At 59.5% G+C, this 57671-nt stretch carries 51 protein-coding genes, 1 tRNA gene and 1 pseudogene (2 of these 53 cut by a window edge); 25 read left to right on the top strand and 28 right to left on the bottom strand.

From position 1 onward, the window contains the following. Positions 1-917 carry the 5' portion of a DUF2867 domain-containing protein gene (locus tag G5221_RS12480; protein WP_421263332.1) on the bottom strand. It extends 517 nt beyond the left edge of the window, so the window shows 917 of its 1434 coding nt (coding positions 1-917); the start codon lies at positions 915-917; the stop codon falls past the left edge of the window. Positions 918-1172: 255 nt separating this feature from the next. Between G5221_RS12480 and G5221_RS12475 the strand changes: the two genes are divergently transcribed. Continuing rightward, on the top strand, positions 1173-2264 hold the full coding sequence (locus tag G5221_RS12475) for a hypothetical protein (protein WP_421263331.1): 1092 nt from the start codon (positions 1173-1175) through the stop codon (positions 2262-2264). A 62-nt stretch (positions 2265-2326) separates the two neighbouring features. Here G5221_RS12475 and priA read toward each other — a convergent pair whose 3' ends face one another. Next, entirely contained in the window at positions 2327-4534 is a 2208-nt protein-coding gene (gene priA, locus G5221_RS12470; protein WP_421263330.1) for a primosomal protein N', read from the bottom strand. Positions 4535-4681: 147 nt separating this feature from the next. Here priA and rpmE point away from each other — a divergent pair, with 147 nt between their 5' ends. Continuing rightward, positions 4682-4897: a 50S ribosomal protein L31 gene (gene rpmE, locus G5221_RS12465; RefSeq protein ID WP_005340673.1), complete on the top strand. Its 216-nt coding sequence runs from the start codon at positions 4682-4684 to the stop codon at positions 4895-4897. Positions 4898-4997: 100 nt separating this feature from the next. Here rpmE and G5221_RS12460 read toward each other — a convergent pair whose 3' ends face one another. Both G5221_RS12460 and G5221_RS12455 read right to left on the bottom strand, forming a co-directional pair. Further along, entirely contained in the window at positions 4998-5648 is a 651-nt protein-coding gene (locus tag G5221_RS12460; RefSeq protein WP_021230765.1) for a chromophore lyase CpcT/CpeT, read from the bottom strand. A gap of 122 nt (positions 5649-5770) precedes the next feature. Beyond that, positions 5771-7624: a methyl-accepting chemotaxis protein gene (locus G5221_RS12455; RefSeq protein ID WP_124928212.1), complete on the bottom strand. Its 1854-nt coding sequence runs from the start codon at positions 7622-7624 to the stop codon at positions 5771-5773. A 146-nt stretch (positions 7625-7770) separates the two neighbouring features. Between G5221_RS12455 and rraA the strand changes: the two genes are divergently transcribed. Beyond that, positions 7771-8256 (top strand): ribonuclease E activity regulator RraA, encoded by a 486-nt coding sequence (gene rraA / locus G5221_RS12450; protein ID WP_005340678.1) that lies wholly within the window; start codon positions 7771-7773, stop codon positions 8254-8256. Positions 8257-8525: 269 nt separating this feature from the next. Here the strand turns inward: rraA and G5221_RS12445 are convergent, their stop codons facing one another. The 3 genes from G5221_RS12445 to G5221_RS12435 all read right to left on the bottom strand — a co-directional run bounded on the left by G5221_RS12445 (position 8526) and on the right by G5221_RS12435 (position 11085). Further along, positions 8526-9200 carry a 7-cyano-7-deazaguanine/7-aminomethyl-7-deazaguanine transporter gene (locus G5221_RS12445; protein ID WP_042054242.1) on the bottom strand — a complete coding sequence of 225 codons (675 nt, stop codon included), beginning with the start codon at positions 9198-9200 and terminating at the stop codon, positions 8526-8528. 159 nt (positions 9201-9359) lie between these two features. After that, the gene (locus G5221_RS12440; RefSeq protein ID WP_421263329.1) at positions 9360-9647 is read right to left on the bottom strand and encodes a DUF3630 family protein; all 288 of its coding nucleotides are present in this window, start codon (positions 9645-9647) and stop codon (positions 9360-9362) included. Positions 9648-9657: 10 nt separating this feature from the next. Continuing rightward, positions 9658-11085, bottom strand: coding sequence for a protein adenylyltransferase SelO (locus G5221_RS12435; protein ID WP_042054244.1), 1428 nt, complete (start codon positions 11083-11085; stop codon positions 9658-9660). A gap of 105 nt (positions 11086-11190) precedes the next feature. Here G5221_RS12435 and G5221_RS12430 point away from each other — a divergent pair, with 105 nt between their 5' ends. Beyond that, positions 11191-11493, top strand: a complete 303-nt coding sequence (locus G5221_RS12430) for a c-type cytochrome (protein WP_005340687.1) — start codon at positions 11191-11193, stop codon at positions 11491-11493. A 67-nt stretch (positions 11494-11560) separates the two neighbouring features. Here the strand turns inward: G5221_RS12430 and recQ are convergent, their stop codons facing one another. Then, positions 11561-13396 carry an ATP-dependent DNA helicase RecQ gene (gene recQ / locus G5221_RS12425; protein WP_042054245.1) on the bottom strand — a complete coding sequence of 612 codons (1836 nt, stop codon included), beginning with the start codon at positions 13394-13396 and terminating at the stop codon, positions 11561-11563. A 133-nt stretch (positions 13397-13529) separates the two neighbouring features. On the opposite strand from recQ, the gene G5221_RS12420 reads away from it, so the two are divergent. Then, positions 13530-13994, top strand: a complete 465-nt coding sequence (locus G5221_RS12420; protein WP_042054246.1) for a thioesterase family protein — start codon at positions 13530-13532, stop codon at positions 13992-13994. 124 nt (positions 13995-14118) lie between these two features. Continuing rightward, positions 14119-14646: a hypothetical protein gene (locus G5221_RS12415; protein WP_005356927.1), complete on the top strand. Its 528-nt coding sequence runs from the start codon at positions 14119-14121 to the stop codon at positions 14644-14646. Positions 14647-14904: 258 nt separating this feature from the next. On the opposite strand, the gene G5221_RS12410 is transcribed toward G5221_RS12415, so the two are convergent. The 9 genes from G5221_RS12410 to G5221_RS12370 all read right to left on the bottom strand — a co-directional run bounded on the left by G5221_RS12410 (position 14905) and on the right by G5221_RS12370 (position 24210). Next, positions 14905-14981, bottom strand: a tRNA-Pro gene (locus G5221_RS12410). Positions 14982-15136: 155 nt separating this feature from the next. Next, positions 15137-15841, bottom strand: a complete 705-nt coding sequence (locus G5221_RS12405; RefSeq protein ID WP_201990884.1) for an MOSC domain-containing protein — start codon at positions 15839-15841, stop codon at positions 15137-15139. Positions 15842-15890: 49 nt separating this feature from the next. Next, positions 15891-16736, bottom strand: a complete 846-nt coding sequence (locus tag G5221_RS12400; protein ID WP_374995764.1) for an ABC transporter permease subunit — start codon at positions 16734-16736, stop codon at positions 15891-15893. Then, positions 16733-17638, bottom strand: coding sequence for an ABC transporter permease subunit (locus tag G5221_RS12395; RefSeq protein ID WP_216952653.1), 906 nt, complete (start codon positions 17636-17638; stop codon positions 16733-16735). The genes G5221_RS12400 and G5221_RS12395 overlap by 4 nt, the downstream gene beginning before the upstream one ends. Beyond that, positions 17635-18789: a polyamine ABC transporter ATP-binding protein gene (gene potA, locus G5221_RS12390; RefSeq protein ID WP_216952652.1), complete on the bottom strand. Its 1155-nt coding sequence runs from the start codon at positions 18787-18789 to the stop codon at positions 17635-17637. The genes G5221_RS12395 and potA overlap by 4 nt, the downstream gene beginning before the upstream one ends. Before the next feature lie 78 nt (positions 18790-18867). After that, positions 18868-19953 carry a polyamine ABC transporter substrate-binding protein gene (locus G5221_RS12385; RefSeq protein WP_201937656.1) on the bottom strand — a complete coding sequence of 362 codons (1086 nt, stop codon included), beginning with the start codon at positions 19951-19953 and terminating at the stop codon, positions 18868-18870. 118 nt (positions 19954-20071) lie between these two features. Beyond that, positions 20072-21169: an extracellular solute-binding protein gene (locus G5221_RS12380; RefSeq protein ID WP_201937706.1), complete on the bottom strand. Its 1098-nt coding sequence runs from the start codon at positions 21167-21169 to the stop codon at positions 20072-20074. A 53-nt stretch (positions 21170-21222) separates the two neighbouring features. Then, entirely contained in the window at positions 21223-22584 is a 1362-nt protein-coding gene (locus tag G5221_RS12375) for an aspartate aminotransferase family protein (protein ID WP_216952651.1), read from the bottom strand. 294 nt (positions 22585-22878) lie between these two features. After that, positions 22879-24210, bottom strand: coding sequence for a glutamine synthetase family protein (locus G5221_RS12370; RefSeq protein WP_005342613.1), 1332 nt, complete (start codon positions 24208-24210; stop codon positions 22879-22881). Positions 24211-24677: 467 nt separating this feature from the next. Here G5221_RS12370 and G5221_RS12365 point away from each other — a divergent pair, with 467 nt between their 5' ends. The 9 genes from G5221_RS12365 to malZ all read left to right on the top strand — a co-directional run bounded on the left by G5221_RS12365 (position 24678) and on the right by malZ (position 32951). Then, positions 24678-25064, top strand: a complete 387-nt coding sequence (locus tag G5221_RS12365; RefSeq protein WP_216952650.1) for a TraR/DksA family transcriptional regulator — start codon at positions 24678-24680, stop codon at positions 25062-25064. Between the two features lie 145 nt (positions 25065-25209). Beyond that, positions 25210-26067: a hypothetical protein gene (locus tag G5221_RS12360; protein WP_421263328.1), complete on the top strand. Its 858-nt coding sequence runs from the start codon at positions 25210-25212 to the stop codon at positions 26065-26067. Positions 26068-26129: 62 nt separating this feature from the next. After that, positions 26130-26576: a DUF962 domain-containing protein gene (locus G5221_RS12355; protein ID WP_421249879.1), complete on the top strand. Its 447-nt coding sequence runs from the start codon at positions 26130-26132 to the stop codon at positions 26574-26576. A 26-nt stretch (positions 26577-26602) separates the two neighbouring features. Then, positions 26603-27097 carry a CreA family protein gene (locus G5221_RS12350; RefSeq protein WP_005355485.1) on the top strand — a complete coding sequence of 165 codons (495 nt, stop codon included), beginning with the start codon at positions 26603-26605 and terminating at the stop codon, positions 27095-27097. 74 nt (positions 27098-27171) lie between these two features. Continuing rightward, positions 27172-28161 carry a 2-hydroxyacid dehydrogenase gene (locus G5221_RS12345; RefSeq protein ID WP_005340720.1) on the top strand — a complete coding sequence of 330 codons (990 nt, stop codon included), beginning with the start codon at positions 27172-27174 and terminating at the stop codon, positions 28159-28161. Between the two features lie 92 nt (positions 28162-28253). Further along, a complete protein-coding gene (gene yegD, locus G5221_RS12340) occupies positions 28254-29615 on the top strand; it encodes a molecular chaperone (RefSeq protein ID WP_421263327.1) in 1362 nt (453 codons plus the stop codon). Positions 29616-29780: 165 nt separating this feature from the next. Beyond that, positions 29781-30197, top strand: coding sequence for an META domain-containing protein (locus G5221_RS12335; RefSeq protein WP_421263326.1), 417 nt, complete (start codon positions 29781-29783; stop codon positions 30195-30197). 70 nt (positions 30198-30267) lie between these two features. After that, positions 30268-31116, top strand: a complete 849-nt coding sequence (locus G5221_RS12330) for an HDOD domain-containing protein (protein WP_042012349.1) — start codon at positions 30268-30270, stop codon at positions 31114-31116. Between the two features lie 5 nt (positions 31117-31121). After that, positions 31122-32951 carry a maltodextrin glucosidase gene (gene malZ / locus G5221_RS12325; protein ID WP_421263325.1) on the top strand — a complete coding sequence of 610 codons (1830 nt, stop codon included), beginning with the start codon at positions 31122-31124 and terminating at the stop codon, positions 32949-32951. 98 nt (positions 32952-33049) lie between these two features. Here malZ and G5221_RS12320 read toward each other — a convergent pair whose 3' ends face one another. Together G5221_RS12320 and G5221_RS12315 are read right to left on the bottom strand one after the other, a co-directional pair. Next, entirely contained in the window at positions 33050-33583 is a 534-nt protein-coding gene (locus tag G5221_RS12320) for an ATP--cob(I)alamin adenosyltransferase (RefSeq protein WP_421263324.1), read from the bottom strand. 90 nt (positions 33584-33673) lie between these two features. Then, on the bottom strand, positions 33674-34816 hold the full coding sequence (locus G5221_RS12315; RefSeq protein ID WP_421263323.1) for a DUF5610 domain-containing protein: 1143 nt from the start codon (positions 34814-34816) through the stop codon (positions 33674-33676). Between the two features lie 170 nt (positions 34817-34986). On the opposite strand from G5221_RS12315, the gene trmA reads away from it, so the two are divergent. Next, positions 34987-36120, top strand: a complete 1134-nt coding sequence (gene trmA / locus G5221_RS12310; RefSeq protein ID WP_236350598.1) for a tRNA (uridine(54)-C5)-methyltransferase TrmA — start codon at positions 34987-34989, stop codon at positions 36118-36120. Positions 36121-36187: 67 nt separating this feature from the next. Here the strand turns inward: trmA and G5221_RS12305 are convergent, their stop codons facing one another. The 6 genes from G5221_RS12305 to G5221_RS12280 form a co-directional block, all read right to left on the bottom strand. Continuing rightward, on the bottom strand, positions 36188-37921 hold the full coding sequence (locus G5221_RS12305) for a methyl-accepting chemotaxis protein (protein ID WP_421263322.1): 1734 nt from the start codon (positions 37919-37921) through the stop codon (positions 36188-36190). A gap of 51 nt (positions 37922-37972) precedes the next feature. Beyond that, positions 37973-38983 carry a galactose/methyl galactoside ABC transporter permease MglC gene (mglC, locus tag G5221_RS12300; RefSeq protein WP_005342585.1) on the bottom strand — a complete coding sequence of 337 codons (1011 nt, stop codon included), beginning with the start codon at positions 38981-38983 and terminating at the stop codon, positions 37973-37975. Between the two features lie 16 nt (positions 38984-38999). Next, a complete protein-coding gene (mglA, locus tag G5221_RS12295) occupies positions 39000-40520 on the bottom strand; it encodes a galactose/methyl galactoside ABC transporter ATP-binding protein MglA (RefSeq protein WP_041234376.1) in 1521 nt (506 codons plus the stop codon). Positions 40521-40573: 53 nt separating this feature from the next. Beyond that, a complete protein-coding gene (gene mglB / locus G5221_RS12290) occupies positions 40574-41560 on the bottom strand; it encodes a galactose/glucose ABC transporter substrate-binding protein MglB (RefSeq protein ID WP_005340747.1) in 987 nt (328 codons plus the stop codon). A gap of 276 nt (positions 41561-41836) precedes the next feature. Next, positions 41837-44896, bottom strand: a complete 3060-nt coding sequence (locus tag G5221_RS12285) for a beta-galactosidase (protein ID WP_421263321.1) — start codon at positions 44894-44896, stop codon at positions 41837-41839. 189 nt (positions 44897-45085) lie between these two features. Then, positions 45086-46093: a substrate-binding domain-containing protein gene (locus G5221_RS12280; protein WP_041915397.1), complete on the bottom strand. Its 1008-nt coding sequence runs from the start codon at positions 46091-46093 to the stop codon at positions 45086-45088. Between the two features lie 201 nt (positions 46094-46294). Between G5221_RS12280 and galE the strand changes: the two genes are divergently transcribed. The 4 genes from galE to G5221_RS12260 are packed head-to-tail and all read left to right on the top strand — an operon-like array spanning position 46295 to position 50543. After that, positions 46295-47308: a UDP-glucose 4-epimerase GalE gene (galE, locus tag G5221_RS12275; protein ID WP_421263320.1), complete on the top strand. Its 1014-nt coding sequence runs from the start codon at positions 46295-46297 to the stop codon at positions 47306-47308. Between the two features lie 60 nt (positions 47309-47368). Further along, positions 47369-48427, top strand: coding sequence for a UDP-glucose--hexose-1-phosphate uridylyltransferase (locus G5221_RS12270; RefSeq protein ID WP_421263319.1), 1059 nt, complete (start codon positions 47369-47371; stop codon positions 48425-48427). Further along, positions 48424-49575 (top strand): galactokinase, encoded by a 1152-nt coding sequence (gene galK, locus G5221_RS12265; RefSeq protein ID WP_421263318.1) that lies wholly within the window; start codon positions 48424-48426, stop codon positions 49573-49575. The genes G5221_RS12270 and galK overlap by 4 nt, the downstream gene beginning before the upstream one ends. Further along, positions 49572-50543, top strand: coding sequence for a galactose-1-epimerase (locus G5221_RS12260; RefSeq protein ID WP_421231156.1), 972 nt, complete (start codon positions 49572-49574; stop codon positions 50541-50543). The genes galK and G5221_RS12260 overlap by 4 nt, the downstream gene beginning before the upstream one ends. 305 nt (positions 50544-50848) lie before the next feature. On the opposite strand, the gene G5221_RS12255 is transcribed toward G5221_RS12260, so the two are convergent. Then, positions 50849-51901 carry a LacI family DNA-binding transcriptional regulator gene (locus G5221_RS12255; RefSeq protein ID WP_421263317.1) on the bottom strand — a complete coding sequence of 351 codons (1053 nt, stop codon included), beginning with the start codon at positions 51899-51901 and terminating at the stop codon, positions 50849-50851. 279 nt (positions 51902-52180) lie between these two features. Here G5221_RS12255 and G5221_RS12250 point away from each other — a divergent pair, with 279 nt between their 5' ends. From G5221_RS12250 to bacA, 5 genes and pseudogenes are all read left to right on the top strand, one after another. Beyond that, complete coding sequence (locus tag G5221_RS12250; RefSeq protein WP_139408884.1) at positions 52181-53275, top strand: cellulase family glycosylhydrolase; 1095 nt, start codon at positions 52181-52183, stop codon at positions 53273-53275. A gap of 65 nt (positions 53276-53340) precedes the next feature. After that, positions 53341-54687 carry an MFS transporter gene (locus tag G5221_RS12245; RefSeq protein ID WP_421263316.1) on the top strand — a complete coding sequence of 449 codons (1347 nt, stop codon included), beginning with the start codon at positions 53341-53343 and terminating at the stop codon, positions 54685-54687. A 262-nt stretch (positions 54688-54949) separates the two neighbouring features. Further along, the gene (locus G5221_RS12240) at positions 54950-55273 is read left to right on the top strand and encodes a SemiSWEET transporter (protein ID WP_254203327.1); all 324 of its coding nucleotides are present in this window, start codon (positions 54950-54952) and stop codon (positions 55271-55273) included. Between the two features lie 34 nt (positions 55274-55307). Then, positions 55308-55439: pseudogene (locus G5221_RS12235) on the top strand (galactose-1-epimerase); the annotation flags it as partial. Positions 55440-55553: 114 nt separating this feature from the next. Further along, a complete protein-coding gene (gene bacA, locus G5221_RS12230) occupies positions 55554-56369 on the top strand; it encodes an undecaprenyl-diphosphate phosphatase (RefSeq protein WP_021230740.1) in 816 nt (271 codons plus the stop codon). A 65-nt stretch (positions 56370-56434) separates the two neighbouring features. Here the strand turns inward: bacA and G5221_RS12225 are convergent, their stop codons facing one another. Then, positions 56435-57130, bottom strand: a complete 696-nt coding sequence (locus tag G5221_RS12225; protein WP_040069719.1) for a ChrR family anti-sigma-E factor — start codon at positions 57128-57130, stop codon at positions 56435-56437. Continuing rightward, positions 57123-57671, bottom strand: partial view of a sigma-70 family RNA polymerase sigma factor gene (locus G5221_RS12220; protein WP_005342561.1) — the 3' portion only. The gene runs 21 nt beyond the window's last position; only the last 549 of its 570 coding nucleotides appear in the window; the start codon falls outside the window, past its right edge; its stop codon occupies positions 57123-57125. The genes G5221_RS12225 and G5221_RS12220 overlap by 8 nt, the downstream gene beginning before the upstream one ends.

The following is a 57671-nucleotide window of genomic DNA, read 5'->3' as shown; positions in this document are numbered from 1 at the left end:
AGCGGCGTCTCCTGCCCCTGCTGTTCGGCACCCAGCTTCTGCTCCAGCGCCAGACTCTCCGCCAGCGCCTCGTCGAAGCTGAGCAGGGTCTGGGGCAGCAGGGCCCGCAGCGGGCCATCATCGGCCGGAATATCGTGCTTGAGACCCCCCACCAGCGCCTTGGCCACCGGCTGAGGCACCGAGGTGACGAACTGCAGCCACCAGGCGGAGAGGCGCGGACTCAGAAACGGGATGGGAATGATGGGGCAGCGCTTGCCGATATGAGCGGCGAACTTCTGCAACTGCTGTTGATAACTGAGCAGTTCTGGGCCGACCGCATTGAAGATGCGGCCATCCACCTCGTCGGCTTCCACCAGCCCGCCCAGATAGTGCAGCAGGTTGGAGAGGGCTATGGGGGGCGTGCGCGAGCGCACCCATTTGGGCGTCACCATCATCGGCAGGTTGAACACCAGATCCCGCATCACCTCGAACGCCGCCGAACCGGGCCCGATGATGATGCCGGCGCGCAGCTCTACCGTCGGTACGCCGGAGTCACGAAATAGCTCGCCACAGTAGCGTCGGGAGTTGAGATGGCGGCTGTTGCACTGCTCGGGCTGGATTGCCCCGAGATAGATGATGCGGCGCACCCCGGCGGCACGGGCGGCGGCAGCGAAGTTCTTTACCCCCTGCTGCTCCAGCCGGTGAAAATCGGCCCCCGCCCCCATGGCATGGACCAGATAGAAGACGGTATCAATGCCCGCCAGCGCAGGCAGCAGAGTGATGGGCTTTAGGCTATCGGCGAGGCGAAACTCCACCCCCTCAGGCAAGCGGCAGGGACGGCGCGCCCCGGCAATCACCTTGTAGCCCAGGGTTTGCAGGTGGGGCACCAGATAGGAACCGATATAGCCTGCCGCTCCCATCACCAGACAGTTACGCATGAGTGAAGCCCTCAACATCATTGATGCAAGGGGCGCCAGACAGGAATCCACCATAGCCCGCCACGTCCATCACCAGACAATTTCTCATCCTCTCTTCCTCTTCACATGTTGCGCCCTGCGCTTGGGCAAACGGACCAGCACCCGCATGCCCATCATCCTGCCACGCCACCACCTTGCAACCTAGTACTAACCACCTCCCTGATTAGTCCGATTTGGTGTTAAGCCCTGCTCATTCGCTGGTCGATAACTGACCAGATGTATAGCGCCGAGGGCGAACGTATGCGCATCGATCACTACGACCTCCAGGGGGAGGTGCAATACCGGCAACAACAGGCCCAGAGCCGCAAGGTGCGCAACCTCGGGCCCGTGCCACCCGTCGTTAATCCACCGGAGGGCAACAACACGGCAGTGGCCAGCGAACGCAGCAGCACCCTGACCCTCACCAGCGCCCTGACGCTGCAAACCGCGAGGCAATCCGCCGCCAATCAGCAAGCAGCAACACCTCCCGCCCCGCCCGCAGCGGACGTCGGCAAAGAGCAGGATGGTATTCCCGACGATGGGCTGGATAACCGCCAGCGGCTGATCAAGCTGATGATCGAGGCGATGCTGGGCCACGAGATCGAGCTGCCCAAGCCGATCAAACCCACCGAAGAGGGGGGCGAAGGGGTGACCCAAGGAGAAGCCGCAGCTCAGGCCGCCGAGCCGGATCAACTGGTGGAGGTGACAGACACCCTGCTGCAACAGGAGCAGCTCAACGTGGTGGCATCGGCCAGCGTAGCGACTCGGGATGATCAGACTATTCAGCTCGATCTCGGCTTTGTGCTCGATTGGCGCCAGCTGGAGGTGAGCCAGCGGCGCACCACCCTCAATGCCCTGAAAGACCCGCTGGTGCTCAGTCTGGATGGCAAGATTGCCGATCTGACCGAGGCACGGGTCAACTTCGATATCGATCAGGATGGCAAAGAGGATAGCCTGCCGGGCTTGAGTGAAGGCAGCGGCTTTGTGGCGCTGGATCGCAATGGCAACGGCACCATAGACGATGGGGGCGAGCTGTTTGGTGCTCGCTCCGGCAATGGCTTCGGCGAGTTGGCCACCCTGGATGAGGATGGCAACGGGGTGCTGGATGAGGGGGATAGCCAGTTTTCAGCCCTGCAGTTCTGGCATCCGGAGCACGCACCTATCGCGCTGGTCGAACTGGGGATCGGCGCCATCCTGCTGCGCCCCCTCGACACCCCCTTCAACCATCTGGGGGAGAGCGGCAATCAGGGGGTGATGCGCCAATCCGGCCTCTATCTCACCGAACAGGGCAAGGGGGGGTGGGTGCAGCAGATCGATCTGCGGGTCTGAGCCTTGAAATGAAATCACCCATCGGTCGCTGACGATAACTGCCAGCGACCAATTCCGCTCCATCAACTCAGCTCGGTGGGGTCGATATCCAGACTCCAGCGCACCTTTTTGGTCTCGGGCCAGCTTTCCAGCTCCTTCACCGCCCAGTCCAGCAACTGGGCCAGCGGTGCCCGATTCGGCCCCTGCACCAGCAACTGCATGCGAAACTTGCCCGCCTTGCGCTCCATAAAGCCGCTGATGGGCCCCAGCACCTGAACGTGGGGATAGCGGGCGCTGCGCAGAGTATCGGCGAGGCGGGCGAGGAACAGCTGAACTTCGTCGCGGCCATTGGCCTCGGCGCGGAACAGCCCCTGATAGCTGAAGGGCGGCAACCCCAGCAGGCGGCGCTCTTTCAACGCCGTATCGGCGAAGTGGCCGTAACCGTTCTGGGTCAGATCCTGCAGCAGGGCATGCTCGGGATGGTGGCTCTGCAGCACCACCAACCCGGGCTTGCTGGCACGACCGGCACGGCCCGCCACCTGGGTGTAGAGCTGGGCTAGTTTCTCGGCCGCGCGAAAATCGGCGCTGAACAGGGCGCCATCCACATCCAGCAGCCCCACCAAGGTCACATCTGGGAAGTGGTGGCCCTTGGCCAGCATCTGGGTGCCGATCAGGATCTTGTACTTGCCCGCCTTGATGTCGCCGAGATGGGTCTCCAGCTCCCCCTTGCGGCGGGTGTTGTCCCGATCGATGCGCACTACCGGATATTGCGGGAACACTGTGGTAAGCAGCTGTTCCAGCTGTTCGGTGCCCACTCCCGATCCGATCAGCTCGTTGCTGCCACACTCGGGGCAGTGGTGTGGCAACGGGCGCACGCTGTCACAGTGGTGACAGTGCAGCCGTCGTCCGGCCTGATGCCAGGTGTACCAGGCATCGCAACGCTCGCAAGCGGCGCTCCAACCGCACTGGTGGCAGATCAGAGCCGGGGCATAGCCACGGCGGTTGAGAAACAGCATCACCTGATTGCCCGCCGCCAGATGCTCTGCCATCAGCTGCTCCAGCTGGGGAGAGAGCCCGGCCTGCAGCCGCACGTTCTTGATATCCAGGATCACCTGACGGGCGGTCTGGGCGTTACCGGCACGGCGAGTCAGGGTGAGATGGTGATACTTGCCGGTGCGGGCGTTGTGCAGCGTCTCCAGCGACGGGGTGGCCGAGCCAAGCAGGATGGGGATACCGGCACGATGAGCCCGCATCACCGCCAGATCCCGCGCGTGGTAACGAAAACCGTCCTGCTGCTTGAAAGAGCCGTCGTGCTCCTCGTCGATGATAATGATGCCGAGGTTGTGAAACGGGGTGAACACCGCAGAGCGGGTGCCGATCAGGATGGCGGCGGCGCCGTCTCGACAGGCGAGCCAGGCATCGAGCCGCTCCCTGTCGTTCATGGCGGAGTTCATCGCCACCACAGGCACGTTGAAGCGGCGACGGAAGCGGTTGATGGTCTGCGGGGTGAGGCCGATCTCCGGCACCATCACCAGCGCCTGCTTGCCCGCCTTGAGCAACGGCTCGAGGATGCTCAGGTAGACCTCGGTCTTGCCGGAACCTGTGATGCCATCGAGCAGGAAGGCACCGAACTTGTCGCTCTGGCTGGTAACGGCGGAGACGGCCAGTGCCTGTTCGCCGTTGAGGCGCAGCCCCTCCCCCGGCTCGAAACGGGTAGCCCACTCGCCGTCATGGCTTGGCTCCAGCGAGCGCTTCTCCAGCAGCCCCTTCTTCTCCATCGCGGTGAGAGCTGCGCTCTGGATCTCCTCCTGCTTGAGAGCGGAGGGGGTCTGCGGCCCCTTGCGCAGCAAGGCGAGCGCTTGCTGCTGCTTGGCCGCCCGCTTGAGCTCGTTGATGTCGATAGTCATGCCCGCCTCGGTGGCAAACCAGAACTCCAGTTCACGATAAGCGGCAGGCTCCCCCTTGCGCACCAGCACCGGCAGGGCGTGGGGCAGCACCTCACCCAGCGGATGCTGGTAGTAGCTGGCGCTCCAGTTCATCAGCGCCAGAATATCCGGCCCTAGCACTGGTGCCGTGTCCAATACCCGTTTGATGGGCTTGAGCTTGTTGCGGGGCACCTGGCTGTCAGCCGGATGATCCACCACCAGCCCGACCAGGGTCTGGGGACCGAAAGGGATCTCGACCCGGCAACCGGGGGCAGGTAACGGCAGGGGAGAGAGATAGTCGAAGTGACGGCGTAACGGTACCGGGACAGCGACACGAACCAGATCCAGCGTTTGGGGAGAATTCACCAGGGGTTGCCTATTTTTTCTGCGAAGCCACTTGCCTGATCTCAGGCATTTCCTATATTATTCGCAGCCTTTGAAACTGTGTTCAACAATCGTGTGGTGTCCGACAAGAGATCGGATGGCGACACGGCCTATTAATTGAGGTTGTCCATGAAAGCTGGTATCCATCCTGACTACGTAGCCATCACCGCCAAGTGCTCTTGCGGTAACGTCATCAACACTTTCTCTACCATCGGTAAAGATCTGAACCTGGACGTGTGCTCCGAGTGCCACCCGTTCTACACCGGCAAGCAGAAAGAAGTTTCTAGCGGCGGCCGCGTAGACAAGTTCAACAAGCGTTTCGGTGCGATGACCACCAAGAAGTAATTTTACTTCTGAAGAATTCTGAAAAAGGCGCCCAATGGGCGCCTTTTTTACGATCCCTGTTTTTCATCCTTCATGTTCCCGCAGCCAGACGCACTCTCCCCTACTGACCAAACCCCTTGGAACGACGCAAATAGACATACCCCTCACCCGGGCTACCCCAGCGCGGACTCCCTGCGTTGTCATAGGCGCGATCCAGCAATCTGACGCTATCGGGGCCAATCCAGATATGCTGCACCAGCGTCGTGGCACCACCAAAATCGGTGGAGCAATGGCCCACCCGGGTATGACCGGCATATTCGCCGGAGGGGGTACGGGTCAGCCAGATCTCGCAACCGTGGCGCAAGGAGAGCTGCTGTGGGGTCAGACTGTCGAGCAGGGCGGGATCATGCCAGGCTCCGGCAAAATCGGTGGCACGGGGCATGGTCAACTCTGCCATCAGGATCCGCCCGTCAGGGGCGGGGGAGAAGCGATAGATGCGCTGGCGGAAAGGACGGACGGAGCGCATGCTCAGATACTGCTCGGCATAGACCCAGCGATAGCCCTGATAGCCGGGCCAAATCTCCATCAGACGCAGCTCGGCACTGGTAAAGCGGCTGTCGTAACTGGCCTGCTCCCGGCTCGTAAAGGCCCCGTTGAACCAGCTGAGCAGCGGTTCCATACCGGGCTTGAGTGGGGTAGCCTGAGGCGCCGAGCCTGCCAACACCAGACAGGAACAGAGCAGCCCGAATACGGCCACCAGCAACTTTGCCATCGAATCCTTCCGAATCATCATAGTGGCGGCGATTATATGAGCGAATTACCCCAATAACAGCCATTACGATCAAATCATTGCCACTCTGGTGCAAAAACCTCACAAGGATGCCAGTCCGCTCACTAAACCCGATATTTTGCCACCGCCTTGTTGAGCAGCTGGGCCTGCTCGTTGAGACCCTCGCTGGATCTCGCATTTTCCTCTGCCATGATGCTCGACTCCTGGGCGATGTCGCGGATGTTGTTGACGTTGCGGTTCACCTCGTTGGCCACCAGACTCTGCTGTTCGATGGCTGCCGCAATCTGGGTGCTCATGTCCATGATGTTGGTAACATCCTGAGTGATCTGCCCCAGCAACTCCCCTGCGGTACTGGCCTGATCCGAGCTGCGGTTGCCCTGCTCGCGGCAGGTTGCCATCACCTCGACGATGCTGCCGGTCTGTTTCTGCAGCGAGCTGATGATGCCGGCGATCTCCTGGGTTGATTTCTGGGTACGGATGGCCAGATTGCGCACCTCATCGGCCACCACCGCAAAGCCGCGCCCCTGATCCCCTGCCCTGGCTGCTTCAATGGCCGCGTTGAGGGCCAGCAGGTTGGTCTGCTCGGCAATGCCGCGGATCACGTCAAGCACGGAGCCGATGGTCTCGCTCTCTTTTTGCAGCTGGCTTACCTCGCGGGATGAACTCTCCAGATTGCCCGCCAGCGAGCGGATCTGCTCGACAGTATTCTCGACCGCAGTCCGCCCCTCCATCGCCTTGTTGTTGGTCGCCTGTGCATTGTTGGCCGCCTGCTCGGTGTTGCGGGCGATCTCTTCGATGGTAGAGCCCATCTCGGTGGACGCGGTCGCCACCATGTCGGTCTCCTGCAGCTGGCGCGCCGCCCCTTCACTGGTGCGCTTGACGTTGGCCGAGAGGTGATCCGCCGCTTCAGTCAGGGTGTGCACGCTCTGCTTCACATCGCCGATCAGATCGCGAAACCCGCCCAGCATCACGTCGAGATTGCCTGCCAGCTGGGCCATTTCATCTGCCCCGCGCAGATCTATCTTCAGGCGCAGGTCATTATCCTTACGAATGCGGTTGACGGTATCATTCACCTGAGTAATGGGACGGTCGATGCTGCGCCCCAGCAACACGCTCATGATGCCGATCAGCACCACAATCACCCCGCCACAGACCAGCATCAGGCTGTTGAGGCGAGCGCTCTGCCGCTCCAGTTCAGCGACAATGTGCTGATCTACAGCAGCAAATCCCTGTTCGGTCTGATGCACCAGATCCCGCATCTGGTTGCGCAGCCCCTCATCCTCTTTCAGCCCCAGTACCTGCATCCCCTGCACCAGCGCCACAAAGTCCTGCCGGTACTGCTTGCTGGCCTGCTCCAACTTGCCGCGATCCGCCTCCGGCAAAGTGGCAAGACTATCCTGAAAACTCTTGTGCAAGGTTTCGAAACGCTCCAGATACTGGATATCGGAGCGCAGCATGAAGTCTTTCTCCGCCCGTCTCAGCTGCAACATGGTGATGAGCAGCCCCTGCTGATCCAGCTGCTTGAGCCCATTCTCCACCTCATGCACCGCCGCCCGCAGCTTGCCATAGAGCCCCTCCTCCGGCCCCAGACCAATCTTCTGCTGCTGAGCCACCAGATCGTTGAAGGCTTTGCCATAACCGCTGATCTGCTGATCCAGTCTGGTCAGCTCCCCCTCGACGGCAGCCAGATTGTCATCGGTCACCAGCTCCCGATTGTGCTGGTGAAAGTCTGACAGCCCCTGATTGAAGCGCTCGACGAAGGTCATATCCTTACGGATCAGAAAATCCTTCTCGGCCCGCCGCAGGTTGAGCATGGCGATCTCCAGCTGGTCGATATTGCGCTGGGCTTCGGTCAGGTGACGGTGCACCTGGCTGGAGTAGATAAACAGGCCGCTCAGTACCAGCATGGCAACGGCAACCAGCACGGTATTCAGGATCAACTTATGACGGATAAGCACGATGGACCTCTCGCAAACTGGCAGTGAACTGCATTGAGCTTATGCAGAAAAGCGGCGACAGGTGATCTGTGCAAGGAATATTCATTGAAATGCCACACCCACTCCTTATACTGGTTGCACCTGTTTCCAGCCGTGGATTTGACACTATGGAATACAATACTTCTGAACTGTGCGACATCTATCAGGACATGGTGGATGTGCTTGAACCCATGCTCTGCTCCTTCGGCGGCCGCGCCTCTTTCGGCGGCGTCATCACCACCGTCAAATGCTTCGAATCGAATGGTCTTATCCGTGAACTCGTCAAAGAGAATGGGCTGGGACGCGTCTTGCTGATCGATGGCGGTGGCTCCATGCGCCGAGCTCTGATCGACAGCGACATCGCCACCACGGCGGCCGAGAACGATTGGGAAGGGATTGTCTGCTACGGCTGCGTCCGCGAAGTCGATATTCTGGAAGATCTGGACATCGGCATTCAGGCACTGGCAGCCATTCCGGTCGGTGCCGACAGCAAGGATGTAGGGGAGACCGATCTGCCGGTCAACTTCGGTGGCGTGACCTTCCTGCCCGACGACCACCTCTACGCCGATACCACAGGGGTGATCCTCTCCCCCGAGGCACTCGATATCGAGTAAGCCACAGACAGCGTGACGACGGGAGCCTTGGCTCCCGTTTTTTATGTCTGCAACTTGCTGAAAAATGACAAAAAAAGAGGGCCAGATAAACTGGCCCTTAACTGGAAGCAATGTGAGCAATGTCGTGCCTTCACAAGAAGTCCATCACGTTGGAACGAATGAAGTCTTTCCCGGAAAACAAGTTAACAATAATCATTCTCATTTAACTAGGCAAGCGCTATTTGCAGAAAGTGCAAAAAATTGACCACCGCGAAGGGTGGTCAATCTGGTCAGGCTTGCCGGGTGGCCGTTTGCAGGCTGGATAATCCGGCCTCGCCCACCAGCTTGCGGCTGAGGTAGCGCAGCAAGACACCGTAGAGCGGCACGAACAAACCAAGGCTTATCAGCAACTTGAATACGTAATCGACGGTTGCGATCTCGACCCAGTGCTCTGCCATGAAAGGATCTGTGGTGCGCCAGAAGGCCACACTGAAGAAAGCGATGGTATCGACCAGATTACCGAACAGGGTGGAGGCCGCTGGCGCAATCCACCACTGCTTGAGCAGACGCAGGCGGTTGAACACCACCACATCCATGAACTGCCCTACCAGATAGGCCATAAAGCTGGCCAGTGCGATACGCGCCACGAACAGGTTGAACTCGGACAGATGACCAACGCCCTGGAAGCTTCCTTCGAAGAAGAGCACGGAGAGCGCATAGGAGACCGCCAGCGCAGGCAGCATCACGGTCTGGATAATCTTGCGCGCCAGACCGGCACCGAAGATCCGCACCGTCAGGTCGGTCGCCAGGAAGATAAACGGGAAGCTGAACGCACCCCAGGTGGTATGGAAGCCAAACACGGTGATCGGCAGCTGCACCAGATAGTTGCTGCTGGCAATGATCAGAATGTGGAACAACGACAGGCGAACAAGCGCCGTTTGGTACTGCGCAGGGGTCAGATTCATCTTGTGACCTTTTTGGTTAATGGGGTTAGGGAACCCATATCGCCACCATTGGCGATAATCGAGGGGCGAGATTATACGCCCCAAAACCGATAGTTCAATCTTTATGCGATTACGCTTGTCCAGGTTGGCCAGCGGCAGAGCAGGCCTTGTGGACGATAGTCACAGCTTGTGCTGTCTGGCGAGCCAGAGCAGCGCCTCCCGATCCGCCGGGCGCACCGCCTCCAGCCAGCAGCCGCTGTAGTGTTCGTACTCCAGCCGAAACTGGCTCCCTTCAAACTCCAGCAACCAGCTATGGCGGTCGGCCCCCGCATCCTGCTCGAGCGGCTGCAGCTCCCACTCTCGCAGCAAGGCCTGCGCCAACAGCGGAAAAGTGTCCCAGTCGAGTGCCGGACAATCCAGCGTCACTACGCCAGCTTCGCTATCTACCTGTTTGATTTGCCAACTCATGCCCAATCTCTCAGCTACTGCAGGAGAGCTCACCACCGCAATACCATGCCGGAGTCGGGGTGGCGAGATCCTCATATTCGGGTTGTTCATCATAGGGGCGCTGCAAGGCGGTGAACAGCCGCTCAAACGGCTGCATATCCCCTGCGTCGGCGGCATCTATCACCTGCTGGGCCAGCGCATTGCGCAGCACATACTTGGGATTGATGCCATCCATCTGCGCCTTGCGCACGGCATCCTCGCTGCCTTCGCGCATCAGCCGCGCCCGATAGCGCTCCAGCCACGCCTGCCAACCCCGTGGTTCAGGCAACAGGGCCAGCAGAGATGCAGGCCACGCCCCCTCTTGCGCCACCTCACCGAGACGGCGCAGGAACAGGTGGTAATCCACCTTGTGGGCCGCCAGCAACCGGAACAGCTCGCGGAACAGCGCCGGGTCATCCTCCTCCCACACCGCCAGCCCGAGCTTGGCCCGCATCAACTCGGAGTAGTGCAACATCAGCTGCTGCTCGTACTGGGCCAACGCTGCAGCCAGCGCATCACCGTCTACATGGCCAGCCAGCGCCTGCGCCAGTTTTTGAAGATTCCAATAACCGACCGCAGGCTGCTGATCCAGCGCGTAGCGGCCCGCAGGGTCCGAGTGGTTGCAGACAAAATCGGGCACGTAGGCATCGATAAAGCCGTATGGCCCGTAATCCAGCGTCAGGCCGAGCAGCGACATATTGTCGGTGTTCATCACCCCGTGACAGAAGCCCGCCGCCTGCCATTTGGCAATCAGCCGCGCGGTGCGGCGCACTACCTCGGCAAACAGTTCGGCACCACTCTCCTGTTCGGGGAAGTGGTGGCGCAGCAGATAGTCGATGAGTGGCGGGATCTTCTCTCCCTGCCCGCTCCAGGCGAAATACTCGATATGGCCGAAGCGCAGATGGCTGGGGGCGGTGCGCAGCACGGTCGCTCCCGTCTCCACCTGCTCGCGGTAAACGGGCTCCTGACTCCCCACCAATACCAGCGCCCGCGTGGTCGGGATGCCGAGGGCATGGAGCGCCTCGGAGGCGAGATACTCGCGAATGCTGGAGCGCAGCACGGCACGACCGTCACCAAAACGGGAAAACGGCGTCTTTCCTGCCCCCTTCAGGTGCAGATCCCAGCGCTGACCATCCGGCGCCTGCTGCTCACCCAACAGCAGCGCACGACCATCTCCAAGCCGGGGGCTATAACCCCCGAACTGATGGCCGGCATAGACCTGCGCTACCGGCTGCATACCGGGCAGCACTTTTCCCTCGCCACAACAGGCGATCCAGTCAGCCTCGCTGACGCCTCCCAATCCCAGCTCATCCAGCAAAGTCCGGTTGAGATGAAGCAACCGGGGTTGCTGCAGCGGCTGGGGGACCACGGGTTCACAGGCCCAAGGCAGCTCGGTCGCAAAAGTGTTGATCAACTTCATGGTTGTGCCATTCGTCCCTGCGTATGCTCGTGTCACTCTTTATACTGCCGTCAGCCATGCTTGTGCTCACTGGCAACCATCATTTTTCAATTCAAGGAGAAGAAGATGCAAAAATGGGTATATGCCCTGCCCTTGCTGGCACTGGCGTGGGGTCATCAGGCCAAGGCTGCCGATATTGAAGCCGGCAAAGCCAAGGCGGCGGTCTGTGCCGCCTGTCACGGCGTGGAAGGCAAGGCGATGATCCCCAACTATCCCCATCTGGCGGGTCAGAATGCCGCCTATCTGGTGAAACAGTTGAAAGCGTTCAAGGATGGCACTCGCAAAGAGCCCTTGATGGACCCCTTCATGGCGCCGCTGACCGATGCGGATATCGACAATCTGGCCGCCTTCTACGCCAGCCTGAAATAACCTCGCGTCTGACCCCAGGTTCTTCCGAGCCGCGCTTACCCTGGTCGATTAGGCTGCCTAATCGACCCTAACGACGGCAGTAGTCGATGATCAGATCCATAAAGGCTTCGCCAAAGCGCTCCAGCTTGCGGTGCCCGACACCGTTGATAGCCAGCATCTCGTCTTCGGTCATCGGCATCAGCTGAGCCATCTCCACCAGAGTCGCATCGTTGAACACCACGTAGGGCGGCACCTCTTCGTCCTCGGCAATCTGCTTGCGCAGGCCGCGCAACTCCTTGAACAACCGCTTGTCGTAGTTGGCGTTATCGAGCAGACCGTTGCGCTTCTCCTTGCGGCTGGAGATAGGCTGCAGGCGGGGTACCGCCAGTTCCAGCTTCACATCGCCACGCAGTACCGGACGGGCCGCTTCGGTCAACTGCAGCACCAGATTGCGAGTGATGTTCTGGGTCAGCAGCCCCTTGTGGATCAGCTGGCGGATCACGCTCATCCAGTATTCGTGGCTCTGATCCTTGCCGATGCCGTAGGTCGACAGCTTATCGTGGCCATGATCCTTGATGCGCTGGTTCAGCGACCCGCGCAGCACCTCCACCACATAACCCACCCCGAAATTCTGGCCCACCCGCCAGACGCAGGAGAGCGCCTTCTGGGCATCTTCAGTGCCGTCATAGCTCTTGGGCGGATCGAGACAGATATCGCAGTTGCCGCACGGCTTGTCGTTGTACTCGCCGAAGTAGTTGAGCAGCACCTGACGGCGGCAGGTTTGCGCCTCGGCAAACGCCGCCATCACGTTGAGCTTGTACTGCTCCACCTGCAACTGCTGCGGGTTCTCGATGTTGTCGAGCAGGCGGCGCACCCGGCCGATATCGGCGGGATCGTAGAGCAGCAGCGCCTCGGCGGGGGTGCCATCGCGACCGGCGCGGCCGGTCTCCTGATAGTAGGATTCGATGTTCTTCGGAATGTCGTAGTGCACCACGAAGCGTACGTTGGGCTTGTCGATACCCATACCGAACGCCACCGTCGCCACCACTATCTCGATGTCATCCTTGAGGAAGGCATCCTGGGTCTGCTGGCGCAGCTCGAGCGGCAGCCCCGCATGATAGGGCGCCGCCTTGCAGCCGTGGCGGGATAACCGCTCGGCCACCTCCTCCACCCGGTTGCGACTGGAGCAGTAGACGATGCCACAGTTGCCCTTCTGGCTCTGCACGTAACGCAGCAGCTGCTCGGCCGCCTTGAACTTCTCCACCAGGCTGTAGCGGATATTGGGGCGATCGAAGCTGGCAGTGTGAATAAAGGGATCGTTGAGCTCCAAACGGTGGAGCATGTCGCTGCGGGTCGCCTCGTCGGCAGTGGCGGTCAGCGCCACCACCGGCACCTGCGGGAACCACTGTTTTAGCCGCCCCAGCGCCGCATACTCAGGCCGGAAATCGTGGCCCCACTGGGAGACGCAGTGCGCCTCGTCGATGGCGAACAGCCCGAGCGGCAGCTCGGCCAGTCGATCCATAAACTCGTGCTGCAACAAGCGCTCGGGGGAGACATAAACCAGCTTGATCTCGCCGCGACGCATGGCGGCAAAGTTCTGGATCATCTCCTCCCGACTGAGGGCCGAGTTGATGTAGACCGCCGCTACGCCGTTGGCGCGCAGGCTGTCGACCTGATCCTTCATCAGCGAAATAAGAGGAGAGACCACCACACCGAGCCCGGGCCGCAGCAGTGCCGGGATCTGGTAACAGAGCGACTTGCCGCCGCCAGTGGGCTTGAGCACCAGCGCATCGCGCCCCGCGACGATCTGCTCGATGATTTCGAGCTGACCCGGCCGAAACTGCTGATAGCCGAAGACCGCCTGCAGCAGGGCAAGCGGACTCTCTGGCTGAGGATCTGGCAGGGTTTCGGCAATCGCAGTCATGGGCTCTCCTTTGGGGTCGCCATTCTAAAGCAGCCGCCGCCCACAATAAACCTGCCATTGCGACTGTTAAGGAACTGTTGCAGACTGGCTGGAGTTTTTACTCGGCTTTGATGACAAGGATTGGGATCAGAGAATGAAACAGATGCTCAAGAAGATGGCGCTCAGTGGCATTGCCAACCTGTTTGCCGAGAAGATGCCGTTCAACAAGCTGATCGGCATGCAGGTGACCCACTACGACTTCGACAAGGTGGAACTGCGCATCAAGATGGACGACAAGCTGATCGGCAACCCTTTCCACAACATCCTGCACGGCGGCGTCACCGCCACACTGCTCGATGTGGCGGGCGGCATGATCGTCGCCGCCTCCTGCATCGACGAGCTGGAGGAGTTCTCCCCCAGCTATCTCAAGGAGCGCTTCGCCCGCCTAGGCACTATCGATCTGCGGGTGGATTACCTGCGCCCGGGACGCGGCAACGAGTTTATCGCCACCGCCCACATCATCCGGGCTGGCAGCAAGGTGGCCGTCGCCCGGATGGAGCTGCACAACGAAGAGGGCACCCACATCGCCTTCGGCACTGGTACCTATCTGGTGGGTTGAACCAAGTTAGTGCATAAAAACCACGCGGCTAATCTACTTTTAATCATTAGATTCCTTACCCCCTCTGGCCGAACAAGGTCCATACTGATAGTCGGGATTGTGTGCAGAGGGAGGATTGCAGGCGATGAGTGCGAAACTGGCCATCAAACCATCCAGAGCCTTGTTGACACAGCTCGAGTCCATGCTCGACGAGGTGCAGACACCCGAGTGTCGCCACTGGTTGGAACAGGAGCTTGAGGGGTATTCTCTCTCCTCACCCCTGCCTTGGTATCGCATCGTTCCCTGTCGGCAACGCGGTCACTTTCTGGATCTGAAAACGGGAAAATATTTGACCTGTCATATCAACAGTCAAACGCTATGCCAACGCGATCTGGCCCAAATTCAGTTCATTTATGCCCGTGAACCCGCCGCCCACTATTTGCTGCAACGCAATTCCGGTATTGAACCCTGGCCAGAACAGCTGCTGGAAGATTATCAGGAGCAGTTGATCCCCGGCCATCTATGCCTGCAAGCCTGGCATGAGCCCGTTATTTCATTACGTGCACAACTGATGGAGGGAATAGAACATTTCATTAGTGAGTACCCCAAGCACGCGGCCTTGCTGCCTCAACACAGTTTCAAGGCTTTGCGGCATCAGCACTGGCATATCTGAGTAAGCGCCTGGCGCGCAAGGAGGGCACCATAGACAAGACCCATAGCGAGATTGCCACAATCTAGAGTGCGGAGTCAGGATCAGACTCCACCGATGGGCCACCGAGCGGTGGCCCTTTTAATGTCTGTGGGCTTGCTTCGACCCTGCATACATCAAGTCAGATCACTTGGCCAGGTAACAGGTCAGCAGCTAATGAAAAACCGAGTAACTGGAAGGAAAATGCAAAAAGGCCGCTCTATTGAGCGGCCTTTTCAAATTTGGTCGGTGTGAGAGGATTCGAACCTCCGACCCCTTCGTCCCGAACGAAGTGCGCTACCAAGCTGCGCTACACACCGATGTCTGCGGGACGGGAATTTACCGAAAGCCCAGACCTGACACAAGCCTTTTTTGCATTTTGCAGGAAAAAAAGTGCTGTTCGCTCAACTATTCAGCACTATTTTCATCCGTTTACCGGGCTGCAGCCAGCTGGTGACATTCCGGTAACCGACTGTCAGGCCAGGCGCAGGGATGCCGGTCCAAGCAGACGGCGCTGCCAGTCAGCCACAGTGCCATGCTCCAGCCAGTCGGCTGCATGCTGGCGCCAGTTGGGGGAAAGGGCCGGATTCTCCAGCAACATCAGCAGATCCGCTTCATTGCGCACCTGATTGAATAGGATATCCGCCGTGCGCTTCACCGTCAGTTCGGGATAGGGTCTGTCTACCAGCTCCATGGCCGACTCCGGCGACACCCTCCCCTCCTCCAGCACCCGCAGCAGCCAGCCACAACGGCCATTCAGTTGTATCACCTGCGACATCTGGCCATAGCCAAAGCGCTGGTTGAGCTTGAAACAGGGGGATCTCGGCTGGCTGATCTGGATCAGCGCCTCGCCGAGTCGATAGACATCGCCAATGCAGGCTTGCACCTCGGTCAGCCCGAGACCGGAGAGGTTCTCGCCAAAGGCGGCAGGTTGCCAGGCTGTACGTGGCGCAGGCAAGCCCAGCGCGGTTTGCCAGGTCTGCCACCAGAGATAGTGATCGGCCGGATAGTAGTGGAGCGCCCGATCCGGGCCACCGTGGTGGCGCGTGTCACACTGCTCATCCCCTTCCAGACCGGCAAAGGTACAGCGAACTGGTGCAGAGATCGGTTGCTTGTGAATGGCGCTGGTGAGGCCGGGCACCAGCTCGGTGCCACGACCACTGAAAAAGGAGATCCGCATACTCATCCTCCGGATTGACGAGAGTAGGCGGATCTTATCATCTGACGAGTCAGGCGACTGCCTGCATCTGGTTGCTCATGGCGATCTCGGCGCGACGGCGCTTCTCCGCCTTGGCCATCAGATACCAGCTGCCGAAGGTAAAGAGCGATACCGACAGCAGGATCAGGCTGGCTACCGCGTTGATCTCGGGTTTCACCCCGAGCCGTACCGCCGAGAAGACCTCCATCGGCAAGGTAGTGGAGCCCGGGCCGGAGACGAAGCTCGCCAGCACCAGATCATCCAGCGACAGGGCGAACGACATCATGCCGCCTGCTGCCAGCGAGGGGGCGATCATCGGGATGGTGATCAGGAAGAACACCTTCCACGGCTTGGCGCCAAGATCCATGGCCGCCTCCTCTATGGAGAGATCCAGCTCCCGCAACCGCGCCGACACAACGATGGCTACGTAGGCGGTACAGAAGGTAGTGTGCGCGATCCAGATGGTCAACATGCCCCGCTCGGCGGGCCATCCCACCAGCTGGGCCATCGCCACGAACAGCAGCAGCAGCGACAGACCGGTGATCACCTCGGGCATCACCAGCGGTGCCGTCACCATGCCACCGAACAGGGTCCGACCACGGAAGTGGGGAATTCGGGTCAGCACGAATGCCGCCACCGTCCCCAGCGCCACCGCGGCGATCGCGGTGTAAAAAGCGATCTCCAGCGAGCGGAACACGGATCCAATCAGCTGCTTGTTGTCGAGCAGGCCGAAGTACCACTTGAGTGACCATCCGCCCCACACCGTCACCAGCTTGGAGGCGTTGAAGGAGTAGATCACCATGATGATCATGGGCAGGTAGATAAACAGCAGCCCAAGCCAGAGCATCAGCTTGGCAAAACCGAAACGTCTCATCATGCCTTGCCCTCCAGCTCTTTGGCCTGGTTACGGTTGAAGAGGATGATCGGAATGATCAGCACCGCCAGCATCACCACCGCCAGTGCAGAGGCGACCGGCCAGTCGCGGTTGTTGAAGAACTCCTGCCATAGCACCTTACCGATCATCAGGGTCTCCGGGCCACCCAGCATTTCCGGAATAACGAACTCCCCCACCACCGGAATAAACACCAGCATGCAGCCGGCGATAATGCCGTTTTTGGAGAGCGGCACAGTGATCTGCCAGAAACGGGTCAGGTTGCGGGCCCCTAGGTCGGAGGCCGCCTCCAGCAGGCTCTGATCGTGTTTGACCAGATTGGCGTAAAGCGGCAGCACCATGAAGGGCAGATAGGAGTAAACGATGCCGATATAGACCGCCAGGTTGGTATTGAGGATCTGCAGCGGTTCGTCAATCAGCCCGATCCCCAGCAAGACGCTGTTGAGCAGGCCGTTGTTACTGAGGATCCCCATCCACGCATAGACCCGGATCAGAATGGCGGTCCAGGTCGGCATCATGATCAGCAACAGCAGAACGGTCTGGGTCTCCTTGTTGGCCCGAGCGATGGAGTAGGCCATCGGATAGCCAATCAACAGGCAGAGCAGGGTGCTGACGAAGGCCATCTTGAGGGAGCCCAGATAGGCTGCGATATAGAGCTCATCCTCCTGCAGCAGCAGGTAGTTCCCCATATTGAGCAGGATGGTGAGCTGATTGTCGGCCCAGCTCACCACGTCGGTGTAGGGCGGGATCGCCACATCCGCTTCCGCAAAACTGATTTTTACCACTATGACAAAGGGCAGCAGGAAGAAGAGGAACAGCCAGAAGAAGGGGATGCCGATCACCAGCCGGCGCCCTCCGCCCCGCTTCAGTCGTTGCAAGATCTTCATGATTGCAGCACCACGCCGCTGTCATCTTCCCAGTAGAGGAACACCTGGTCATCCCAGGTTGGCCGCTTGCCGTGGCGTTCGGCATTGGCGATGAAAGCCTGAACGATTTTGCCCGAGGGCAGCTGGATGTGGTACACCGAGTGTCCGCCCAGATAAGCGATGTCATAGACCTCGCCCTTGGTCCAGTTGAAGTCCGGATGCTCGATTTCGGCCGGCTTTTGCAGGCTCATCAGCAGCTTCTCCGGCCGCAGGGCGTAGGTCACCTTCTTGTTCTCGGCACGGGAGCTGATCCCGTGGCCCACATAGATGGGCTGCTCCAGATCGGCACAGGCGATGATGGCGTGGTCCTGCTCATCCTCCACCAGCAGGCCGTCGAACAGGTTGACGTTGCCGATGAACTCGCACACCAGCCGACTGGCCGGGGTTTCGTAGATATCCATCGGGCTACCGATCTGCTCGATACAACCGTGATGCATGATGGCGATCCGCTCCGCCATGGTCATGGCCTCTTCTTGATCGTGGGTCACCATGACACAGGTAACCCCGACCCGCTCGATGATCTCCACCAGCTCCAGCTGCATCTTGGAGCGCAGCTTCTTGTCGAGCGCCCCCATCGGCTCATCAAGCAGCAGCAACTTGGGACGTTTCGCCAGCGAACGGGCCAGCGCTACCCGCTGGCGCTGGCCACCGGAGAGCTGGTGCGGCTTGCGACGGGCATACTGGGTCATCTGTACCAGCTTGAGCATCTCTTCGACACGGGCGTCGATCTCGGCCTTGGGCAGGCCATCCTGCTTGAGACCGAAAGCAATATTCTGTGCCACCGTCATATGGGGAAACAGGGCGTAGGACTGGAACATCATGTTGATGGGGCGTTCATAGGGGGGCATATCGGTGATATCCACCCCGTCGAGGAACAGACGCCCTTCGGTCGGGCGCTCGAACCCGGCCAGCATCCGCAGCAAGGTCGATTTACCGGAACCGGATCCTCCCAGCAGGGCGAAGATCTCCCCCTTGTGAATATTCAGGGAAACATTATCGACCGCCAGGGTTTCATCGAACTGCTTGCTAACCCTGTCTATTTTTACCAGCACTTCTTTGCGTTGCTGGCTGCCCTCAAGGGCTTTCTTGTAGGCACTGGAGGCTATCGCCATTACCAAACTCCCTAACGTGATACTGGCCTCACGGCCAATCCATAAAAGCGATTTGGCGCCCCAGAGCGGGCACCAAGGTCAGGTACCGGACTTGATCTTGCTCCAACTCCGGGTGATTTGACGCTGTACCGCGCGGGAATGTGCCTCCTGCACATAGAGCCGCTCCAGCACAGCCTGAGGCGGATAAACCCCCTCATCATTGCGCACCGTCTCATCCATGAACTCGCCAGCCTTGGCATTGGGGTTCGCATAGCCCACATAATTACTGACCTTGGCGATCACCTCGGGCTGCAGAACATAGTTGATGAGAGCATGTGCCTCTTTGACATTGGTGGCATCAGACGGGATCGCCATCATGTCGAACCAGAGATTGCCCCCCTCTTTAGGAATGCTGTAGGCAATCTTCACCCCCTTGCCTGCCTCGTCGGCACGGGCTGCCGCCTGCAAGATGTCGCCGGAAAAGCCCGCTGCCACACAGATATCGCCGTTGGCGAGATCACCTATGTATTTGGAGGAGTGGAAGTAGGCCACATAGGGGCGCACCTTGAGCAACTGCGCCTCGGCGCGCTTGATATCGGCCGCGTCCTGGCTGTTGGGGTTCAGTCCAAGGTAGTTGAGGGCAGCCGGGATCATCTCGTCTGCCGAGTCGAGGAAGGCGACGCCGCAGCGGGAGAGCTTCTCCATGTTTTCCGGCTCGAAGATGGCCGCCCAGGAGTCGATCTTGTCGACCCCCAGCACCGCCTTGATTTTGTCGACGTTGTAGCCGATGCCGTTGGTTCCCCACAGATAGGGCACCGCGTACTGATGGCCCGGATCCACCTTCTCGAGCTGCTTGAGCAGCACGGGATCCAGGTTGGCCAGATTGGGCAGCAAGCTCTTGTCCAGCTTCTGGAAAGCCCCCGCCTTGATCTGCTTGGAGAGGAAATTATTTGAGGGCACCACCAGATCGTAACCGGTCCGTCCGGTCAGCAACTTGCCTTCCAGGGTTTCGTTGGAGTCAAATACGTCATAGACGGTCTTGATCCCGGTCTCCTGCTGGAAATCGCTGAGGGTAGTCTCGCCGATATAGTCAGACCAGTTGTAGAAATGGAGCACAGGGGCTGCCTGGACTGCATTCGCCAATCCCATGGTCAGCGCTATGGTTAGCAATCTGGTTGTATTCACGGTGTCAGTTCTCCTGTTCAGTGGTTGACCGTCTGCGCATCCATTCGCGCGGCCCATCCAGATGGATGGCATCACTACCCTCCCGGCCGAACTGCGGACCGGGAGGGGTATTCGTTACTTACTTACCGGACTTGATCTTGGTCCAGCTGCGGGTCATCAGACGCTGCACCTTGGCCGGCAGATCCGGGAAGGTGTAGATCTTCTGCAAGGTTGCAGAGTCCGGATAAACCCCCGGATCGGTACGGATCGCCTCGTCAACCAGCGGGGTCGCCGCCTTGTTGCCGTTAGGCGCCTGCACCTGATTGGTGATGTTGGCGATCACGTCGGGCTTCATCAGATAGTTGATGAAGGTGTGGGCCGCCTCGACGTTCTTGGCATCCGCCGGGATGGCGATCATGTCAAAGAAGCTGCCAGCCCCCTCTTTCGGAATGGTGTAGGTCAGTGCCACGCCATTTTTGGCTTCCGCCGCCCGCGCCTTGGACTGCTGCAAATCCATGGAGTAACCGACAGCAACACACAAGTTGCCGTTGGCCAGATCCGAGATGTACTTGGAGGAGTGGAAATAGGCGGTATAGGGACGGATGGAGAGGAACAGCTCCTCGGCCTTCTTCAGCTCGTCCGGCTTCTGGCTATCCGGTTTGAAGCCCAGATATTGCAGGGCGGCCGGTAACATTTCGGTCGGCGAGTCGAGGAAGGAGACGCCGCACTCCTTCAACTTGGCCATGTTCTCCGGCTTGAACACCAGATCCCAGGAGTTGAGCGGCGCATCGGCCCCCAGTACGGCCTTCACCTTCTCGGCATTGTAGGCATAACCGATGGTGCCCCACAGATAGGGGATGGAGTACTGGTTGCCCGGATCGCTCGGGTCGAGCGCCTTGAGCAGGTCGGTATCCATATTTTGCCAGTTGGAGAGCTTGGACTTGTCCAGCTTCTGGAACACGCCAGCCCTGATCTGTTTGGCCAGGAAGGGGTTGGACGGCACCACGATGTCGTAGCCGGATTTACCAGCCAGCAACTTGGCTTCCAGTACCTCGTTGCTGTCAAACACGTCATAAACCACCTTAATGCCCGTCTCCTTCTGGAAGTTTTCCAGGGTATCCGGGGCGATATAGTCGCTCCAGTTGTAGACGTGCAACACCTTCTCTTCAGCCATTGCTCCGGCACTTGCCATGACCAGAGCCACAGAGGCAGCGATCACTCCCGTTTTGAAAGACATCATCCTTGTCTCCTAAGCAAATTGTATGCGCATGCCAACCTGCCTGGCGGCAGCTATCCCTTCAGCTTTGCAGCCGTCAGATCCAGACTGAGCCTGGCTAGCTTGACCAATTCATCAACCTGTTCCTCGGTGATCACCAAGGGGGGCGATATGATCATGGTATCGCCTACCGCCCTCATCACCAAGCCATTGTTAAAACAGAATTCCCGGCAAGTCATCCCGGCATTGGCATGGGCCGGGAAACGCCGGTTGGTCTGCTTGTCCTGGACGATTTCCAGGGCGGCGACCAGCCCGCGGCCACGGGTTTCACCCACCAGCGGGTGGTCAGCCAGCTCTGCCCAGCGGCGCTGCAAATAGGGGCCGATGGTATCATGCACTCGCTTAACTATGCTCTCCTTTTGCATAAGCTGGATATTGGCCACCGCCACCGCGCAAGAGACCGGATGGCCCGAGTAGGTGAAGCCGTGGTTGAACTCGCCCCCCTCTTCCACCAGCCCCTTGGCAACCCGGTCACTCACCATCACAGCGCCGAGCGGCAGATAACCGGAGGTAATCCCCTTGGCCAGACACATCAGATCCGGCTTGATGCCAAACCCTTCGCTGGCAAACCAGTGGCCGGTACGGCCAAAGCCGCAGATCACCTCGTCGGCTATCAGCAAAATGCCGTAGTGATCGCAGATGCGCTGGATCTCCGGCCAGTAGCTGTCAGGCGGAATGATGACACCGCCCGCCCCCTGGATCGGCTCGCCGATAAAGGCGGCCACCTTGTCCACCCCCAGCTCCAGAATCTTCTGCTCCAGCTGACGGGCCCTCTCCAGCCCAAACTCGTGGGCACTCATCCCCTGCCCCTCACCGAAGTGGTAGGGCTGGTCGATGTGCACTATGCCGGGAATGGGCAGACCACCCTGGGCATGCATCCCTTTCATGCCACCCAGACTCGCCCCCGCCACGGTGGAGCCGTGATAGGCGTTGTGGCGGCTGATGATCACCTGTTTTTCCGGTTGCCCCTTGCTGGCCCAGTAGTGGCGCACCATCCGCAGCACGGTGTCGTTGCACTCGGAGCCGGAGCCGGTAAAGAAGACATGGTTGAGATGGGATGGCGTCACTTCGGCCAGCAGGGTGGCCAGCTCGATCACCGGCGGGTGAGCGGTCTGGAAAAAGAGGTTGTAGTAGGGGAGCTGCTCCATCTGTCTGGCCGCGGCATCCACCAGCTCCTGCCGGCCATAACCCATGTTGACGCACCAGAGCCCCGCCATGCCGTCCAGAATGCGCTTGCCTTCGGAGTCTTCCAGATAGACGCCACTGGCTTTGGTGATGATACGGCTGCCCTTCTTGTTCAGAGCCTGAAAGTCGGTAAAGGGGTGCAGGTGGTGGCTGGCATCCTGCTGCTGCCACTCACGGGTAGTCTGTTGCATTGTTAGCTCCTCGGTTCCTTCGATTTAGCTGGTTCTGTTCGTCAATCATCAGGAAGGCTGCCACTCCCGCAATCACCGCCACTTTCGCGTGGACTGCGGCATGGCCTGCTCCTCACATCCTTCAATTCGAGCCAAAAACTGTTATCAACCATGCAACCAGAGCGGTGGCGAGCCAACTTCCGCTCACAACCATCCGCAGGCGGAGGCACTCCTCCATCCCGTATTACCGGTTACAGGCAGGGGAGGCAGCCTGCCTCCCCGATTCGGACGATGCGTGGCCGGCACGCATCCGGGTCAGACGTTCAGCAGCAGGAACTCTCGCTCCCAGCGGCTGATCACCCCGAAGTAGGTCTCGTACTCTTTGCGTTTGACCGCGACAAAGGCGCGTGTAAAGCGCTCCCCCAACATCTCCTTGATCGGCTCGCACTGTTCGAGATGGCTGAGCGCCTCCTCCAGCGAGCGGGGCAGACTGTAGGGCAGGTCGTAGGCGCTGGATTTCATCTCCTGCATGGGCTCCAGCTTCTCCATCATGCCGAGATAGCCGCACGCCAGGGTGGCGGCCAGCGCCAGATAGGGGTTGGCATCGGCACCGGCGAAGCGGTTCTCCACTCGGCGGGCACTCGGGTCGGAGAAGGGTACCCGCAGACCACAGGTGCGGTTCTCGACACCCCACTGGACGTTGCGTGGCGCGCTCTCACCGAAGGTGAGGCGGCGGTAGGAGTTGACATTGGGAGCCAGCAGGGCTGTCACCGCCGGGGTGTACTTCTGCAGACCTGCGATGAAATGCATGAAGAGTTCGGAGTTGCCGCCATCCGGGGTACCGAACAGATTTCGACCGTTCATATCCTCCAGACTCTGGTGGATGTGCATGGCGGAGCCCGGCTCGTTGCTCATCGGCTTGGCCATAAAGGTGGCGTAGATGCCGTGGCGATGGGCCGCCTCACGCATGGTGCGCTTGAAAAGGAACACCTGATCCGCCAGATCGATGGCATCCCCGTGCAGGAAGTTGATCTCCATCTGGGCAGCACCGGACTCGTGGATCAGGGTATCCACCTCCAGCTCCTGCGCTTCGCAGTAGTCATACATGTCTTCGAAGATGGGATCGAACTCGTTGACCGCATCGATACTGAAGGACTGGCGAGCTGTCTCGGGACGGCCGTTGCGCCCTACCGGCGGCATCAGCGGATAGTCGGGGTCTTCGTTGCGGGTGACCAGATAGAACTCCAGCTCGGGCGCCACCACCGGCTTCCAGCCCTGAGCCTCGTAAAATGACAGAACCCGACGCAGTACGGAGCGAGGTGCAATGTCGATCAGCTTGCCGTTGACGTCGTAACAGTCATGGATAACCTGAGCGGTAGGTTCCAGCGCCCAAGGGACGAAACGGATGGTGTTGGGGTCAGGATAGAGCTGCATGTCCCGCTCCAGCGGATCGATCATGCTGTCGTCATCCGGATATTCGCCGGTCACTGTCTGGGTGAAGATCACCTCGGGCAGACGCATGCCCCCTTCTCGCAAAAACTTGTTGGCTGGGATGATCTTGCCCCGGGCGTTGCCGGTGAAATCAGGGAAGAGACACTCCACTTCCGTGATGCGATTGCTCTCCATCCAGCCCTTGATACTGTCCATGTTAAACCCCGACTCTACGGTTGCCATTGGCAAGGGTGTCTAATATATGGAACACCCTTGTTATCAAATTGTAATCAACACCACCATAAAAGCCCGCTATCAGGGGTAATGTCAAGCAGTGGTGTTTAAAAAACTATAAATAACGGCGCATATAATGACCAAGTCGGCACCAAATACTAAACACTCGTGGTCTCGCCTCTCTCCAGTGCAAAGCCGGTGCCAACCGGCCAAAACCAGATGTCAGATCCCGTCAGATCAGCCGCTAAAGGGGCCATTTTTTTGCAAAGGCGCACAATCCCTGTCCTATTTGCTTTGCTTGGCTGCTTTTTTTTGGTACAAGGCCCGCCCTGATTTGCACTCTCTTGCATGAAAACGGTGCAAATCAGACGAGAAGGGCTTGGTCTGCAGGCAGACAGCCCCCATAAACAGGGATAATTGGGTTAGTAAACTGACTGGTAGTAAATCGTATGTGTGATTTCATGACTGAAGACCAACTGGCCTTTTACAAGGGGCAGATCGAGCGGCAGATCGCCGAGCTCGAAGAGCGCCTGAACTCCCAGGCCAGCCAGGCCATCGCCACCGACACCAACGAGATGGCCGATGAAATTGACCGTGCCAGTATCGAGGAAGCCCGCCGTCTGGAGCTGAACCGCATCGAGCACGACAAGCTGCACCTGCGCAAGCTGAGGGGCGCATTGAAGCGAATGAACGATGGAGATTTCGGTTACTGTGAATCTTGTGGTGACGAGATCTCTCTCAAGCGGCTGCAAGCTCGTCCAGAGTCCCGTTTCTGCGTCGAATGCCAGAGCACCAAGGAATTTAACGATACCCACGTGTTCCGCCGCGTCGCCTGATTCTTCGAAGAACCGTCACCATTCAGGTGCAACAGACGCCAACAAGGCTGGGCCCGCGCTCAACCTTGCACAACGCCTCGCAGCAAGATGGTGACAAGTTCTGTTAGACTCCGGACACCTTCCGGAATCTACAGGAGAATAGAGAGTGAAATGGCTCATCAAACTGTGTTTGTGCCTGCCACTGCTGGCACAAGCACAGGTTCTGACGGTCAAGGTTCCCAGCCGTCCCGTCAACAATCTTGATCAGGAGTACCAGCTCAAACTGCTGGAACTGGCCCTGACCCGCTCCGGACAACCCTTTCGCATCCAGCCTGTCGAACTCGACCTCAACCAGTTCACCCTTCAGCAGCAGCTGAGCAAGGGCAAGACCATCAACGTCTTCTGGATGGGTACCTCCAGCGCACTCGAATCCTCCCTGATTGCCGTCCCCATTCCGCTGTTTCGCGGACTGGAAGGATTGCGGCTGTCGTTCATCCACGCGGATGCCCAAGAGAAGTTCAACCAGATCAATACTCTGGCCGACCTCAAACAGCTGAAGGCGGCGCAAGGGGTCGGTTGGGCCGATAACAAAATTCTGGAAAATGCGGGCATCCCGACCTTCTCCGGCCGCTACAGCAGCTTGTTTCGCCTTATCAACGACGGCGACAAGATCGACTTCTTCCCGCGCGCCCTGGTAGAGATCTTCGCCGAGCGCAGCGAGCTGGTGGCGCAGTATCCCAACCTCGCCATCGAGCAGCATCTGCTGATCCGCTACCCCTTCGCCCAGTTCTTCTTCGTCAGCCCCGAATACCCCAAGCTGGCCAAAGCGATTCAGACCGGGTTGGAGCGGGCCTATGCCGATGGCAGCTTTATGAAGTTCTTCCATGACAACCCCAAGATCCGCGAAGCACTGGCCAGCGCCAACCTCGATCAGCGGGTCACCATCGCCCTGCCCAATCCGGACATGACCCCGTTGCTAAAATCCATTCCGGCCCAATATTGGGATTATACACCGCAGGGATAAGCATCCCGAGCGCCTGACCATGAGGGTCAGGCCGCGAGAACACAGTGCGCCAGGGAGGTGCCATGAAGGGAATCCAGGAGTGGTTTGTGGAGTACGGCCAGAGCCATCGCCATCCGATAAACGTCGCCATCCACAAACTGGCGGTGCCGGGCATCTATCTCTGCTCGCTGGCGCTGCTCTGGTGTCTGCCGCTCGGGCCCTTGCCAGAGCCCCTCAACTGGGCGGCAGTGGCGGCCATTCCGGTGCTGCTGTTCTATCTGCAACTGTCGTTTTCGCTGTTCGCGGGGATGGCGGTGCTGACCGCGCTCGGGCTGGCCTTCTGCCACCAGTGGCAGGGGCCGCTGCTGTGGTCCTCGGTGGCAGCGTTCGTGCAGCTCTGGATAGCCCAGTTTGTCGGCCACAAGATCGAGGGCAAACGCCCCTCCTTCCTCGCCGACCTGCAATTTCTGCTGATAGGCCCCGCCTGGGTGCTTGCCAGCCTCTATCGTCGTCTGGGCATTCCCTATTGAGGAATGCCGGGCCAACAGGAGAGACCATGACACATAACCACACGCGACATAACGCCCTTCGCCGCGCCCTGCCCCTGCTGCTGGGGGCCCTGTTTGCCGGCCCGGCACTGGCCGACAAGGCCGACCCGGTCGGTGAAGTGAGCACCGCCTTCAAGCTGTTTGGCCCCAACCACAAGATCCTGGTGGAGGCATTCGACGACCCGCGCATCGACGGTGTCGCCTGCTATCTGGCGCGCCCCAAGACCGGCGGCGTCAAGGGCGGGCTGGGACTGGCGGAAGATCCCTCCCACGCCTCTCTGTCGTGCCACCAGATCGGCCCCATCACCCTGCCCGAAAAGCTGAAGGCGGGAGAAGAGGTGTTCGATGTCAGCACCTCGCTGGTATTCAAGGAGCAGAAAGTGGTGCGTTTTTACGACAAGAAACGCAATGCACTGGTTTACCTGACCTACAGCACCAAACTGGTGGATGGTTCGTACAAGAGTGCAGTCAGCGCCGTTCCCATCATGCCATGGGGACAATAACCAGCCGGTTTGTCCGGTGATAGCTGACCCATTTTGTTGTAATTTGACGACACACACGCTGCGGAGCACATACCATGAAAGTCGCCGTATTCAGTACCAAGAGCTATGACAAAGAGCATTTCAACCAGGCCAACAGCCAGTACGGCTTCGACCTGGAGTTTTTCGATGTGCGGCTGGAGGCCAAAACGGCCCGACTGGCTCACGGCTTCCCGGTGGTGTGTCTGTTCGTCAATGACGATGCCGACCGCGAGGTATTGACCGAACTGGCTGCCAACGGCACCCAGGTGATTGCCCTGCGCTGCGCCGGTTACAACAACGTGGATCTGGCCGCTGCCAAAGAGCTGGGGCTGAAAGTAGTGCGAGTGCCCGCCTACTCCCCCGAGGCGACCGCAGAACACGCCGTCGGCATGATGATGTGCCTCAACCGCCGCATCCATAAGGCTTATCAGCGCACCCGCGACGCCAACTTCTCGCTGGAAGGGCTGGTCGGCTTCAACATGCATGGCAAGACCGTTGGCGTCATCGGTACCGGCAAGATCGGTCTGGCCGCCCTGCGCATCCTCAAGGGCTTCGGGGTTCGCCTGCTGGTGAACGATCCTTACCAGAATCCGGCAGCCATCGAGCTGGGGGCCGAGTACGTGGATCTCGATACCCTGTTCCGCCAATCCGATATCATCAGCCTGCACTGCCCGCTGTTCAAAGAGAACTACCACCTGTTGAACAAGGAGGCATTTGCCAAGATGAAGGACGGGGTGATGATCATCAACACCAGCCGTGGCGGCCTGCTCGACTCCAACGCCGCCATCGAGGCACTCAAGACCTCCCGTATCGGCGCACTGGGGCTGGATGTCTACGAAGAGGAAGAGGATCTCTTCTTCTCCGACAAGTCCAACGAAGTGATCACCGATGACGTGTTCCGCCGCCTGTCAGCCTGCCACAACGTGCTGTTCACCGGCCATCAGGCGTTCCTGACCCGCGAGGCGCTGCACGCCATCGCCGATACCACCCTCGGTAATATCCGTGCCATCGAGAGCCAGGGCCGCTGCGACAACGAAGTGGAATAAGGGCTCGCCCTCTCTTCGTCACGCGCCGGGTTGTGAGACCCGGCGCCTTCGGGTAGGCTAGCCCCCCTTTTTTATTCAGGAGTCTGGCGCCCATGTTTATCGGATTTGATTACGGCACCTCCAACTGTGCCGTGGCCGTGATGGAACAAGGTAGCCCCAGGCTGCTGAATCTTGGTGCATCCCGCTACCTCCCCTCCACCCTGCATGCTCCCCACCGGGATGCTATCGCCGGTCTGTTGGCCGAAGGGCTGGCCCCCGCCCAGCAGGCGGAATACCTCAAGCTGCGTGGCCCCGTGGTCATCCGCGCCCAGATGGTTCGCCGCCAGATGCGCGAAGAGGGACTGATCGACGAGCTGAGCTTTGGCGGTGCCGCGCTGGAACGCTATCTGGAAGAGCCGGACGACGGCTACTACATCAAGTCACCGAAATCCTTCCTCGGCGCCTATGGCCTCAAGGCTCCCCAGATCGCCCTGTTTGAAGATATCGTCTGCGCCATGATGCTCCATGTCCGCCAGCAGGCGGAACAACAGCTCGGTGCCCCGATCCGCCAGGCGGTGATCGGCCGTCCGGTCAACTTCCAGGGGCTGGCGGGGGAAGAGAGTAACCAGCAAGCTATCGCCATCCTGACCGAGGCAGCCCGTCTGGCCGGTTTCGAGCAGGTGGAGTTCCTCTATGAACCGGTGGCCGCCGGGTTTGAATTCGAGGCGCGCCTCACCGAAGACGCCGTGGTACTGGTGGTGGATATCGGCGGCGGTACCACCGACTGCTCCATGCTGCGGATGGGCCCCAGCTACCGCGATCAGCTGGATCGCAGCGGCGATCTGCTCGGCCACAGCGGCCAGCGGATCGGCGGCAACGACTTCGATATCCGCCTGACGGTGGAGGGGATGATGCCGCTGCTCGGCATGCACGAGACCCTCAAGACCGGCAAGCCGCTGCCCCACCCGCTGTTCTGGGATGCGGCCGCCATCAACGACGTCAGTGCCCAGAGCCGTTTCTACAGCCTCGACACCGCCCGCCAGCTGCAGGATCTGCAGCTCGACAGCCAACCCGGCAGCAAGCTGGGTCGTCTGGCCAGCCTGCGGGCCCACAAGCTGAGCCACCAGCTGGTGTGGCGTGCCGAGCAGGGCAAGATCGCCCTCTCGGAGCAGGAGCTCAATCGCCAGTCGCTGGCCGAGCTGGAAAAAGGGCTGGAAGCGGAACTGACCCGCGAACAGCTGGCCAACGCCTCGACCCTGCTGCTGGAGAAGATTGGCGAGCTGATGGACGAAGCGATTGCCGCTGCCGGTGTGCAGCCGGATCGCATCTTCGTCACCGGTGGTAGCGCCCGCTCGCCGCTGATCGCCAGCTTTATCCGCCAGAAGCTCCCCTCCATCCCGCTTGAGGGTGGCGATGACTTCGGCTCGGTGGCCGCCGGTCTTGCCCGTTATGCCGAGCGGCTGTTCGCCAACTGAGCCCTGAGATAGCGTAAATCGATGGCAACATCACCCGTGTGTTGCCATTAAGCGACAGTCGTGCGGGACAAGGGGCGACAGAAGCGGTCGGTCGTCCCCTCTCCCGCCCTGCTCCCGACTGCCCAAAAAGGGTATTCTTGACGCTCCCCCAACCGGAGCCCCCTCATGCCCAGATTGCCCTTTTTGCTGATCCCCCTGTTACTGCTCGCTGGCTGCAGCTCGACCGCCTTTGTTCAGCAAGATCTGCAACACCACCACTGGGTACTGAGCAAACTGGATGGCGAACCGATCGAGGCCCCCTGCGACAATCCCCCCGATTTCGAGATCGGCGAGCACTTCACCGTCAACGGCATCGCCGGTTGCAACCGCTACTTCGGTCAGGGCCATCTGGAAGATGACAAACTGTGGGTCACCAGTCTGGGCAGTACCGAAATGGCCTGCATGCCGCCGCTGGACGCCATAGAACAGGCCGTGCTGACCACCCTGACCGAGGGGGCGACCTTGAGCGGCACCAGCCAGAGCCTGATCCTGCAGGGCAAACGGCACCGTTTGGAATACACCTTGCGCGACTGGGTGTTCTAGCGCTCACAAAGCCGCATCACAAACAGGAACATGTTGTCCGGCTGTGGCACAATATGAGGCAGAGTTCGCAATGGAGGCTGCCTCAGCCATGTCGATGGATCGCCTGTTTGACAAGATCAAACAACTCCCCACTATTCCCAAGCTGCTGCACGAGTTGATGCAGAGCTTCAACGACGAGAATGCCCGCATCGACCAGATTGCGGCCAAGATCGCCATGGACCAGGTGATCAGCGTCAAGGTGCTAAAGATGGCCAACTCGGCCGCCCTGCGCCGTGGCAACGAAGTGACCTCCATCGAACAGGCGGTGATCCGCCTCGGCTTCAACCGACTGCGCTCCGTGGTGGTCGCCTCCGGCATCATCGGCACCTTCAAGGCCCCGCCCAGCTTCGACAAGAACAAGTTCTGGACCGAGACCTTCCAGGTCGCCACCATAGCCCGGACCCTGGCGCAGGAGGCCAAGGTGCTCGACCCCGAGACCGCCTTCACCTGTGCTCTTATCCACAACATCGGCGAACTACTGATCCAGAGTACCTTGCCGGAAGAGGCGGAGCTCATCAATCTGGCGATCCAGAAGGGGAGCAGCCGGGTCGAGGCACAGCGGGAGATGCTGGGTTACGACTACGCCCAGCTCGGTGCCGAGCTGGCGCGGCGCTGGAACCTCTCCGAGGCCTTCGTCGATGCCATCTCCCAACAGCTTGACCCGCTCTCCCACGATCCGGTCAGCAAGGAGGCGGTGCTGATCCGCCTCGCCGTGTTTATCTCCTTCGCCTGGAACGCGGGCGTGCCTGCCCAGGCCATCATCGCCCGCTTCCCCAAACCGCTCGCCGACCAGTTGGGACTGGATCCCAAGTCGCTGGCAGGTCAGCTCGAAACACTGCATGAACAGGGTAATGCCCTCGCCGATCTTCTGACTCAATAAGCATCATGACACATCCGTTTCTGTTTCATCCCCAGGTGGCGCCCTGGTTCAAAGAGAGCGCCGACGCACTGCAATTGACCCTCTTTAGCGAGCTGGATGCGCCGATCCGCGAGGTGTGGCTGCGCCACGAGCCGGATAACGAGGAGTACCTGATCCCGATGACGGCAGTCTCCACCCGCGATCGGCTGCAGGTGTGGCAGGCGACACTGCCGCTCATCAAGGGACAGGATATCCACCTCTACAGCTTCAAGTGCCTCACCGACGAGGAGCAGTGGTGGCTGCACGGGGCGGGCGTCAGCGCGTCCATGCCGCCACGGGAGCAACATTTTCGCTTCAACAGCCTGCACCAGCCACCGGCCTGGGTGCAGGATCAGGTGTTCTATCAGATTTTCCCCGACCGCTTCTGCAACGGCGATCCGTCGCTGAGCGTCAAGCATCACGAGTACGAGTACCGTGGCAAGGCGGTGATCAGCAAAGCGTGGGGTGAGCCGGTCAGTCGTCATGAAGAGGGCCACGGCGCCTGCGAATTTTACGGCGGCGATCTGGCGGGCATCGATGCCAAGCTGCACTATCTGCAATCTCTCGGAGTGACGGCGCTCTACCTCAACCCCATCTTCGATTCACCGAGCAACCACAAGTACGACACCCAGGACTACTTCAAGGTGGATGCCCACCTCGGCAGCAACGAGCAGTTCGCCGAGCTGACCCGCAACCTGCACCAGCGCGGCATGAAGATCATCCTCGATGCGGTGGTAAACCACACCTCTACCGAGCACCCCTGGTTCTGCCCGCCACTGGGAGCCCAGAGCAACCCGGACTCCCCGTGGCGCAGCTTCTACACCTTTGACCAAGAAGGGGATTACGTCAGCTGGAAGGGCATTCGCAGCCTGCCCAAGCTCGACTTCTCCTGCGAGAAGGTGCAGGACGCCGTCTATCGCGCCGATGACGCCATCCTGCGCTACTGGATGCGTGCCCCCTACCAGATCGACGGCTGGCGCTTCGACGTCATCCACATGCTGGGCGAGCGCGGCACCGCCGAGGGCAATCGCAGTCACGTGCGCGCCATTCGCGGGGCAGTGAAGCAGGAGAACCCGGACGCCTATGTGCTCGGCGAACACTTCTTCGAGGCGAGCCAGTGGCTGCAAGGGGATCAGGAGGATGGCGCCATGAACTACTATGGCTTCGCCCACCCGGTCCGCGCCTTCCTGGCGGGGCAGGACATCGCCTACCACCCCATCAAGATCAGCGCCGAAGAGCTGGATCGCTGGCTCAAGCTGGCGCGGGCCCATATCCCGTTCAAGAACCAGCTGGCCCAGTTCAACCTGCTGGACAGCCACGATACCGCCCGCTTCCTCCACCTGCTGGGTGAAGACAAGCAGCGGATGCAGCTGGCCGCCACCCTGCTGCTCACCTATATCGGTGTGCCGTCCATCTACTACGGCGATGAAGTGGGGCTCTCCGGCGGCAACGACCCGGACTGCCGCCGCTGCTTCCCGTGGGAGACCACAGACTGGGATCATGTGCTGCACGACCACTATCGTCGGCTGATCCAGATCCGCCGCCAGCGCCCCTCCCTGCGCCGTGGCGATATCCAGACCCTCTACGCCGGGCCCCACAGCTATGTGTTCGCCCGTACCCTGCAAAGCGATCAGGTGGTGGTGGCCTGCAACCGCCACCCGAGCGAGCCGCGCACCATCAGCCTGCCCCTGTGGCAGACCGCCAGCCCCGCCAGCCGTTTCACCGATGCCTTCAACGGCGAGAAGTTTGAAGTGGTGCAGGGCGAGGTGCAGCTCACCATCCCCGCCAACTCGGCCCGGGTGCTGATCTCCAGCTGAGCGAGCAACTTACGCGCTGAAAACAAAACCGGAGCCCAAGGCTCCGGTTGTTTATTCCGTTCAATCCACCATGACGTCTGGCCCTTAGCCAGCCACCATCAGTAGTTGATGCTGACGTAGGGTACTTCCGGCACCTGCCAGCACTGCTTGAGGTAGACGGTGAGCACGAAGAAGAAGTTGGCCAGCAGGTTGGCGAAGCGATAGATAATGGGATCGAAGACCACCTCGCTCTCTTCCAGCCGCACCAGCAGCCGTACCACCTTCTTGCTGCCGCAGCGGCACAGATGGAGGGTGGGAATGGGCTGCGGCCCCTGTGGCAGCACAAAACCTGTGACGCTGCCGCGACTCGCCTCGTTGTAGTGGTCGTAACGGGCCTTGAGCCACTCAAGGTCTGCATCGAAGATCCCCAGCTTGCCGCGCACCGAGCCGTTGAGGTTGTAGATAAGCCGCTGCAGCGCCGCGAGATCCGCCATCACGGGCCGGGTATCCGCATCCGGCGCAAGGTATGACAGCACGGCCCCGACCTGACAGCAGAGCTCATCGGTGGCGATTTCAAAATCACATTTGAGCGAGGTTTCGAAGATAAAGGGGTAGCAGAGCTCGCGCTTGTCTCTTGGCTTCTTGGGGTTCATGGGGCAACCGAATTGGAAAAAAGGCCAGTTTGCCAGCCCCCACAGGAGCTGGCAAACGGCAGGTTATGGCTTGGGCTGCGCGCTGGCGGCTCAGACGCTCCTGCCGGCGGGCTCGGTGGAGGGCTGGAACTGGCCGATCATCCGCAGCGCCTCCAGCATCCGCTGGTTGAAGCTGGTAAAGCGATCGACCTGTGCCGGTTCCCCTTCCCCTCTCGCCGCCAGCACGGCCGGGGTCAGCGCCTGTTGCTGGGATGGTGGCAGCAGGGTATCTGCCTGTTTCTGCACCTGCTCCAGCTTGGGCAGGTAGTCGGCAAATGGCTTGAGCAGATCCTGCAGGGAGTGCGCTCCCTGATAGGTCTGACTCAGCTTGACGCTCTGCTTGAGCTTGAGGGAGTAGGAGGCCAGCTGACTGTCGTCCAGTTTCAGTTCGTTCGCCTTATCCAGCAGATCCTCGAAGTTGCCGGAGAAGAAGCTCCCCGCCAGCTCGTCGATTCCCTTGACCAGCTTGCCGATGGACTCCATCTCCTCACTGCTGAGATCCCCCTCCAGCGAGAAACTGAAGCTCTGGCTCGACTTGAGGCTGAACTGACTACCGCTCTCATCCTTCTGGGACTTGGTCTGCCAGCTGTCGTTGAATCGCAGCACTACCTTGTCGCCATCCTTGGTCTGGATCTCCAGATAACCCTGCTGGCGACTGGCCATCTCGGCCTGCCCCATGTCGGTCGGGGAGACCTTGCCGAAGAACTCCTTCTCGAACTCCTCGAGCCCTTTCTGGATCAGCTTGTAGCTCTGATCGATACCAGTTTTGATATCCTCGTTGTCAGTCGCCCACTTGCCGAGCTGCTTCTTCGCCTCGTCAAAGCCCTTGTCGATCCCCTTGCGGGCCTGCTCCATCATCCCGGTCAGGTCGTCGTCGGATTTGCCATCGGCCCGCGCGGCACCGAGTCGCCCGGTCACGAACTGCAGCACGTTGTCCGCCACCGACTGGAAGTCGAACAGGGTCTCCGGGGTGATCTCCTCGGGCTCTTTCACCTTCGGCGCCTGATAGCCCTGGCCGTTGATCTCCAGCGAGAACTGCAATGCCTGCTGGATCAGCACCTGCGCCCACTTGGGCGGCTTGTGCAAGGAGACCTCCTCCTCGCTCTTGACCTGTTTCTGCTCCGCCTGTTGGGGCGATTTGGGAGAAACACCCACTCCCTTGGGTTGGGCTGCGCCCACGCCTTCGATCTGCATAATGTGTCCTCCCACCATGCCTGTAGATCAGCTATCGGCCTGACTGAACACTTCTTGACCACAAAATGCTGGACAATCTGCGGCTGGCTTTTAAAATCGGGCCCCTTTGGGTGGCCTGTTGCCTTCCCCCGATTTCGACCCGGCCCGGCCGGTGTGCATGTGAGGTATTTATGACCCAATCCCAACAGCCTTCCGCGAACGCTCCGGCGCCTAGAACCGCGGCCGACTATCAGGCCCAACTCGACGAAAAGCGCGCTCGCCTCACCGAGCTGTTTGCCGGCTTCACCCTCCCGGCGCTGGAAGTGCACAGCTCGCCGGCGGAGTACTACCGGATGCGCGCCGAATTTCGCATCTGGCACGAAGGGGATGACCTCTTCCACTGCATGTATGCCCCGGCGACCAAAGAGATCATCAAGATAGACCACTTCCCTACCGCCAGCCGCCTCATCAACCAGTTGATGCCGCTGCTGCTGGAGGGGCTGCGCCCACACCCGGTGCTGCGCCGCAAGCTGTTCCAGATCGACTACCTCTCCACCCAGTCCGGCCAGATCATCGTCAGCCTGCTCTATCACCGCAAGCTGGAGGCCGAATGGCAACAAGCCGCCGAAGTGCTGCAGGCCGATCTGCGCGCCAAGGGGTTCGAGCTGCAATTGATTGGCCGCGCCCACAAGCAGAAGATCTGTCTGGGGGATGACTTCGTCATCGAACAGCTCAACGTGGCGGGTCGCCAGCTCATCTACAAGCAGGTGGAGAACAGCTTCACCCAGCCCAACGCCGCCATCAACGAGCAGATGCTGGCCTGGGCGCTGGATGTGACCAAGGGGAGCGAAGGGGACCTGCTGGAGCTCTATTGCGGCAACGGCAACTTCTCCATCGCGCTGGCGCAGAACTTCCGCAAGGTGCTGGCCACCGAGATCGCCAAGCCGAGCGTCGACTCCGCCCAGTTCAACATCGCCGCCAACGGCGTCGACAACCTGATCATCCTGCGTATGTCGGCCGAGGAGTTCACCATGGCGATGCGTGGTGAACGGGAGTTCAACCGCCTCAAGGGGATCGATCTCAAGAGCTACCAGTGCAACACCATCTTCGTCGACCCGCCCCGTGCCGGTCTCGACGATGCCACCGTCAAACTGGTGCAGGAGTACGACAACATCCTCTACATCTCCTGCAACCCCGAGACACTGCAGGCCAACATGGCCGTGCTGGGCGAAACCCACGAGATCGCCCGTTTCGCCCTGTTCGACCAGTTCCCCTGGACCCATCACATGGAGGCCGGGGTCTATCTGCGCCGCAAGGCCGGTTGATTCAGGCAGACAGGAAAACAACAACAGGGCCGGATGGCCCTGTTTTGTTATTGACTGAACACCGGCCTCACTCCAGCCGGAAGTGACCCACGATCTCCCGCAGCCGGTCGTAGGTCTGTTGCATCGCCGCGGAGCTGGCAACCGTCGCTTCGCCATTGTGGGTCAGCAGGCGGATCACCTCGGCGATGGCGCTCATGTTGCGGTTGATCTCTTCGGCCACCGCACTCTGCTGCTCCGCCGCCGTGGCGATATGGCTGATGAGATCGTTGATCTCCACCACTTCCCCTGCCATCAGATCCAGCGACTCGTTGACCCTGGTCGTGTTCTCGGCCGCCCCCTGACAGCTCTGCTTGGTGTTGCCCATGGCATCCACCACAGTTCGGGTGCCCCGCTGCAGACTGGCCAGCATGGTCTGGATCTCGGCTGTGCTCTGCTGGGTACGGGCCGCGAGGGAACGCACCTCGTCCGCCACCACCGCAAAACCGCGCCCCTGTTCACCAGCGCGGGCCGCCTCGATGGCGGCGTTGAGGGCCAGCAGGTTGGTCTGTTCGGCAATGCTGCCGATCACCCCCAGCACAGAGCCAATCTGCTGCACATCCTGCTGCATCGCCTCGATGGAGCGGGCAGTGGCTTCCACTTCGTCCACCAGCGCCATCACGCTGGCCATCGCCTGATCCACCACCTGACGGGACTGACTCGCCAGCTGCTGGCTCTGGCCGGTGAGCTGGGCGGTGCTGGCCGCACTCTCGGAGACGGAGACCGCGGTGCGGCTCATCTCGTTGATGGCGGTCACCACCTGCTCGGTCTCACGCACGTGGTCCGCCAACAGGGACTGGGCGGCGCCGGTCTGGCTGGCCAACCCCTCGATACCGCTGTTGAGCTGGCCGCTCGCCTGCCGCACCTCCCCCATCATCTCCTGCAACCGCTCGATAAATCGGTTGATGCCGGCCGAGATCTGGCCAAGGTCATCCTTGCTGGTCACCGCCAGTCGGCGGGTGAGATCGCCGCTGCCGCGGGAGAGCTCCAGCACCAGATCCCGCAGCGAGAGGATGGGGCGATAGGCCACGTTGAGCGCCAGCATCGCCAGCACCATCACCACGATCGCCACGCCGCACAGTGCCATGATGATCTGGCCGTTGAGGGCCCGGGTCATGGCCCGGATGTAATCGAGGTCGATATAGCCGGTCAGCGTCCAGCTGCTGCCGCGGATATCCAGCTGGTTGGGGCGTGCTTCACTCTCCCCCTGCGGCTTGCTGTCATAGAGGCTGTTGCCCTGACTGTCGGCCAGCGAGAAGTAGCGGCCATCGCCACTCATCTTCTCCAGCAGGCTTTTGAACTCGCTCATGTCGAGGTAGTAGAGATAGGCGGAATCGGCACCGCGCGGCACCAGAATGGTGATGACCGGCTTGCCATCCACCTGTTGCAGCGGGCTGACGGTGATCTGGTTATTGGCGGCGGGGATCAGCTTGCGCAGGGCATCGACTTTGGCGCTGTCGTTGATGACACCGCTCACGTCGAATGCCATGTCGCCGATCACCTTGACGATGTTGTGAAAGCCGGTCTCTTGCAGGGTCTTCTTGACGTTGGTCACCCCGAAGTTGAGGTTGGCGGCCAACAGGATCTTCTGATTGATGTCGCTGGCCAGCTTCTCTTTGACCAGAGTGATCTGCTCGTTGATGTTGTGGGTGGCCTGAGTGCGAATGTAGCCACTGATGAAGTGGTTGACGCTGAGCCCGGCGGTGCCGATGGTGACCAGAATGGCCAGTAGCAGCAAGAGGTAAATCTTGACCTTGAATGGCATGGGTTCCCTCCAGAAGAGAGGGCTGGCAACACCAACCCTCTCTGCCAATCGTTATTTCTTCTTGGCGTACTTCATGGAGTCCAATGCCACCGCCAGAATGATGATGCCGCCCTTGATGATGAACTGCCAGTAAGGGCTGACCCCGATATAGGTCAAACCATAGTTGATCAGGGTGAAGATAAGTACGCCGGTGATCACACCCGCGACCGTTCCCACCCCGCCGGCAAACGACACCCCGCCCACCACGCACGCAGCGATGGCATCGAGCTCGTACATGAAGCCGAGGTTGTTGGTGGCGCTACCGATACGGCCCGCTTCCAGCATGCCGCCGAAGGCGTAGAAGACCCCTGCCAGCGCATATATCATCACCAGATTGACCGCCACGTTGACGCCGGAGACCTTGGCCGCCTCGGGGTTGCCGCCGATGGCGAAGATGTTTTTGCCAAAGCGGGTCTTGTTCCACAGCACCCAGACAAAGACGCTGGCGATGGCCGCATAGAAGGTGAGATAGGAGAGCTTGAATCCTCCTATCCGGATAAAGCCCTGCGCGAAGCTGGAGAAGCGGGGATCAAACCCGGCCACCGGCGAGGCCCCGACCGAGTCAAAGTAGAGGGAGTTGATACCGTAGACGATGATCATGGTGCCCAGAGTGGTAATGAACGGGGTAACGTTCAGGTAGGCCACGATCAGACCGTTGACCAGACCAATCAGCGCCCCCACCACACACACCAGCAGGATCACCGCCGGAATGGGCACCTCCCCCAGCGTCGGGAACACCTTGTTGACGTTGGTCAGCGCCTGCAACATGGTTGCCGCGATGAGTGCCGCCAGACCGACCTGACGACCGGCCGAGAGATCCGTCCCCTGAGTGATGATGATACCCGCCACCCCCAGCGCTATGATGACCCGCACCGAGGACTGGGTCAGGATGTTGCTGAAGTTGGTGAGGCTCAGGAAGGAGGGCTCCTGGATCACGATGACCATGAGCAACACCAGCAGCACCAGATAGATGGCGTTTTCCTTGAGCGCCTGCATCAGATTGAAATTTTTAGCCGACTCCATAAATGTCTTCCTGTCTCTAGAGGTACAGAGATGCCAGGCGCAGTATCTCGCTCTGGTCAGTTTCTTTGGTATTGACGATCCCGGCGACCCGGCCATTGCTCATCACCATGATGCGGTCGGTGATCCCCAGCAATTCCGGCATCTCTGACGAGATGATGATGATCCCTTTATCCTTCTTCGCCAGTTCCAGGATGAGCTGGTAGATCTCGAACTTGGCCCCGACGTCGATGCCGCGGGTGGGCTCGTCGAGCATCAGGATCTCCGGCTGGGTCAGCAGCCAGCGACCGATGATCACCTTCTGCTGGTTGCCCCCGGAGAGGGAACCGATCTGGGTCTGCTGGGTCGGCGTCTTGACCCGCATGGAGTCGATCACCCACTGGGTATCGCTCTTCATCTTGTTGTCGCTGAGCAGCCCCATGGAGCCCTTGTAGCTGTCCATGTTGGCGATCAGGGAGTTGAAGGCGATATCGAGCCGGGAGTAGATACCGGTGGAGCGGCGCTCTTCCGTCACCAGCGCAAAGCCGTTGCGGATCGCTTCGTGGGCGTTGTGGTTGGCTACCTCTTTGCCGTGCAGCTTGATGCTGCCCTGACTGCGATCACGAATGCCGAACAGGGTCTCGACGATGTCGGTGCGCTTGGCCCCCACCAGTCCGGCGATGCCGAGGATCTCCCCCTTGTGCAGGTTGAAGGTCACATCCTGAATGGAGGGCTGGTTCTTCGCCGTCAGGTGTTCGATCTCGAGGATCACCTCTTTCGGCTGGTTGGTTTTTTCAGGGAAGCGCTGGGTCAGCTCACGGCCGACCATCATGCCGATGATCTGATCCATGGTCATGCCCTTGAGCGGCTGGGTTGCCACCCACTGGCCATCCCGCAATATGGTGATCTCGTCACAGAGCTGGAAGATCTCCTCCATCTTGTGAGAGATGTAGACGATGCCGCACCCTTTCTCCTTCAACTTGTTGATGATCTTGAAGAGGTGGTTCACCTCTTTCTCGGTCAGCGAGGAGGTGGGTTCGTCCATGATGACGATCTTGGCGTCGTAGGAGAACGCCTTGGCGATCTCGATCATCTGCATCTGGGAGACCGACAGGGTCGCGACCTTCACCTTGGGGTCGATGTCGATATCCAGTTCATCGAAGATGCGCTTGGTGTCGTCATACATCTTGCCGTGGTCGATAAACCACCCCTTGGTGGGGTAGCGGCCGAGCCACATGTTGTCCATCACGGTACGCTGCAGCACCAGGTTGAGCTCCTGATGCACCATGGAGACGCCATTTTCCAGCGCCTCTTTGGAGGAGGTGAAGTTGATCTCCTGCCCCTTGAAGAAGATCTTGCCCTGATCCTTCTCGTAAATGCCGAACAGGCACTTGAGCAGTGTGGATTTTCCCGCTCCGTTCTCGCCCATCAACGCATGCACAGAATGAGGACGGACCCGTAAATTGACATTATCGAGTGCCTTGACGCCGGGAAAGCTCTTACTGACGTCAATCATCTCCAACAGCCATTCTGATTGTTGCTGTGTTGTCATATCAGCCATCACATCTGGTTGAAAAAAGGGCAAGGGGATCTCCCTTGCCCTGGAGGAGGGAATTACTCGAATTGGGACAGGTTGTCTTTATCCACACCGACGTAGGCAACACGTACTACCTTGTCGACGATATTCCACTTGGTGCCTTCACCGGCCGGTTTGCCTTCAGCCAGGTTCTTGGTCAGCTCGAAGGTGGCTTTGGCCTGGTTGGCCGCATCGTTCAGCACGGTACCCGCCATGGCACCGCTCTTGACCATGGCCAGCGCTTCCGGCAACGCATCGACGCCGAATACCGGAATGGCAGTCTTGCCCTGGGCTTTCAGTGACTCGACTGCACCCATTGCCATGCCGTCGTTGTTGGCAATGACTACTTCGATCTTGTTGGCGTTGGGGCCGGAGATCCAAGCATCCATCTTGTCTTTCGCCATGGCGGTATCCCACATACCGGTATCCATGTGCAGTTGTTCAGTCTTGACGCCGCCATCGTTCAGGGTCTTGACCACGTAGGAGGTGCGCGCTTCGGCATCCGGGTGGCCCGGTTCCCCTTTCAGCAGCACGAACTGGATCACGCCATCCTTGTTCAGATCCCACTCCGGATGGGCTTTCCAGTGTTTGGCAATCAGCTGACCCTGGATGATCCCTGACTCCTTGGAGTCGGTGCCCACGTAGTAGGCCTTGTCGTAGCTGGCCAGATCGGTAGCGCTCGGCTCCTTGTTGTAGAAGACCACCGGGATATCTTCGCCACGGGCTTTCTCAATCACTACCGGCGCCGCAGCGGGGTCAACCAGGTTGATGGCCAGCGCCTTCACCCCTTTGGCCAGCAGCACGTCGATCTGGTCGTTCTGCTTGGACTGGTCGTTCTGGGAGTCGTTCATCAGCAGCTCCACCCCCGGAGTGGCTGCCGCCTCCTTCTCGATGGCCTTGCGCACGACCGCCATGAAGTTGTCGTCGTACTTGTAGACGGTTACCCCGATACGGGTGTCAGCCTGGGCATTGGCTCCAGCCATCATGCCCATCAGCAGGGCGGCAACTGTGGTCAGTTTTTTCATTATGTGTGCTCCGATGTGTCTATCTGTGTTGTAGGGTGGCGAGCAATTGAGCAAGCGCCAATCAATGTAATCAGTTTGTTGTCATTTCTTCTGTGATCATGACGACAAAATGAAAACGTTTACACTCTGTTACATTGAAACTTTATATTTATTTTTCAAATACATATAAATAAAAATCAGATTTGAGACTCAATCTTTCCCACAGCATTGAGGCTAGTCGTTACTGGTCTGTTGTCAAAATGGCGCACTGGCTCGACAGTCGCCTCAATATCTGGCTTAACGGAGAGTGCAGCCCCAACGGTAACGACGCTCGAGCAGTTGATACTCGGGACGCACGCTCTGGCTCCAGGAGTCATCCCCGCCCACCCCCATGTGGGCGCCATCGAGACAGACCCACAGCCCCTCTTCGGCCACCAGATCGCTCTGGTGACGGGCGGCGGCCAGCTGTTGCTGACTGAAGCGGCTGGCACTGAAATGGAAGCTGCCGCTCACCGTCGTGCTGCCCAGCTGCAGCTGGCGGGTATCGCAGCGCAAGCCGTTGTCACTCGGGAAAACATAAGGGGTGTGCATGGCCTCCAGCGGCAAACTCCAGCGCCCCAGATCGGCGCCCAGCAGGCGATCCGGATAGTTTTCGTGCGGGCCACGCCCCAGCCATTCGGCTCGCGCCGGTACCTCGGCCAGATGAAGCAACAGGCCAATCCGCGGCAGTGAAGGCAGCGCCTGCGCCAGCTCGGTCTCTATCTCCAGGCTCATGGCGCCATCGTCGGTAAAGCGGTGATGCCAGTAACTCACCAGCAGCAGCTCATCGTGATGGAAGTAGCCATGGCTGACCCGGATATCCCCTCCGGCGACCGCGATCCCCAGACAGCGGTGCTGCCACTGACCGAGACCACACGCCTGCCAGCGAGCAATCCAGGAGTTGGGGTCGGCGTGATCCGCTTCGCTGGTGCCGATGTCGTTGTCGAGCGGCGCGCGGTAGAAGTGATCCATGATCGGCGCCAGCAGCTGCTCCTGCCCCGATTTTTGCCAACTGGTGATGCGGCCGCTCTGCTTGTCGAGCCACCACTGGCTGTTGGCGGCAGTGATCCGCCAGCCATCCGGCTGTTCGGTCAGGGTGGCGGCAGCGGCAGGAGCAGGCAGGGCAAGGGGGGGCGGCAGGGTGAACTGCTGACGGGCGACCTTGTGATCCGCCTGCGACCAGAGGGTGGCCTGTGGCTGAACGATCGCCAGATCGAGCCAGGCCAGTGAGCCTGCCGCAAAGGTGGGCAACGCCTCGCTCAGGGTCAACTCGACCACCCCTTGCGGCACCAGCTCAAGGGAGAACTCCCCCTGCTGCTGCACATGGCCGTTCTCGCACAGCTGCCAGCAAAGCCGCTCGTTATCGGTGGAGCGGAACAGGTATTCGCTCTCGATCCGCACCCGCAACGGGGTGTGCTCAAGCAGAGTGAAGCGGAACGGCTGCTGGGCACGCTTTGCCTCGCACAGGGCTGGATGGGGGGTGCGATCCGGGAACAGCAGGCCGTTGCAGCAGAACTGGCGATCGTTTTGCACATCACCGAAGTCGCCGCCGTAGCCCCAGTAGTGGCGACCATCGGCGGTGTATTTGTCGAGCCCCTGATCGACCCAATCCCAGACAAACCCGCCTTGCAGACGTGGATGATCGCGAAACGCCTGCCAATAGTGGGCGTAGCCCCCCAGACTGTTGCCCATGGCGTGGGCATATTCGCAGAGGATCAGCGGCCGGTGCTCGCCAGGCAGGCCGATCCACTTGGCCAGCGCCCATTTGGGCACCGCCGGGAAGGGTTGATCCTGATGGGTTCTGGCATACATGGGGCAGATGATGTCGGTGGCCGGGGTATCGGCCCCGCCCCCCTCGTACTGCACCGGACGGCTCGGGTCGCTGCGCTTGATCCAGCCATACATGGCATCGTGGGCCGGGCCGTAACCCGACTCGTTGCCGAGCGACCAGATGATGATGGAGGGGTGGTTGAAATCCCGTGCCACCATGCGGGTCGCCCGCTCCAGAAAGGCGTTGCTCCAGGCGGGATCCCGCGCCAGCCGCCCCATGGGGGTCATGCCGTGGGTCTCCAGATTCGCCTCGTCCACCACATAGAGGCCAAGCCGATCGCAGAGGCGATAGAAATCGGGGTGGTTGGGATAGTGGGAACAGCGCACCGCATTGAAGTTGTGCCGCTTCATCAGCAGTAGATCCCGCTCCATGGTGGCGCGATCAATGGCATAACCCTTGGCGGGATGGTGTTCATGACGGTTGGCACCACGAATAAGCAGCGGCTGACCGTTGACCCGCAGCAGGCCACCACGGATCTCCACCACCCGAAAGCCCACATCGCACGCCTCGCTCTCGATGGCGCGGCCCTGCTCGTCGAGCAGGGTCAGGGTCAGGCGATAGAGATGGGGCGTCTCGGCGCTCCACTTGCGCGGCGCAGCCACGTCGAGCCAGAACTCGGCACGATCGTCATACGCCCCTTTTTCATCAATGGCTTGGGTGCCGATCGGCTGGCACAGGGTCGCGACCCGCTCACCACCGTCATAGAGATTGGCCTCCACCGACAGCCCAACCCCATTGGCGAGCTGCAGGACAATCTTGAGACGGCCATCCCGATAGCAGGCATCCAGCTCGGGGGTCACCCGCATATCCATCAGATGACGAGCCGGTTTGTGCAGCAAAGTGACGGAGCGGAAGATCCCCGACAGCCACCACATATCCTGATCTTCCAGATAGGAGCCGTCAGACCAGCGCAGTACCAGCACCGCCAACCGGTTGCGACCGCTCTGCAGATAAGGAGTCAGATCGAATTCGGCGGGCAGCCGGCTGTCCTGGGAATAGCCGACCCAGCGGCCGTTGCAAAAAAGGTGGAAGGCACTACTCACCCCGTCAAAGATGATCCGGCTCTGGCCACTGGCCAACCAGTCGGCAGGAAGTTCGAACTCGCGGGAGTAGCAACCGGTGGGGTTCTCTGCTGGCACTCGCGGTGGATCGCAAGGAAAGGGGTACTTGATATTGGTGTAGATGGGGCCATCGGTAAGCGGCCGCGCAGCCGGATAGGCGGCATCCAGCTGCCAGTTGCCCGGCACTGTAATGGGGCAAGCATCCACCAGATCCTGCGCCAGCCAACTCTCGGGCACCCGCTCGGGAGCGGCAAAGAAGGAGAAGCGCCACTCGCCATCGAGCAAGAGACGGGAGGAAGAGGCCAGATCACCCCTGGCATCCGCTTCGCTGCGCCAGCTGAACATGGGGGTATGGGCAGCCAGACGGTTTACCGACGTAATGGCCTGAGTCTGCCAATCCTGACGCGCCACTATCTCCCTGAGCATTCACTCTCTCCCTGCTGATTGAAAAACGTATTCAGTCTAGAGAAGTATGACGCAGGGAACGGCGATCTCGCTCACACAGATGTAAACGATTACACTAATTTTGTTAAGTAAAGCGGAGTAAAAATGATTAAAAACAGGTAAAACAATAACAGTGCAAGAAACGGCCCCGAACAGGGCCTAAAAAGGGGGCTATCCGGCCCGAACCGGTGCCACCGAGTGGCGATTGATCAGGGTGGGGGTATAGATCCGGCTCTGGGTCGCGTCACTCTCCCCCGCCGCCAGCTGAATGGCCAGCTTGGCCGCCTGGGCCGCCATCAACTCGATGGGATAGCGCATGGTGGAGAGCTTGGGGCGCAAATATCTGGCATAGATGATGTCATCGAAGCCCACCACCGAAACCTCCTCCGGCACTCGCAGGCCGTTGTCCGCCAGCACCGAGATGGCACCAGCCGCCATGGCATCGTTATAGGCCACCACGGCGGTCACCTTGAGCCCCTTGGCCAGCAGGTTGAGCATGGCACGCTCCCCCCCCTCCTCGTTCGGGGTGCCACTCTCGATAAGCTCGGGATCGGCTGCCAGACCGGCTTCCATCAATCCATCCTGATAGCCCTGCAGACGCAAGGTGGCATCCTCGATGGCGTGATCCGAGCTGATAAAGGCGATATGGCGGTGACCCAGTTCGATCAGGTGGCGAGTCGCCGTAGCCGCACCCAGCCGATTGTTGAGGGCGATGCAGCGTCCCTTGAGGGCCGGAATATCGCGGTTGATCAGCACCATGCCGGGCACTCGCATGGCGTAATCGTACAGTTCCTCGTCGCTCAGCGCCTTGCTGTGCACCACCAGCGCCTCGCAACGCTTGCCGATCAGCAGCTCGATAGCCTCACGCTCCTGACGCGCCTTGTGAAAACCGTTACCCATCAGCAGGTGAAGGTTCTGCTCGACGGCGATGCCGGAGACCCCCTTCACCAGTGCACCGAAGAAGGGATCGGCCACGTCACCGACCACCACCCCCATGGTATCGCAAGTCTGGCTGACCAGTGCCCGCGCGTTGGCGTTGGGGGTGTAGCCCAGTTCAGCCATGGCCTTCTGCACCACTTCGCGAGACGCGGCGCTGGCCTTGGGAGAGTTGTTCATCACCCGTGAAACCGTTGCCACCGACACATTGGCCAAACGGGCGACATCCTTGATGGTGCTCATGCTGTTTTCACTTCTTTCACTGTGCAATAGAGCGCCATTATACCCAGCAAACCCATTGAAAACAGGGGTGAAACGTATATCTGCCGTCAGGATGACCATAAAAACGGTGTAATCGTTTACACTGTTTTGCAAGCAAGCTCACAGTTTGGTCGCCACACCCTCGGCTAGACTGCTTCCAGACACTTTTCAGTGGAGAGCAAGATGAACGTTCTGGTCACCGGCGGTTGCGGATATATCGGCAGCCACACCTGTCTGGCCCTGCAAGCGGCAGGCATGAATCCCGTGGTGGTCGACAACCTCTGCAACAGCAAGCGCAGCGTATTGACTCGAGTCGCGGCTATCAGCGGCCAGCAACCCGTGTTCTATCAAGGAGATACTCGCGATGCCGCCCTGCTGGACCGGATCTTCGCCGAACAGCAGATCGACGCAGTGATCCACTTTGCCGCCCTCAAGGCGGTCGGTGAGTCGACTCGCATTCCACTGGATTACTACGAGAACAACCTCGGCGGCACCCTCACCCTGCTGCAGGCGATGAAGCGGGCCAATGTGCACAATCTGGTGTTCAGCTCCTCTGCCACCGTCTATGGCGATCCCACCAGCCTGCCGATCCGCGAGGATTTCTCTCGCAGCGCCACCAACCCTTACGGGCGATCCAAGCTGATCATCGAGGAGATCCTCGAAGATCTGCAGCTGGCCGAGCCCCACTGGAGCATGACCCTGCTGCGCTACTTCAATCCGGTCGGCGCCCACGAATCGGGCACCATGGGTGAAGACCCGCAAGGTATCCCCAACAACCTGATGCCCTATATCACCCAGGTGGCCATTGGCCGTCGCGACTGCTTGTCTGTCTTTGGAAACGATTACCCAACCCCGGACGGCACTGGCGTGCGCGACTACATCCACGTGATGGATCTCGCCGAGGGGCATGTCAAGGCACTGCAACACTGCGCCGGCAAGGGTGGCGTGCACACCTACAACCTGGGCACAGGTCAGGGCCAGAGCGTGTTGCAGCTGGTCGCCGCCTTCTCTGCCGCCTGTGGCAAGCCGCTGCCGTTTCGCATCGAGCCGCGTCGTCCGGGCGACATCGCCGCCTGCTGGGCCGATCCGGCCAAGGCCGAGCGCGAGCTGGGCTGGCAGGCAACCCGGGACATAGACGCAATGTGCGCCGACAGCTGGCGCTGGCAATCCGCCAATCCGAACGGTTACGAGGAGTAGGCCAGCCTGCTCCCCGGTAATATACGACTTTATTTTTCAATACATTATTCAGGAGAGATGATGTTCAACCCCGCCGATCATCCCCATCGCCGCTTCAATCCGCTGACCGGCCAGTATGTGCTGGTCTCCCCCCATCGGGCCAAACGCCCTTGGCAGGGACAGGTGGAGAAGGTGAGTCAGGCCCCCAAACAGGCCCACGATCCCGACTGCTTCCTCTGCGCGGGCAACACCCGGGTCACTGGCGACATCAACCCCGACTACAAGGGTACCTTCGTCTTTACCAACGACTTCGCCGCCCTGATGCAGGATACCCCGGCCGCCGATAGCGCCAGCGATCCCCTGCTGAAACTGGAAGCCGCCCGCGGCACCAGCCGGGTCATCTGCTTCTCGCCGGATCACGGCAAGACCCTGCCCGAGCTGCCGCTGCCCGCCATCGAGGGGGTGATCACCACCTGGATGGATCAGGTCGCCGAGCTGTCAGCCCAGTGGGAATGGGTGCAGGTATTTGAAAACAAAGGCGCCGTTATGGGCTGCTCCAACCCGCACCCCCACGGCCAGATCTGGGGCAGCGACTTCCTGCCCAACGAGATCGCCCGTGAAGAGCAGCACCAGCGCGACTGGCTGGCCGAGCATGGCCGCCCCATGCTGCTGGAGTATGTGGAGCGGGAGCTGGCGGATCGCTCGCGCATCGTGGTGGAGACCGAGCACTGGCTTGCCGTGGTCCCCTTCTGGGCCGCCTGGCCGTTCGAAACCCTGCTGCTGCCCAAGGCGCACGTCCCCTCCATGCTCAATCTGACCAAGGCCCAGCAACAGGATCTGGCGGTAGCGCTCAAGGAGCTCACCAGCCGCTACGACAACCTGTTCGAGTGCAGCTTCCCCTACTCCATGGGCTGGCACTTTGCACCGCCCAAATCGGATTGCCCCGAGGCGTGGCAACTGCACGCCCACTTCTATCCGCCGCTGCTGCGCTCCGCCACCGTGCGCAAATTCATGGTCGGCTTCGAGATGCTGGCCGAAACCCAGCGCGACCTTACCCCCGAGCAGGCTGCCGAGCGGCTGCGTGCCCTGAGCCCCGTTCACTACACCCAGACCAGCCACACCAATGAGGAGGCCCTATGACCCCCAGCCAACGCGTCAGCACCGTTTTTGCCGAGCAATTTGCCAAAGCGCCCGATCTGCTGGTGCGCGCCCCCGGCCGCGTCAACCTCATCGGTGAACATACCGACTACAACGACGGCTTCGTGCTGCCCTGCGCCATCGACTACGAGACCTGCGTCGCCATCGGCCTGCGCGATGACCGGCAAGTGCAGGTGATCGCCGCCGACTACGACAACCAGCGCGACCTGTTCGACCTCGACCAGCCCATCGAGCACCACCCCTGCCAACGCTGGAGCGACTACATCCGCGGCGTGGTGAAGTATCTGCAGGAGCGCGGTTATGCCCTGCGCGGCCTCGATCTTGTGGTCTCCGGCAATGTGCCGCAGGGGGCGGGGCTCTCCTCCTCCGCCTCGCTGGAAGTGGCCATTGGTCAGGCCTTCAAAGAGGCGCTGGGGCTCGACATCACTCAGGCCGAGATCGCCCTCAACGGCCAGCAGGCGGAGAACAAGTTCGTCGGCTGCAACTGCGGCATCATGGATCAGATGATCTCCGCCAGCGGCAAAACCGACCACGCCCTGCTGCTCGACTGCCGCTCGCTGGAGACTCGCCTCATCCCCATGCCCACCGATCTGGCGGTGCTGATCGTCAACTCCAATGTGCGCCGCGGTCTGGTGGATAGCGAATACAACACCCGCCGCCAGCAGTGCGAAGCGGCCGCCCGCCACTACGGGGTCAAGGCGCTGCGCGACCTCGATCTGGCCGGACTGGAAGCGGGCAAAGCCGGGCTGGATGAGGCCTGCTATCGCCGTGCCCGCCACATCGTCGGTGAAAACGCCCGCACCCTGGCGGCCGCCGATGCGCTGGCGAGCCACGACCTGACCCGCCTCGGCGAGCTGATGGCCGAGTCGCACGCCGCCATGCGCGATGACTTCGAGATCACAGTGCCCGCCATCGATGGTCTGGTGGAGATCATCAAGGCCAAGATCGGCACCGATGGCGGCGTGCGGATGACCGGCGGCGGCTTCGGCGGCTGCGTGGTCGCCCTGCTGCGCCCGGAGAAAGTGGCCGAGGTGATTGCCGCCGTCGAGGCAGAGTATCCGGCCATCTCGGGCCTCAAGGCCGACTGCTACGTCTGCCGCGCCAGCGCCGGTGCAGGGGGCATCGCATGAAAGAGTTCCATCTGCAGAATGCAGCCGGCCTGCGGTTGAGCGTACTCGATTTCGGGGCAACGCTCACCGCCCTCGAGATCCCGGTCAATGGCATCTATCGCAATGTGCTGCTGGCTTGTGATCCGCTGGATTACCCCAATCAACGCTCTTATTTGGGGGCGATAGTAGGACGTTTTGCCAATCGTATCGGCAACGCCCGCCTAGAGCGAGCAGGGCAAGAGTGGCAACTAGACGCCAACGAGGGCACCACCTGCCTGCACGGGGGCAGTGACTCTCTGCACAACCGGGAGTGGCAACTGGACGGGCTGGCGGAAGATCGCATCCGTCTGCAAACTCGGCTGGCCGATGGCGAACAGGGTTTCCCTGGTAATCTGGACGTCACCGTAGAATACCGGCTGGAGCAGACCGATCTGGTGATCGAGCTGAGCGCCACCACAGATGCTCCGACCCCGGTCAATCTCACCAGCCATGCCTATTTCAACCTGGATGGTGGTGATGTGCGTGATCACCACATCATCATTAATGCAGACCGCTATCTGCCAACCGATGAACACTCGCTGCCGCTTGGTATTGCGCCGGTCGAAGGAGTATTCGATCTACGCCATGGCAAGCGGGTCGGAGAACAGTGGATGGCCCATGCGCAGCAAAAAAAATGTCTGGGATTCGACCACTGTTTCTTGTTTGTTGATGCCTCGCCCTCACCACAAGCCACCCTGATGGCAGGGGATGGCAGCCTGTGTATGGAGATGTACACCAATCAGCCAGGCGTCCAGCTCTACACCGGCAACTGGTTGGCTGGCACCCCAAAACGCGGGGGGGGACATTGGGGCAACTATCAGGGGCTCTGCCTGGAAGCACAGCAAGTGCCAGATAGTCCGAACCGTCCAGAATTAGGTAACCCATGGTTGGAGCCAGGAGAACGCTATCAGCACATAACCCGTTATCGGCTCATTCCGGTTATGGCTTGACCCACTGAAGGGGCGCGTCAAGGCGCCCCTTTGTCGCATCTCTCCCGCCCGGCTTATTCATCACAACCAAGAAAGAAGCATGCTACGGCTTGGCATCATTACGATATCAGCCACCGCGTGCAGTGCTGATGGGTGTATGGCTTTCAGAGTGACGTTGACCTGCTCGTGTCGGGTAAAGTCATTGAGTACCCATTATGTGCTTTACATTCTTACCGCCAACCACACAACTTGGCAGGCATGACGGGAACATATGGGCACGCCCTGTGGCATAAGGAACCACTACGCAACAGGTCATCGAGAGAGGATCAAATTTTGTTAACTGGCTGACCCTTGGTCGAGGCACGGATCAGCAACTCCCCTTCCAGCTTCATCAGTAAAGCGATGGGCTTCTCTCCTTGGGCCAGTTGCAACAAGGTGTCCACCGCCAGTTTACCCATCTCGTCGTAAGGTAGTTCGATAGAACTCAAAGGGGGCTCCATTTCGCAGGCCAGCATCTGGTTATCATGGCCCGCCACCAGAATGTCTTCCGGGATGCGCAATCCCGCCTCGGCTATCGCCTGGTAACAACCCTGAGCCATGTAATCACTGCAACAGAAGATACCATCAGGCGGCTGAGGCAGCGCCAGCAGTTGCCGAGTCTGTTCATAAGCCTCATGTAGCGACCAGTTGCCCACGCGCACCCATTGTGGATCCGGTATCAAATCGTGGTTGATCAACGCCTGACGATACCCCTCCAGCCGCAGACTATTTGCCTCCATCCATGGCTCCCCCTGAATAAGAGCCACTCGTTTGCAGCCTTGCTCCAACAGGTGCGCCGTCACCTTGTAACCCGCCAGCTTATCGGCAGGCAGGATGGAATAACTCTCGGACGAGCCACTGCCCTCCAGGTAGCAGTTGAGCAAAACGGTAGGCACCTGTGGGGAGAGCTCCATCTCGGCAAGTTGTCGTGTCATGGAAGAGGCAAAAATCATCCCCAGATAATCCCCCTGATTGATCTCCTGCTCGATCAACTTGGTGAGCTCCGCGCTGTTGCGATAATCGAATGTAACCAGCATGCGATCTGCCTCCCAAGCGCGTTCATTGCAGGCATTGATCGCATCCAGAAAAGGGTCATATGGAGTCAGGCCATTGAAAACAAAAGCTATTTTTCTAGCAGATGGTCCCTTGGGTAGATGTTCAGCTCGCTTATGCTGGTAACCCAGTTCGGCCGCTTTTTCAAGCACTCTACGCCGCGTTTCCTCCGCCAGTTTGATGGTGGTTGAACCATTGAGCACCAGTGAAACCGTTGATTGGGAAACACCTGCAGCTGCAGCGATGGCGCTCATGGTGATGCGTTTACTATTCATTGATATGGCCATAGTTTGAGCAGTACCGCCCAGATAATAATATTAATTATTTATCTTTTATCATGACTCATGATTACGGACATGAGCAAGCAGCACAACAGCCCGCAAGGACGATAGAGGGGTTTCGGTTATCGTCCCGAGTACAGATGGCTCGCCAGTCATGCCTGTTAACCCCCTAAATTTGTTCATTTTGTGACTAATCCCTGAATTCTATCCTTCATGATTTGCAACTAAAGATATTAGCTAATATTAATTGCTGTGAGTTTAAATAATTAGTTGCAAGGATATCCGATGGCGATACAACAGTGGTCAACAGAACGAGCTTGGCAATGGTGGAACAAACAACCTTGGCTATTGGGCTTCAACTATCTCCCCCGCACAGCGGTCAACTGGACCGAAATGTGGCAGGGAGAAACCTTCGACCCAGTCACCATTGACCAGGAACTGGGTTGGGCCAACAAACTGGGCTACAACACCCTGCGAACCAATCTGCCCTTTATCGTCTGGCAGCATGATCGGGATGGCCTGCTCGCGCGCATTGAGCAGTTCCTTGGCCTGTGTAGCAAGCACAATATCCGCGTGATGATGACCTTGATGGATGACTGTGGCTTCTCAGGCGATCACCCCTATCTGGGCCGCCAGCAACCACCTCGGGAAGATGTACACAATAGCCAGGCGGCGGCCAGTCCCGGTCGGAATGTCGTCATTGACCCGACCCAATGGCGCGAAGTGGAACACTATATTCGCGACCTGATACGTACATTTGCACAGGATGAGCGGATCTTTATCTGGGATCTGTACAATGAGCCGACCAACCGGGGCATCTTTTCGGAAGGCGATGTCGAGGTGCGTTTCGATGAGTCGCTGGAGACATATGCCCACTATCTGATGGAGTTGGCTTTTGTCTGGGCCCGAGAAGAGAACCCCTCCCAGCCACTCACCGTCGGCGCGTGGCATGCACCCTACAGCATCGGTCAGGGGGATTCGGAATTTACTCCGGAAAACACCTTTACTCATCCGACCGACCTGCGCGCTATGGAGCTATCGGATGTCATCACTTTCCACTCCTATCAGCGTATGGAGGGGCTGAAAATCTCTCTGGATGTGGTCAGCAAATATCGCCGCCCGCTCCTCTGCACAGAGTGGCTGGCCAGGCATGTCGGCAGCGTGATGGAACAACAACTGCCACTCTTCAAAGAGTTAAAAATAGGTGCCTATCAATGGGGTCTGGTGAAAGGGAAGACGCAAACTCACCTGCCATGGCCTTTCGTTCGCAATATCGACCCCGATTTCCGCAGGGTCTGGTTTCACGACCTGCTGGAGGAGGATGGTACCCCCTACTCTGCCAGTGAAATAGAACTGCTCCGCACATTGACCCGTTCATAACGCAAAAGAGGACGCCACCCTAGTGGCGCCCCTCACAACACATTCATGTTGGGAAAGGTTGGCAGATGACAGATCAAAAGATACACAATAGAGAGCTGGTGGGATATTTCAGCTATGCCGTCGGGCAATGCCTCAGTTTCGGCCTGGTGGGATCATTTATCCTCTATTTTTACACCGATATCCTTGGAATATCGCCCGCTGCAGCTGGGGCTATTTTCCTCATTGCCAGAGTATGGGATGCCATCAACGATCCTATTATCGCTGGTTATATGGACACTCTTAATTTCAAACGTGGCAAATTCACGCCATATATGCTTTTCGTTCCCTTCTTGATTGCCGGGATCACCTCTCTCAGCTTCATTGGCATGGATTTACCCATGACCACCAAGGTAGCTTATGCAGCAGTCACCTATATCGCGTGGGGGATGATATACACCTTGTCTGATGTACCTTTCTGGACCATGTCATCGGTCATGAGCCAAGAGCCACAGGAGCGAGCCAAGGCCGTAACCGTCGCCATGTTGGGCGTCAATATCGGCATTGGCAGTGCTTCCATCATATTCCCGAAGCTCACTGAACTGTTTGCTGCAACCAGCAGCACCAAGGGCTACATGGAAGGCGCCATCTGCCTGATGCTGATCGCCCTGCCGCTGATGGTGCTCGGAGCAAGCCAGATGAAAGAGCGCATCAAGCCCAATCCGAATGACAAGATCACCATTAGGGACTCTTTCCGCGTCCTGCGTTCCAACAAACCGTTGGCGTATGTACTTGGCGCCTTCTTCTGTAACGTGTTCTTTAATCTGGCCACCGGGCTCTACATTTTCTTCTTCACCTACAACATGGGTGATGCCGGGCTGCTCTCGGTGATGGGCTCTATCGGTGTAGCAACCTCTATGGCCTGTATGCTGATGCCGATATTGACCAGCAAGCTCAGGAAACGTGATCTATTCCTGCTACTCACTCTGCTGGAGATTGCATTACGCATCGGTTTCTATACGACAGGCTACGATAATCTGATAATGGTGTTCAGCTTCCTCGCCTTGATCCATGCGGCCAACGTCATCACCAATCCGCTTATCTCCGCCATGTTGAGTGAGACCATCGAATATGCAGAACTAAAGTCTGGCCGCCGTTGCGCTGCCATCGCTTTCTCGGGGCAGACCTTTACCGGCAAACTGGCTTGGGCCATCGCAGGTGGTATTTCCGGTACCCTGCTGATCTGGCTTGGCTATCAACCGAATGCGGCACAGGCTCAGGCTACGATGGACGGACTATTTATCTGTATATCACTTGTGCCGATATTGGGTAGCATATTACGGGTGATTATCATGACCCGCTACAATTTCACCGAAGATAAGCACGCCAAAGTACGTCATGCTCTAAATAAATGGCGATCCATTTCGTCTCTTTAACATAAAAACAAGGAATGCTTTACCATAAAATATACTGCCAGTCGAATTGAGCGCCTCTATCCATTCAACTAGACTGGCAAATCCCATTCAAGAAAATGACAACTATAATGATTGATAAATTATTTTTCGTTGCGTTGCGCACAGGAAAAGCAACCAACATAAGATACATGAATCATCGAAAGCCACTGGGTAAACTTTGGCTAAAATATATTACACGATAATAAATATCCATTGCCTCCATTGATCTTTGAGGAGTTCAAATTTGTCGGTTTATTTCTGGCACAATATCGTTATTGTGCCAATCGCTCTCTGCATTCTGGTTTTCTGGCTCGACACCGCCAACCTCGGTCTCTGCGCAGCCTTTCTGACCACAGGATCTTTTGCCTTGCAAGTTATACAAATCATAAAGACCCAAGAAACCAAGGCCATCTCAACCAATATGTATCTGGCCTTCAGCTGTGGCGTACTTCTATGGTTGATCTACGGCCTGCGCACTAACGACATGCCCATCACCATAGCAAACAGCATTACTCTCGCTCTGGCCTGCGCCGTCCTGATGCTCAAGCTGCGTAACGAAAGGAACTGATGAGCATTCATACAACCTGGGGCTGGCACTCGGGGATCACGACGGCTTCTGTCTTGAGGCGCAACAACTGCCGGACAGCCCCAATCGGCCCGAGCTGGGCAACCCCTGGCTGCTACCGGGCGGGCGTTATCACCACCAGACCCGCTACCGTTTTATCCGCGACTGACTTAAAGGTTTCATGATTTTTACATAGCCTCAGCAGTCACTATCGAGCAAGATAAGCCGCCCCGAGACCCTCCCGGGGCGTTTTACATCAACGAAGTTAAGGATTGTTTGTTCGATGACTGACACTTATAGCCTGCTGGTCGCCTTTATTCTGGGCGTCGTCGAGGGGCTGACCGAGTTCCTCCCCGTCTCCTCCACCGGCCACATGATTATCGTCGGCCATCTGCTGGGCTTTGAAGGGCCCAAGGCTGCCACTTTCGAAGTGGTGATCCAGCTTGGCTCCATCCTCGCCGTGGTCGCCGTCTTCTGGCGTCGCCTGTTTGGCCTGATTGGCATCCACTTTGGCCAGAAGCCGTCCCGGGATCACGCCACCCTGTCGCTGATCCACGTCATCCTCGGCATGATGCCCGCCATCGTGGTCGGTCTGGCCATCCACAGCTGGATCAAGGCCAACCTGTTTGGTCCGCAAACCGTCATGTACGCGCTGGTCGCGGGGGGCATCCTGCTGATCATCGCCGAGAAGTTCCGCCCTGCAGTCACAGCCGAAACCCTGGATGACATCAGCTACAAGCAGGCGTTCGGCATCGGCCTGTTCCAGTGTCTGGCCCTGTGGCCCGGCTTCTCCCGCTCCGGTGCCACCATCAGTGGTGGCATGCTGATGGGGATCAGCCGTCACGCCGCCGCCGAGTTCTCTTTCATCATGGCAGTGCCCATGATGGTGGCGGCCAGCGGGCTGGATCTCTACAAGAGCCGCGATTTCCTCTCGATGGCCGACTTCCCGATGTTTGCTGTGGGCTTTATCACCGCCTTCGTGGTGGCGATGTTTGCGATCAAGACCTTCCTGACATTGATCCGCCGCATCGACTTTATCCCGTTCGCCATCTACCGCTTTATCGTGGCATTCGCCGTCTATCTGGTGTTTGTCGCCTGACCGGCAGCCTGCAATGAAATGACAAAGGGACCAACTTGGTCCCTTTTTCTATGGCGTCATAATGCTTAGTAGAGGTGCTGGCTGATGCCGTTCAGCAGCCGCGACAGCCCCTTGGTGAACTGCACCGGCGCATCCTGCACCGTGTAGCAGAGGCAACCGTCCGGCGTATGCGGGCTGTGGGAGTGGCTGGCATCGCGCCAGATGAAATCTCCCGCCTTGTAAAGGGTATCGCCATCCTGAATATTGCCAGCCAGCAGCAGGGTCAGCTCATAGCCCTGATGGGTGTGCTCGGGGATGCGACCGCCCGCTTCGATATGGAGCAGGCTGGCGCGAGCCCCCATCTCGTCCAGCGGCAGACTCTGCTGACGAATGGCCCCGATATGGCGCCACTTGGGCGAACGGTAGCGGGCCAACACCCGCGGCAAACGGTAGGCGTGACCGGCCACCTCCAGCTCGCCGGGCTGGGCTCGGGGCTGGTCATGTGTTGGCTCGGAGAGGGGCTCTGCCAGCGGCTGCGCCAGAATATCCGCCAGCATGGCGTCGAATCCGGCGTCCAGTCCCACGTCATCGCGGGAGTCCACCTCGGGCTCTGTTGGCGAGGCAAGATATTGCTGCGCCAGCTCCTCTTCGAATGTCTTCAGTCGGGCAGCACAATCGGGGCAGAGTTCACAGTGAGCGGAGAGCCCCACCGCCAGCGGCAGAGGGAGCTCGTCGGCGGCGAAGGCGCGCAGCATAGGGTCGGTCGGATGGGCTTTAATCATGGCCTTGCTCCACTTGCTCTTTCAATTTCTGTAACGCCAGTCTGAGGCGGGACTTGATGGTGCCGAGCGGCACGCCGAGTCGCTCCGCCAGCTCCTGCTGGGAGAACTCCTGCAGATAGATGCCACGCACCACCTGCTGTTGCGGCTCCGGCAGGGTGCCCAGATAGTGGGCCATCTGACGGGTCAGCACCGCATCCTCACCCCCGCTCAGATGCTCCTCTTCGGCCTGAAACTCCAGCACGGGCCACAGCTCCTCGGCGCAGAGATCCTCCTTGCTGGCGCGACGACGGCGCAGCATGTCGAAGCACTGGTTGCGCATCACGGTGTAAATCCAGGTGGTCGGCGCTCCCTTGTCAGGGTGGTAGAGGCGCGCCTTTTGCCACACCAGCAGCATGGTCTCCTGCACCAGCTCCATGGCGTTGGCTTCGCTGCCGAGGTGGCGCAGGCCATAGCTGCGAATGCGCGGCGCAAAGTGTTGGAACAGGCGGGCAAAAGCAGCCTTGTCGGCCTGCTCAGCCACCCTGATCAGCAGAGATTTGAG

The organism is Aeromonas sp. 602200 (genome assembly GCF_049173895.1).
Lineage (GTDB): Bacteria > Pseudomonadota > Gammaproteobacteria > Enterobacterales > Aeromonadaceae > Aeromonas > Aeromonas veronii_A.
The sequence above is the reverse complement of the archived record's forward strand: the minus strand, read 5'-3'. Positions and strand labels throughout refer to the sequence as shown.

Excerpts from the sequence above, each read along its gene's own strand:
- G5221_RS12395 (WP_216952653.1), bottom strand. The coding sequence starts at position 17,638 with ATGAAGATCTTGCAACGACTGAAGCGGGGCGGAGGGCGCCGGCTGGTG.
- G5221_RS12405 (WP_201990884.1), bottom strand. The coding sequence starts at position 15,841 with ATGCGGATCTCCTTTTTCAGTGGTCGTGGCACCGAGCTGGTGCCCGGC.
- rpmE (WP_005340673.1), top strand. The coding sequence starts at position 4,682 with ATGAAAGCTGGTATCCATCCTGACTACGTAGCCATCACCGCCAAGTGC.
- mglA (WP_041234376.1), bottom strand. The coding sequence starts at position 40,520 with ATGGCTGATATGACAACACAGCAACAATCAGAATGGCTGTTGGAGATG.
- G5221_RS12440 (WP_421263329.1), bottom strand. The coding sequence starts at position 9,647 with ATGAGTTGGCAAATCAAACAGGTAGATAGCGAAGCTGGCGTAGTGACG.
- G5221_RS12400 (WP_374995764.1), bottom strand. The coding sequence starts at position 16,736 with ATGATGAGACGTTTCGGTTTTGCCAAGCTGATGCTCTGGCTTGGGCTG.
- potA (WP_216952652.1), bottom strand. The coding sequence starts at position 18,789 with ATGGCGATAGCCTCCAGTGCCTACAAGAAAGCCCTTGAGGGCAGCCAG.
- G5221_RS12250 (WP_139408884.1), top strand. The coding sequence starts at position 52,181 with ATGGCGATACAACAGTGGTCAACAGAACGAGCTTGGCAATGGTGGAAC.
- mglC (WP_005342585.1), bottom strand. The coding sequence starts at position 38,983 with ATGGAGTCGGCTAAAAATTTCAATCTGATGCAGGCGCTCAAGGAAAAC.
- G5221_RS12420 (WP_042054246.1), top strand. The coding sequence starts at position 13,530 with ATGAAACAGATGCTCAAGAAGATGGCGCTCAGTGGCATTGCCAACCTG.
- G5221_RS12430 (WP_005340687.1), top strand. The coding sequence starts at position 11,191 with ATGCAAAAATGGGTATATGCCCTGCCCTTGCTGGCACTGGCGTGGGGT.
- G5221_RS12370 (WP_005342613.1), bottom strand. The coding sequence starts at position 24,210 with ATGGACAGTATCAAGGGCTGGATGGAGAGCAATCGCATCACGGAAGTG.
- bacA (WP_021230740.1), top strand. The coding sequence starts at position 55,554 with ATGACTGACACTTATAGCCTGCTGGTCGCCTTTATTCTGGGCGTCGTC.
- trmA (WP_236350598.1), top strand. The coding sequence starts at position 34,987 with ATGACCCAATCCCAACAGCCTTCCGCGAACGCTCCGGCGCCTAGAACC.
- G5221_RS12415 (WP_005356927.1), top strand. The coding sequence starts at position 14,119 with ATGAGTGCGAAACTGGCCATCAAACCATCCAGAGCCTTGTTGACACAG.
- G5221_RS12260 (WP_421231156.1), top strand. The coding sequence starts at position 49,572 with ATGAAAGAGTTCCATCTGCAGAATGCAGCCGGCCTGCGGTTGAGCGTA.
- galK (WP_421263318.1), top strand. The coding sequence starts at position 48,424 with ATGACCCCCAGCCAACGCGTCAGCACCGTTTTTGCCGAGCAATTTGCC.
- G5221_RS12475 (WP_421263331.1), top strand. The coding sequence starts at position 1,173 with ATGTATAGCGCCGAGGGCGAACGTATGCGCATCGATCACTACGACCTC.
- G5221_RS12315 (WP_421263323.1), bottom strand. The coding sequence starts at position 34,816 with ATGCAGATCGAAGGCGTGGGCGCAGCCCAACCCAAGGGAGTGGGTGTT.
- G5221_RS12365 (WP_216952650.1), top strand. The coding sequence starts at position 24,678 with ATGTGTGATTTCATGACTGAAGACCAACTGGCCTTTTACAAGGGGCAG.
- galE (WP_421263320.1), top strand. The coding sequence starts at position 46,295 with ATGAACGTTCTGGTCACCGGCGGTTGCGGATATATCGGCAGCCACACC.
- mglB (WP_005340747.1), bottom strand. The coding sequence starts at position 41,560 with ATGAAAAAACTGACCACAGTTGCCGCCCTGCTGATGGGCATGATGGCT.
- G5221_RS12285 (WP_421263321.1), bottom strand. The coding sequence starts at position 44,896 with ATGCTCAGGGAGATAGTGGCGCGTCAGGATTGGCAGACTCAGGCCATT.
- G5221_RS12245 (WP_421263316.1), top strand. The coding sequence starts at position 53,341 with ATGACAGATCAAAAGATACACAATAGAGAGCTGGTGGGATATTTCAGC.
- G5221_RS12305 (WP_421263322.1), bottom strand. The coding sequence starts at position 37,921 with ATGCCATTCAAGGTCAAGATTTACCTCTTGCTGCTACTGGCCATTCTG.
- malZ (WP_421263325.1), top strand. The coding sequence starts at position 31,122 with ATGACACATCCGTTTCTGTTTCATCCCCAGGTGGCGCCCTGGTTCAAA.
- G5221_RS12345 (WP_005340720.1), top strand. The coding sequence starts at position 27,172 with ATGAAAGTCGCCGTATTCAGTACCAAGAGCTATGACAAAGAGCATTTC.
- recQ (WP_042054245.1), bottom strand. The coding sequence starts at position 13,396 with ATGACTGCGATTGCCGAAACCCTGCCAGATCCTCAGCCAGAGAGTCCG.
- G5221_RS12380 (WP_201937706.1), bottom strand. The coding sequence starts at position 21,169 with ATGTCTTTCAAAACGGGAGTGATCGCTGCCTCTGTGGCTCTGGTCATG.
- G5221_RS12280 (WP_041915397.1), bottom strand. The coding sequence starts at position 46,093 with ATGAGCACCATCAAGGATGTCGCCCGTTTGGCCAATGTGTCGGTGGCA.
- rraA (WP_005340678.1), top strand. The coding sequence starts at position 7,771 with ATGGAATACAATACTTCTGAACTGTGCGACATCTATCAGGACATGGTG.
- G5221_RS12255 (WP_421263317.1), bottom strand. The coding sequence starts at position 51,901 with ATGGCCATATCAATGAATAGTAAACGCATCACCATGAGCGCCATCGCT.
- G5221_RS12460 (WP_021230765.1), bottom strand. The coding sequence starts at position 5,648 with ATGGCAAAGTTGCTGGTGGCCGTATTCGGGCTGCTCTGTTCCTGTCTG.
- G5221_RS12270 (WP_421263319.1), top strand. The coding sequence starts at position 47,369 with ATGTTCAACCCCGCCGATCATCCCCATCGCCGCTTCAATCCGCTGACC.
- yegD (WP_421263327.1), top strand. The coding sequence starts at position 28,254 with ATGTTTATCGGATTTGATTACGGCACCTCCAACTGTGCCGTGGCCGTG.
- G5221_RS12355 (WP_421249879.1), top strand. The coding sequence starts at position 26,130 with ATGAAGGGAATCCAGGAGTGGTTTGTGGAGTACGGCCAGAGCCATCGC.
- G5221_RS12350 (WP_005355485.1), top strand. The coding sequence starts at position 26,603 with ATGACACATAACCACACGCGACATAACGCCCTTCGCCGCGCCCTGCCC.
- G5221_RS12375 (WP_216952651.1), bottom strand. The coding sequence starts at position 22,584 with ATGCAACAGACTACCCGTGAGTGGCAGCAGCAGGATGCCAGCCACCAC.
- G5221_RS12435 (WP_042054244.1), bottom strand. The coding sequence starts at position 11,085 with ATGAAGTTGATCAACACTTTTGCGACCGAGCTGCCTTGGGCCTGTGAA.
- G5221_RS12320 (WP_421263324.1), bottom strand. The coding sequence starts at position 33,583 with ATGAACCCCAAGAAGCCAAGAGACAAGCGCGAGCTCTGCTACCCCTTT.
- G5221_RS12335 (WP_421263326.1), top strand. The coding sequence starts at position 29,781 with ATGCCCAGATTGCCCTTTTTGCTGATCCCCCTGTTACTGCTCGCTGGC.
- G5221_RS12330 (WP_042012349.1), top strand. The coding sequence starts at position 30,268 with ATGGAGGCTGCCTCAGCCATGTCGATGGATCGCCTGTTTGACAAGATC.
- G5221_RS12225 (WP_040069719.1), bottom strand. The coding sequence starts at position 57,130 with ATGATTAAAGCCCATCCGACCGACCCTATGCTGCGCGCCTTCGCCGCC.
- G5221_RS12445 (WP_042054242.1), bottom strand. The coding sequence starts at position 9,200 with ATGAATCTGACCCCTGCGCAGTACCAAACGGCGCTTGTTCGCCTGTCG.